Annotated in this window: 45 protein-coding genes, 1 tRNA gene and 2 pseudogenes (2 of these 48 only partly in view); 14 read left to right on the top strand and 34 right to left on the bottom strand. The window is 71.5% G+C overall.

Annotated features, from left to right (window positions below):
* The 4 genes from pgfA to polA form a co-directional block, all read right to left on the bottom strand.
* Positions 1-663, bottom strand: the 5' portion of a protein-coding gene (gene pgfA, locus ABTY62_RS21715; RefSeq protein ID WP_352131066.1) for a cell envelope lipid trafficking protein PgfA. It extends 342 nt beyond the left edge of the window; the window shows 663 of its 1,005 coding nt (coding positions 1-663); it begins with the start codon at positions 661-663; its stop codon lies off the left edge, out of view.
* Between the two features lie 24 nt (positions 664-687).
* On the bottom strand, positions 688-822 hold the full coding sequence (locus ABTY62_RS21710; protein WP_311724850.1) for an SPW_0924 family protein: 135 nt from the start codon (positions 820-822) through the stop codon (positions 688-690).
* Between the two features lie 207 nt (positions 823-1,029).
* On the bottom strand, positions 1,030-2,838 hold the full coding sequence (locus ABTY62_RS21705) for a lytic transglycosylase domain-containing protein (RefSeq protein WP_352131065.1): 1,809 nt from the start codon (positions 2,836-2,838) through the stop codon (positions 1,030-1,032).
* Positions 2,839-2,990: 152 nt separating this feature from the next.
* On the bottom strand, positions 2,991-5,729 hold the full coding sequence (polA, locus tag ABTY62_RS21700; RefSeq protein ID WP_352131064.1) for a DNA polymerase I: 2,739 nt from the start codon (positions 5,727-5,729) through the stop codon (positions 2,991-2,993).
* A gap of 118 nt (positions 5,730-5,847) precedes the next feature.
* Between polA and ABTY62_RS21695 the strand changes: the two genes are divergently transcribed.
* From ABTY62_RS21695 to ABTY62_RS21660, 8 genes are all read left to right on the top strand, one after another.
* A complete protein-coding gene (locus tag ABTY62_RS21695) occupies positions 5,848-8,142 on the top strand; it encodes an FdhF/YdeP family oxidoreductase (RefSeq protein ID WP_352131063.1) in 2,295 nt (764 codons plus the stop codon).
* A 45-nt stretch (positions 8,143-8,187) separates the two neighbouring features.
* Entirely contained in the window at positions 8,188-8,697 is a 510-nt protein-coding gene (locus tag ABTY62_RS21690; protein WP_352131062.1) for a hotdog fold thioesterase, read from the top strand.
* 146 nt (positions 8,698-8,843) lie between these two features.
* Positions 8,844-9,302 (top strand): hypothetical protein, encoded by a 459-nt coding sequence (locus ABTY62_RS21685; RefSeq protein WP_352131061.1) that lies wholly within the window; start codon positions 8,844-8,846, stop codon positions 9,300-9,302.
* A gap of 412 nt (positions 9,303-9,714) precedes the next feature.
* Positions 9,715-10,950: a branched-chain amino acid ABC transporter substrate-binding protein gene (locus ABTY62_RS21680; protein ID WP_352131060.1), complete on the top strand. Its 1,236-nt coding sequence runs from the start codon at positions 9,715-9,717 to the stop codon at positions 10,948-10,950.
* A gap of 101 nt (positions 10,951-11,051) precedes the next feature.
* Complete coding sequence (locus tag ABTY62_RS21675; RefSeq protein WP_311724844.1) at positions 11,052-11,984, top strand: branched-chain amino acid ABC transporter permease; 933 nt, start codon at positions 11,052-11,054, stop codon at positions 11,982-11,984.
* Between the two features lie 11 nt (positions 11,985-11,995).
* Positions 11,996-13,735 carry a branched-chain amino acid ABC transporter permease gene (locus ABTY62_RS21670; protein ID WP_352131059.1) on the top strand — a complete coding sequence of 580 codons (1,740 nt, stop codon included), beginning with the start codon at positions 11,996-11,998 and terminating at the stop codon, positions 13,733-13,735.
* A 5-nt stretch (positions 13,736-13,740) separates the two neighbouring features.
* The gene (locus ABTY62_RS21665) at positions 13,741-14,628 is read left to right on the top strand and encodes an ABC transporter ATP-binding protein (RefSeq protein ID WP_311724842.1); all 888 of its coding nucleotides are present in this window, start codon (positions 13,741-13,743) and stop codon (positions 14,626-14,628) included.
* A complete protein-coding gene (locus ABTY62_RS21660) occupies positions 14,625-15,341 on the top strand; it encodes an ABC transporter ATP-binding protein (protein ID WP_352131058.1) in 717 nt (238 codons plus the stop codon). Before ABTY62_RS21665 ends, ABTY62_RS21660 begins: the two co-directional genes overlap by 4 nt.
* Positions 15,342-15,416: 75 nt before the next feature.
* Here ABTY62_RS21660 and ABTY62_RS21655 read toward each other — a convergent pair whose 3' ends face one another.
* Complete coding sequence (locus ABTY62_RS21655) at positions 15,417-16,049, bottom strand: ANTAR domain-containing response regulator (RefSeq protein WP_014180542.1); 633 nt, start codon at positions 16,047-16,049, stop codon at positions 15,417-15,419.
* Positions 16,050-16,146: 97 nt separating this feature from the next.
* Between ABTY62_RS21655 and ABTY62_RS21650 the strand changes: the two genes are divergently transcribed.
* Together ABTY62_RS21650 and ABTY62_RS21645 are read left to right on the top strand one after the other, a co-directional pair.
* Positions 16,147-16,221: transfer RNA gene (locus ABTY62_RS21650), tRNA-Leu, on the top strand.
* 109 nt (positions 16,222-16,330) lie between these two features.
* The gene (locus tag ABTY62_RS21645; RefSeq protein ID WP_352131057.1) at positions 16,331-17,098 is read left to right on the top strand and encodes a transcriptional regulator; all 768 of its coding nucleotides are present in this window, start codon (positions 16,331-16,333) and stop codon (positions 17,096-17,098) included.
* Between the two features lie 41 nt (positions 17,099-17,139).
* On the opposite strand, the gene pyk is transcribed toward ABTY62_RS21645, so the two are convergent.
* The 5 genes from pyk to ABTY62_RS21620 form a co-directional block, all read right to left on the bottom strand.
* Positions 17,140-18,570 (bottom strand): pyruvate kinase, encoded by a 1,431-nt coding sequence (gene pyk, locus ABTY62_RS21640; RefSeq protein ID WP_352131056.1) that lies wholly within the window; start codon positions 18,568-18,570, stop codon positions 17,140-17,142.
* A gap of 155 nt (positions 18,571-18,725) precedes the next feature.
* Entirely contained in the window at positions 18,726-19,439 is a 714-nt protein-coding gene (locus ABTY62_RS21635) for an SIMPL domain-containing protein (RefSeq protein WP_352131055.1), read from the bottom strand.
* A gap of 84 nt (positions 19,440-19,523) precedes the next feature.
* Positions 19,524-19,979: an NUDIX hydrolase gene (locus ABTY62_RS21630; protein WP_311724837.1), complete on the bottom strand. Its 456-nt coding sequence runs from the start codon at positions 19,977-19,979 to the stop codon at positions 19,524-19,526.
* A gap of 45 nt (positions 19,980-20,024) precedes the next feature.
* Positions 20,025-21,485, bottom strand: a complete 1,461-nt coding sequence (locus ABTY62_RS21625; protein ID WP_352131054.1) for a lysine N(6)-hydroxylase/L-ornithine N(5)-oxygenase family protein — start codon at positions 21,483-21,485, stop codon at positions 20,025-20,027.
* Positions 21,482-22,891 carry a pyridoxal phosphate-dependent decarboxylase family protein gene (locus ABTY62_RS21620; RefSeq protein WP_352131053.1) on the bottom strand — a complete coding sequence of 470 codons (1,410 nt, stop codon included), beginning with the start codon at positions 22,889-22,891 and terminating at the stop codon, positions 21,482-21,484. Before ABTY62_RS21620 ends, ABTY62_RS21625 begins: the two co-directional genes overlap by 4 nt.
* Positions 22,892-23,199: 308 nt before the next feature.
* Between ABTY62_RS21620 and ABTY62_RS21615 the strand changes: the two genes are divergently transcribed.
* Entirely contained in the window at positions 23,200-23,763 is a 564-nt protein-coding gene (locus ABTY62_RS21615; RefSeq protein WP_352131052.1) for a MarR family winged helix-turn-helix transcriptional regulator, read from the top strand.
* On the opposite strand, the gene narI is transcribed toward ABTY62_RS21615, so the two are convergent.
* The 8 genes and pseudogenes from narI to ABTY62_RS21575 form a co-directional block, all read right to left on the bottom strand.
* The gene (gene narI, locus ABTY62_RS21610) at positions 23,705-24,466 is read right to left on the bottom strand and encodes a respiratory nitrate reductase subunit gamma (RefSeq protein WP_352131050.1); all 762 of its coding nucleotides are present in this window, start codon (positions 24,464-24,466) and stop codon (positions 23,705-23,707) included. The genes ABTY62_RS21615 and narI overlap by 59 nt on opposite strands.
* Complete coding sequence (gene narJ, locus ABTY62_RS21605) at positions 24,463-25,119, bottom strand: nitrate reductase molybdenum cofactor assembly chaperone (protein ID WP_352131048.1); 657 nt, start codon at positions 25,117-25,119, stop codon at positions 24,463-24,465. Before narJ ends, narI begins: the two co-directional genes overlap by 4 nt.
* Positions 25,116-26,765: a nitrate reductase subunit beta gene (narH, locus tag ABTY62_RS21600; protein ID WP_352131047.1), complete on the bottom strand. Its 1,650-nt coding sequence runs from the start codon at positions 26,763-26,765 to the stop codon at positions 25,116-25,118. The genes narJ and narH overlap by 4 nt, the downstream gene beginning before the upstream one ends.
* 1 nt (position 26,766) lies before the next feature.
* Positions 26,767-30,482: pseudogene (locus ABTY62_RS21595) on the bottom strand (nitrate reductase subunit alpha).
* A gap of 310 nt (positions 30,483-30,792) precedes the next feature.
* Positions 30,793-31,830 (bottom strand): tellurite resistance/C4-dicarboxylate transporter family protein, encoded by a 1,038-nt coding sequence (locus tag ABTY62_RS21590; protein WP_352131190.1) that lies wholly within the window; start codon positions 31,828-31,830, stop codon positions 30,793-30,795.
* A 342-nt stretch (positions 31,831-32,172) separates the two neighbouring features.
* Positions 32,173-34,749, bottom strand: a complete 2,577-nt coding sequence (gene pepN, locus ABTY62_RS21585; RefSeq protein WP_352131046.1) for an aminopeptidase N — start codon at positions 34,747-34,749, stop codon at positions 32,173-32,175.
* Positions 34,750-35,147: 398 nt separating this feature from the next.
* Positions 35,148-35,924 (bottom strand): annotated as a pseudogene (locus ABTY62_RS21580) (phosphotransferase); the annotation flags it as partial.
* Positions 35,891-36,199: a chorismate mutase gene (locus ABTY62_RS21575; protein WP_311724828.1), complete on the bottom strand. Its 309-nt coding sequence runs from the start codon at positions 36,197-36,199 to the stop codon at positions 35,891-35,893. The gene ABTY62_RS21575 and the pseudogene ABTY62_RS21580, both read right to left, overlap by 34 nt.
* A gap of 202 nt (positions 36,200-36,401) precedes the next feature.
* On the opposite strand from ABTY62_RS21575, the gene ABTY62_RS21570 reads away from it, so the two are divergent.
* A complete protein-coding gene (locus tag ABTY62_RS21570) occupies positions 36,402-36,770 on the top strand; it encodes a VOC family protein (protein WP_352131045.1) in 369 nt (122 codons plus the stop codon).
* A gap of 35 nt (positions 36,771-36,805) precedes the next feature.
* On the opposite strand, the gene ABTY62_RS21565 is transcribed toward ABTY62_RS21570, so the two are convergent.
* Positions 36,806-37,603, bottom strand: a complete 798-nt coding sequence (locus ABTY62_RS21565; protein ID WP_352131044.1) for a S1 family peptidase — start codon at positions 37,601-37,603, stop codon at positions 36,806-36,808.
* 197 nt (positions 37,604-37,800) lie between these two features.
* Between ABTY62_RS21565 and ABTY62_RS21560 the strand changes: the two genes are divergently transcribed.
* Together ABTY62_RS21560 and ABTY62_RS21555 are read left to right on the top strand one after the other, a co-directional pair.
* Positions 37,801-38,694, top strand: coding sequence for a hypothetical protein (locus ABTY62_RS21560; protein WP_352131043.1), 894 nt, complete (start codon positions 37,801-37,803; stop codon positions 38,692-38,694).
* A 24-nt stretch (positions 38,695-38,718) separates the two neighbouring features.
* Positions 38,719-39,192, top strand: a complete 474-nt coding sequence (locus ABTY62_RS21555; protein WP_352131042.1) for a PPOX class F420-dependent oxidoreductase — start codon at positions 38,719-38,721, stop codon at positions 39,190-39,192.
* A gap of 10 nt (positions 39,193-39,202) precedes the next feature.
* Here ABTY62_RS21555 and ABTY62_RS21550 read toward each other — a convergent pair whose 3' ends face one another.
* From ABTY62_RS21550 to ABTY62_RS21485, 15 genes are all read right to left on the bottom strand, one after another.
* Positions 39,203-40,687, bottom strand: coding sequence for a glycosyltransferase family 39 protein (locus tag ABTY62_RS21550; protein WP_352131041.1), 1,485 nt, complete (start codon positions 40,685-40,687; stop codon positions 39,203-39,205).
* Between the two features lie 51 nt (positions 40,688-40,738).
* Positions 40,739-41,554, bottom strand: a complete 816-nt coding sequence (locus ABTY62_RS21545; protein WP_352131040.1) for an ABC-2 membrane transporter-related protein — start codon at positions 41,552-41,554, stop codon at positions 40,739-40,741.
* Positions 41,551-42,573 carry an ABC transporter permease gene (locus tag ABTY62_RS21540; RefSeq protein ID WP_352131039.1) on the bottom strand — a complete coding sequence of 341 codons (1,023 nt, stop codon included), beginning with the start codon at positions 42,571-42,573 and terminating at the stop codon, positions 41,551-41,553. Before ABTY62_RS21540 ends, ABTY62_RS21545 begins: the two co-directional genes overlap by 4 nt.
* Before the next feature lie 235 nt (positions 42,574-42,808).
* Positions 42,809-43,735, bottom strand: a complete 927-nt coding sequence (locus ABTY62_RS21535; protein ID WP_311724819.1) for an ABC transporter ATP-binding protein — start codon at positions 43,733-43,735, stop codon at positions 42,809-42,811.
* Complete coding sequence (locus tag ABTY62_RS21530; RefSeq protein WP_311724818.1) at positions 43,732-44,163, bottom strand: GntR family transcriptional regulator; 432 nt, start codon at positions 44,161-44,163, stop codon at positions 43,732-43,734. Before ABTY62_RS21530 ends, ABTY62_RS21535 begins: the two co-directional genes overlap by 4 nt.
* Positions 44,164-44,359: 196 nt before the next feature.
* Positions 44,360-45,820, bottom strand: coding sequence for a glutamate synthase subunit beta (locus ABTY62_RS21525; protein WP_352131037.1), 1,461 nt, complete (start codon positions 45,818-45,820; stop codon positions 44,360-44,362).
* The gene (gene gltB, locus ABTY62_RS21520; protein WP_352131189.1) at positions 45,813-50,324 is read right to left on the bottom strand and encodes a glutamate synthase large subunit; all 4,512 of its coding nucleotides are present in this window, start codon (positions 50,322-50,324) and stop codon (positions 45,813-45,815) included. The genes ABTY62_RS21525 and gltB overlap by 8 nt, the downstream gene beginning before the upstream one ends.
* Before the next feature lie 331 nt (positions 50,325-50,655).
* Positions 50,656-51,387, bottom strand: a complete 732-nt coding sequence (locus ABTY62_RS21515) for a VIT1/CCC1 transporter family protein (protein WP_352131036.1) — start codon at positions 51,385-51,387, stop codon at positions 50,656-50,658.
* 166 nt (positions 51,388-51,553) lie between these two features.
* On the bottom strand, positions 51,554-52,489 hold the full coding sequence (gene lgt / locus ABTY62_RS21510) for a prolipoprotein diacylglyceryl transferase (protein WP_352131035.1): 936 nt from the start codon (positions 52,487-52,489) through the stop codon (positions 51,554-51,556).
* A gap of 68 nt (positions 52,490-52,557) precedes the next feature.
* Positions 52,558-53,316 (bottom strand): DsbA family protein, encoded by a 759-nt coding sequence (locus tag ABTY62_RS21505; RefSeq protein WP_352131034.1) that lies wholly within the window; start codon positions 53,314-53,316, stop codon positions 52,558-52,560.
* 55 nt (positions 53,317-53,371) lie between these two features.
* On the bottom strand, positions 53,372-54,181 hold the full coding sequence (trpA, locus tag ABTY62_RS21500) for a tryptophan synthase subunit alpha (RefSeq protein ID WP_352131033.1): 810 nt from the start codon (positions 54,179-54,181) through the stop codon (positions 53,372-53,374).
* A complete protein-coding gene (trpB, locus tag ABTY62_RS21495) occupies positions 54,181-55,413 on the bottom strand; it encodes a tryptophan synthase subunit beta (RefSeq protein WP_352131032.1) in 1,233 nt (410 codons plus the stop codon). Before trpB ends, trpA begins: the two co-directional genes overlap by 1 nt.
* 874 nt (positions 55,414-56,287) lie before the next feature.
* Positions 56,288-56,437 (bottom strand): tryptophan biosynthesis modulator TrpM, encoded by a 150-nt coding sequence (gene trpM / locus ABTY62_RS47525; RefSeq protein ID WP_385339336.1) that lies wholly within the window; start codon positions 56,435-56,437, stop codon positions 56,288-56,290.
* Between the two features lie 7 nt (positions 56,438-56,444).
* Positions 56,445-57,254 carry an indole-3-glycerol phosphate synthase TrpC gene (gene trpC / locus ABTY62_RS21490; protein WP_311724812.1) on the bottom strand — a complete coding sequence of 270 codons (810 nt, stop codon included), beginning with the start codon at positions 57,252-57,254 and terminating at the stop codon, positions 56,445-56,447.
* Between the two features lie 202 nt (positions 57,255-57,456).
* Positions 57,457-57,671, bottom strand: partial view of a DUF2752 domain-containing protein gene (locus ABTY62_RS21485; protein ID WP_502997495.1) — the 3' portion only. Its footprint extends 160 nt past the window's final position; only the last 215 of its 375 coding nucleotides appear in the window; its start codon lies off the right edge, out of view; the stop codon is at positions 57,457-57,459.

Raw genomic sequence — 57,671 nt, 5'->3', positions numbered from 1 at the left:
CATGCGCTTGGTGGTGTACCAGCGGGTGGTGCCCGCCTTGCGGACGGTCTCGGGGGTGATGCCCTTGACCGGCATGGTCTTCGGCAGCGCCACCTTCGTCCAGGGGATGGTCTGCTCGAAGTAGTAGACCTCCAGGCCGCGGAAGTTCTGGGTGCCCTTGTAGTGGATGGGCGCGGAGGTCCTGGTCTGGGCGTCGAAGTAGTTGTAGTCGCGCTTCTCGGTGAGGAAGGGCCACTTGTACTCGATGCCCTCGCGGCGGACCGGGTCCCCGTCGACGTGTTCGCCGCCCTGGTGGACCGGGTCCTGCGAGTGGGCGTCGAAGACATAGCGTTCGGGGATCTTGGAGACCATCTTGCCGTCGGGCCCGGCGATGTACGACAGGGCGTCCCAGACGACGACATCGCGCCCGGCCGCCTTCCCGGCCTTCTTCGCCGCGGCCACGTTTCCGCGGAGCGTCTGCACGATGCTGACCTTGGGCACCTTGCGGGGCTGCATGGTGGCGTAGTCGAGAAGCACGGCGGGCTTGGCCTCGAGGACGGCGGTCTGGTACTCGCTGGGCGGGATCTTGGCCAGCCGGGGGAAGGCGTACCAGCGCAGCAGCGGCGCGAGGGCGGTGAAGAAGACGGCGAAGGCGAGCAGCACCAGGCTGGCTTTGCGGCGCATGGCGGGATGTCCCTCCCTCGGGGCTCAGGGGTGCTCGGGCACGGTGGTGAGCAGCGGTTTGGGGGAGGTCTTGCCGCTGGGGACGCCGATGGCCGTCATCGTGAGGACGAGGGCGAGGGCGGCGGCCAGTCCGATCGCGGCGGCGGCGAGGGCGCGCATGTCTCAGCCTCCGGTTGCTGCGGCGCACGGGGCGCCCTGACGGTGCGTCAGGGCTGGGGCACCGTAGCAACGGGGGGCGGAGATGAGAACACGAAGGCGGGAACGCGAGGGCGGGAACGCTTCGGGATGAACGCCGCACCGCCCCTGGGCCCGGTGGGGGCGCAGGGGCGGTGGGGTGTCGGCGTGGTGCCCGGCGGTCTCGGCCGGTTACTGGGCCGTGGGCTCGGAGCTGGGCTCGGCCGTGGGCGGCTCCGTGGGCTCAGCCGCGGGCTCGGTGACGGTCAGCTCGATGGTCAGGGTCGTGCCGTCGGCGGTGGTGAGGCGGAGCAGGAAGGTGCCCGCGTGGTCGTCGGTGTAGATCTTGGGGAGGACGAGCTTGCCGTCGGCGTCCGTCTTCAGGGTGGTCAGGGTGCGGATCGGCTGACCCTTGTCGTCCTTGAAGTAGGGGCCCTTGTCGTTCTCGGTGGGCTTGTCCGTCGCCTTCGCCGCATCATCGACGATCATGGTGGCGGTCACCGGCACACCGGCCGCGGCCTTGCCCTTGTAGCTGGCCTTGACCCCGACCGCGTCGGCGAAGGAGCCGCCGGTCCCGGCCTTGAGGTCCTTATCGTCGGCGCGGGCCAGCGCGTCGGCTTGCGGTACGGGGCGGGCCTTGACGGTGGCGGCGATGTCGGCGGCGGTCGCGGTGCGGCCGACGACCGTGACCCGGACCGTGAAGGAGCCGGTGGTCTCGCCCGCGCGCAGCACCGGGGCGGTGGCGGTGCCGTCGCTGCCGGTCATGCGGCTGACGCGGGTCGCGTTCCAGGGGAAGCGGGCGTCGGTCTCGCCGCGGATCTCGTACTGCACCCACACGCCCGCGACCGGTTTGCCGGCCGCGGTCTCGGCGCGGACCCGGGGCTTGTCGGCGAACTGCTCGCCCGCCGTGGCGGTCAGCTTCGCGGTGCCGACGGCCTTGAGCCGGGCGACGGTGGCCGGGGCGGGCGTCTCCGGAGAAGGCGTCTCCGGGGAGGGCGTCTCGGGGGAAGGCGTCTCCGGGGCGGGCGTCTCGATCCCGCCGTCGTCGGTCGCGGGGGGCTCGGGGGTGGGGCTGTGGTCGCCGCCGGGCTCGGTCGGGTCGGGCAGCGGCCTGGGGCTCTCCGAGCCACCGCCACCGTCGCCGCCGCGGCCCGAACCGCCGCTGTTCTTGTCCGGGTCGGGCAGCACGCCGGTGCCGTCGGGCACCTCGTGGGTGCCCTTCTTGTAGTACTCGAACCAGGACAGGACGGTGGCCAGATACTCCTGCGAGTGGTTGTAGCCGAGGATCGCCCGGTCGAGGTGGTCCTTGACCGACAGATCACGGCCGTTGGCGCACAGATACGCGCCGGCCGCGAGCGCGGCGTCATAGATGTTGTTCGGGTTCTTCTCGCCGTCGCCGTTGCCGTCCCGGCCCCAGGTGGCCCAGGTGGACGGGATGAACTGCATGGGGCCGACGGCGCGGTCGTGGGTGGTGTCCCCGTCGTACGCGCCGCCGTCGGTGTCCGTGATCCTGGCGAAGCCGTTGCCGTTGAGCACCGGGCCCAGGATGGGCGTGAAGGTGGTGCCCTCGGCGTCGACCCGGCCGCCGCGCGCCTGGCCGGACTCGACCTTGCCGATCGCGGCGAGCAGCTGCCAGGGGAGGTTGCACCCGGGCTTGGACTCCTTGAGGGCCGCCTCGGCCTTTTTGTACGCGTCGAGCACCGTCGCGGGTATGCCCGCCTCTGCGGTGGCCTTCTTGTCCAGCAGCCCCGGCAGGTCGATCGAGGTGCCGGGCTTGCCGGGCTTCTGAAGGGGCGGCAGATCGGTGTGGTACGACGAGCCGCCGTCGATGGGGGTGTCGGACGGTGCCGGCGTCTCGCCGGCGCTGTCGTGGTGCCGGTCTTCCCGGGCCGTGCCTGCGAAGCCGGGGGCCTGCGAGGCGGTGAGGGCGGCCATCGCGACCGCCGCCACCGCTGTCGTGGCCGCTCCCTTACGCAGTCGTCGGCCGATCTGCGGTGCCATGCGTATGCCCCTCCCGTCGAGCAGTGTGCGCGCTCCCCCGCGCCAACCCTCGTGACACTACGACAACTTGCCGCCTCGCAGCTACCGGGCAGCTACCGCCAGGCACCGCGCGTGTCGCCCCCGCGGGGCGGCCCCGACACCCCGGCCGCCCCCTAGTGCGCCGCCGATTCCCAGTCGGAGCCGGAGCCGACGGAGACATCGAGCGGGGCCCGGAGTTGGAACGCTCCGGCCATCTCCCGGCGCACCAGCGCCTCCACCCGCTCGCGCTCCCCGGGGGCGACCTCCAGCACGATTTCGTCGTGCACCTGGAGCAGCATCCGCGACGACAATTCCTCTCGCGTCAATGCCTCGTCCACCCGCAGCATCGCGATCTTCACGATATCCGCGGCGGTGCCCTGGATCGGGGCGTTGAGCGCCATCCGCTCGGCCATCTCGCGGCGCTGGCGGTTGTCGCTGTTGAGGTCGGGCAGATAGCGGCGGCGGCCGAGCATGGTCTCGGTGTAGCCGGTGGCCCGGGCCTCGTCGACGACCCGCTGGAGATAGTCGCGCACCCCGCCGAACCGCTCGAAGAAGGTGTCCATCAGCTTGCGCGCCTCGTCCGGCGTGATGGCCAGCTGCTGGGACAGGCCGAACGCCGAGAGTCCGTACGCCAGCCCGTACGACATCGCCTTGATCTTGCGGCGCATCTCCGGGTCGACCGCGTCCTTGGGGACGCCGAACACCTGGGAGGCGACCGTGGTGTGCAGGTCCTCGCCGGAGGTGAACGCCTCGATCAGGCCCTCGTCCTCGGACAGATGGGCCATGACGCGCAGCTCGATCTGGCTGTAGTCGGCGGTCAGCAGCGACTCGAAGCCCTCGCCGACCACGAAGCCGCGCCGGATGGCCCGGCCCTCGTCGGTGCGCACCGGGATGTTCTGGAGGTTGGGGTCGGTGGAGGAGAGCCGGCCGGTGGCCGCCACGGTCTGGTTGAAGGTGGTGTGGATGCGGCCGCCGGGGGCGACGGTCTTGATCAGGCCCTCGACGGTGGAGCGGAGCCGGGCCTGCTCACGGTGGCGCAGCATGATCACCGGGAGTTCGTGGTCGGTCTGTGTGGCCAGCCAGGCCAGCGCGTCCGCGTCCGTGGTGTATCCGGTCTTGGTCTTCTTGGTCTTGGGCAGGCCCAGCTCGCCGAAGAACACCTCCTGGAGCTGCTTGGGGGAGCCCAGGTTGAACTCGTGGCCCACCGCGTCATGAGCCTCCTTGACGGCCTGCTGCACGGCCGCGGCGAACTGCTGCTCCATGCGGTCCAGCCACTCGCGGTCCGCCGCGATGCCCGCCTGTTCCATGCGGGCCAGCAGCGCGGAGACGGGCAGCTCGACATCGCGCAGCAGCTCCACCGCGCCGACCTCGGCGAGCCGCTCGCCGAACGCCGTGCCCAGGTCGAGGATCGTCCGGGCCTGGATCATCAGCGCGTCCTGCTCGGCCTGCTCGTCGGCGCCGAAGGCCAGCTGCCCGCTGTCGGCGGCCTCGGCCGGGGACAGCTCACGGCCCAGATACTCGACCGACAGCGCGTCCAGCGCGAAGGAGCGGCGGCCGGGCTTGACCAGATAGGCGGCGAGCGCGGTGTCCATGGTGACCCCGGCCACGGTCCAGCCGTGCTCGTCGAAGACCCGCATGACGCGCTTGGCGTCATGCATCACCTTGGGCCGGCCCGGGTCCGCGATCCAGCCGGCGAAGGCCTGCTCGTCCGACTCGTCCACCTCCGACGGGTCGAAGCAGACGGCGGGGCCGGAGGCGGTGGCCAGGGCGATCTGGCTGACGCTGCCGCTGCCCAGCGCCCAGGTGTCGAGGGTGGCCAGGCCCAGCGGCTCGGCGCCGTGCAGCTCCAGCCAGGGGGCGAGGTCGCCCGAGCCGATCACCGCGCCGTCCACCGCGACGCCGGGGGCGGCGGCCGCGGGCTCCTCCTCGGCGGCGCCGGGGTCGACGGCCAGGACGCGGTCCCGGAAGTTCTGGTGGCGGAACTCCAGCGCGTCCATGATCACCGAGAGCGCCTGGCGGTCGTACGGGGCGCGCGCGAGCCCGTCGGGGCCGGCGGACAGCTCGACGTCCCGCACCAGCTCGGTCAGCTGCCGGTTGAGCTTGACGGCCTCCAGGTGCTCGCGGAGCTTGTCGCCGACCTTGCCCTTGACCTCGCCGACCCGCTCCACCAGCTCCGCGAAGGAGCCGAACTGGTTGATCCACTTCGCGGCGGTCTTCTCGCCGACGCCCGGGATGCCGGGGAGGTTGTCCGACGGGTCGCCGCGCAGCGCGGCGAAGTCCGGGTACTGCCGCGGGGTGAGGCCGTACTTCTCCTCGACCTTGGCGGGGGTGAAGCGCGTCAGCTCGGAGACGCCCTTCGTCGGGTAGAGGACGGTGACGTGGTCGCTGACCAGCTGGAACGAGTCCCGGTCGCCGGTGACGATCAGCACCTCGAACCCCTTGGCCTCGGCCTGGGTGGCGAGGGTGGCGATGATGTCGTCGGCCTCGAAGCCGTCCACCGCGAAGCGGGGGATGTTCATCGCGTCGAGCATCTCGCCGATCAGCTCGACCTGCCCCTTGAACTCGTCCGGCGACTTGGAGCGGTTCGCCTTGTACTCCGTGAACTGCTCGGAGCGCCAGGTCTTGCGCGAGACGTCGAACGCCACCGCCAGATGCGTGGGCCGCTCATCACGGAGCGTGTTCGCCAGCATCGAGGTGAAGCCGTAGATCGCGTTGGTGGTCTGGCCGGTAGCGGTGTTGAAGTTCTCCGCCGGCAGCGCGAAGAATGCCCGATATGCCAGGGAATGCCCATCCAGCAGGAGCAGCCGGGGGCGGTCTCCCGCACGGTCGGCGGTCGAGGGCGCTGCGGTCTTCTTCGATGCTTTCTCTGCCACGCCCCCGATCCTGCCACGCCCCACCGACAACGTTCCCCGCCTCCCGTCCGAGAACCAGGTGCGCCATGAAAGGATCGGACCCCAAGGAGTGATGTCCGCGCGCGAGGGAGACAGCGACATGGCAGCCAAGCCGCCCGCAGGAGACCCGGTGCAGGACGCACCCGAGGTGACCGCCCCGCAGCACGCCGCCGCCGGGCTGCCCGCCATCGGCCACACCCTGCGCATCGCCCAGCAGCAGATGGGCGTGCGCCGCACCGCGCTCACCCTCCTCAGGGTCAACCAGAAGAACGGCTTCGACTGCCCGGGCTGCGCCTGGCCCGAGGGGGACAAGCGCCACAAGGCCGAGTTCTGCGAGAACGGCGCCAAGGCCGTCGCCGAGGAGGCGACGCTGCGCCGCGTCACCCCCGACTTCTTCGCCGCCCACCCCGTCGCCGACCTGGCCACCCGCAGCGGCTACTGGCTCGGCCAGCAGGGCCGCCTCACCCAGCCGATGTATCTGCCCGAGGGCGCCGAGTCGTACGAGCCGGTCACCTGGGAGCGCGCCTTCGACCTCATCGCCGAGGAGCTGCGCGCCCTCTCCTCCCCCGACGAGGCCGTCTTCTACACCTCGGGGCGCACCAGCAACGAGGCCGCCTTCCTCTACCAGCTCTTCGCCCGCGAATTCGGCACCAACAACCTGCCCGACTGCTCGAACATGTGCCATGAGTCCTCCGGCTCGGCGCTGACCGAGACCCTCGGCGTGGGCAAGGGCAGCGTGCTGCTCGACGACCTCCACCAGGCCGATCTGATCATCGTGGCCGGGCAGAACCCGGGCACCAACCACCCGCGGATGCTCTCCGCCCTGGAGCGGGCCAAGGCCGGCGGCGCGAAGATCATCAGCATCAACCCGCTGCCCGAGGCCGGCCTGGAGCGGTTCAAGAACCCGCAGACCCCGCGCGGCCTGGTCGGCGGCGGCACCGCGCTCACCGACCTCTTCCTCCAGATAAGGCTGGGCGGCGACCAGGCCCTCTTCCGCGCCCTGAACCGGCTGATCCTCGAGGCCGCCGACACCACCCCCGGCGCGGTGGACGAGGAGTTCGTCCGCGAGCACACCCACGGGTTCGAGGAGTTCGCCGCCGCGGCCCGCGCCGCCGACTGGGACGAGACGCTGCGCGCCACCGGCCTGGAGCGGGCCGAGATCGACCAGGCCCTGCGGATGGTCCTCGCCTCCGAGCGCACCATCGTGTGCTGGGCCATGGGCCTGACCCAGCACAAGCACTCCGTGCCCACCATCCGGGAGGTCGTCAACTTCCTGCTGCTGCGCGGCAATGTGGGCCGCCCCGGCGCCGGGGTGTGCCCGGTGCGCGGGCACAGCAATGTGCAGGGCGACCGCACCATGGGCATCTTCGAGCGCCCCGCCCCGGCCTTCCTGGACGCCCTGGAGCGGGAGTTCGGCTTCGCCCCGCCGCGCGAGCACGGCCTGGACGTCGTACGGGCCATCCGGGCCCTGCGCGACGGGCAGGCCAAGGTCTTCTTCGCCATGGGCGGCAACTTCGTCTCCGCCTCCCCCGACACCGAGGTGACCGAGGCCGCGATGCGCCGCGCCCGGCTCACCGTCCATGTGTCCACCAAGCTGAACCGGTCCCATGTGGTCACCGGCGCCCGCGCGCTGATCCTGCCCACGCTCGGCCGTACGGAGCGCGATCTCCAGGGCGGCGGGGAGCAGTTCGTCACCGTCGAGGACTCCATGGGCATGGTGCACGCCTCGCGCGGGCGCCTGGAACCCGCGAGCCCCGGGCTTCTCTCGGAGCCCGCCATCGTCTCCCGGCTGGCCCGGCGCGTGCTGGGCGCCGAAAGCCGCACCCCCTGGGAGGAGTTCGAGAAGGACTACGACACGGTCCGTGACCGCATCGCGGCCGTGATCCCCGGCTTCGAGGACTTCAACGCCCGGGTGCGCCGGCCGGGCGGGTTCGCGCTGCCGCACGCCCCGCGCGACTCCCGGAGCTTCCCCACCGCCACCGGCAAGGCCAACTTCACCGCCGCTCCCGTCGAGTACCCGCGGGCGCCCGAGGGCCGGCTGCTGCTTCAGACCCTCCGCTCCCACGACCAGTACAACACCACCATCTACGGCCTGGACGACCGCTACCGCGGCATCAAGAACGGCCGCCGTGTGGTGCTGGTGCACCCCGACGACGCCCGCGCGCTCGGCTTCGCCGACGGCTCGTACGCCGACCTGGTCAGCGAGTGGACGGACGGCAGCGAGCGGCGCGCGTCCGGCTTCCGGGTCGTCCACTACCCGACCGCGCGCGGCTGCGCGGCCTCCTACTACCCGGAGACCAACGTCCTGGTCCCGCTGGACGCCACCGCCGACACCAGCAACACCCCGGCCAGCAAGTCCGTGGTGGTCCGCCTGGAACAATCCACCCCCGCCTAAGCGTTTGCTCAGCCGAGGACACCCGAGCGATTGGAGCAGGACCCGATGGGCGAGCAGACCGGTGTGACGTTCCCGCAAGAGGTCATCGACGAGTACGCGGCGCTCGGCGTCGACCTCCCCGCGCTGTTCTCCGCCGGGCACCTCGGCACCCGCATGGGCGTGCAGATCCTCGAGGCCTCCGCCGAGCGCGTGGTGGGCACGATGCCGGTCGAGGGCAACACCCAGCCGTACGGGCTGCTGCACGGCGGCGCCTCGGCGGTGCTCGCCGAAACGCTCGGCTCCGTCGGCTCGATGCTCCACGGCGGCAGTACCAAGATCGCCGTCGGGGTCGACCTCAACTGCACCCACCACCGCGGCGTACGCTCCGGCCTGGTCACCGGCGTCGCCACCCCCGTCCACCGCGGCCGCTCCACCGCCACGTACGAGATCGTCATCACCGACGAGCAGGACCGGCGCGTGTGCTCGGCCCGGCTGACCTGTCTGCTGCGCGAGGTCGGCACGGCGCAGGCGCTGACCGAGGCCGCCGGCGAGGCCAAGGACGGCCCGGCGCGCTGACGGCGGGCGGAGTTGGGCCCGGCCACCCGCCGGGCCCTCCCAAGCCCCCACAGCGCCGCGCCCGAGCACCTCCCCGAGCACCACCCCGAACGGCCCCCGTCCGCACGGTCGTTGCCCGCCCGCAGGGGCGGCTCTACGGTCTTCCCATGGGGGCATCGACCCGTCACCCGCCGACCCGCGCGCGGACGCGCCCAGGCGCCGTCCACGCCCTCGCGCCGACACTCGCCGCCGCGCTGGCACTCGCCGCGGCGGCGACCGCGTGCAGCGACCCGGAGTCACGACCCGCCCCCGCCCCGCGAAGCACCTCGGCCAACAGCGCCTCCCCTCGGGCGACTTCACCCGTCCGGCTGTGCTTCGACCTCATCTCGTACTGGGCCGAGCAGGATCTGCGGGGCAGCACCTGGGCCGGGCTCGACTGGGAGCAGAAGGGGATGTCCAACCAGCAGTTCGAGATCTACGACGACATCGTGCACGCCGCGCGGGCGGAGCAGAAGCGGCGCGGCGCCGCGGCCGCCAGGAAACTGATCAGCCAGGAGACCCTGCGGCGCTGCACGGCGGAGGGCGGCGCGACCCACAGTTCGGAGAACTGGCGCCCGCCGTCATGACCGTCGAGCGTAACACTGCGTAACATTCACGCAATGCAAGACTAGGTCTTGACTTAGACCCGCGCCTGTACTGTTGATCTTTTGACGTACATGATCCCACGTCAGTCCACACATCCCCCGTCGCTCCCCCACACTGCTTAGCGGAACTGCGGCTTCTCAGTATCCGGACTTCACAGGTTCAGCGCATACACCCCATTCGTCCCTTAGGTTCCGCTACACGGACACGGCCTGGTGACCTGTGTCATAACAAGACAGTCACATCATGGTCTGGCCCACTGCCCCCCGCTGCCCTACGCGCCTAGAGTCACAGCCAGTCACCACGCCGTCGGGTGTTCACTCAACATCCGCCGAACGTTCCAGAATCTCCGGCGACGGCACGCGGAAGCGGGGCCGGCCAGGGAAAGGATTCCTCGTGCGACACCGTTCCTTGCTCATCATCACGACCGCGGTCACTGCGGGAGCACTCACCCTCAGCGCCTGTGGGTCGCGCGACAAGAGTGACAGCGACAGCGCCGACAACAACAAGAAGACCACCGTCGTCATCGGTGTCGACGCCCCGCTGACCGGCTCCCTGTCCGCCCTCGGCCAGGGCATCAAGAACTCGGTCGACCTCGCGACCAGAGTGGCCAACAAGAACAACGAAGTACCGGGCGTCACCTTCAAGATCAAGGAATTCGACGACCAGGCCGTGCCCTCGTCCGGCAAGCAGAACGCCACCTCGATGGTCGACGACGACACGATCCTGGGCACGGTCGGGCCGCTGAACTCCGGCGTCTCCCAGTCCATGCAGGGCGTGTTCGCCAAGGCCGACCTGGCGCAGGTCTCCCCCGCGAACACCAACCCCGAGCTGAGCCAGGGTCCCGACTGGGCCGCGAACAAGAAGACCCGCCCCTTCAAGACGTACTTCCGCACCGCGACGACCGACGTCATCCAGGGCCGCTTCGCCGCGCAGTACTACTACAAGGACGCCAAGAAGCGGAAGGTCTTCGTCGTCGACGACAAGCAGACCTACGGCGCTGGCCTCGCCAAGATCTTCTCCGAGGAGTTCAAGCGCCTCGGCGGCAAGGTCGTCGGCACCGACCACCTGACCGTCAAGGAGACCGACTTCTCCGGCATCGCCGGCAAGGTCAAGTCCACCGGCGCGGACTCCGTCTACTTCGGTGGCCAGTACCCCGAGGGCGGCCTCCTGTCCGACCAGGTCAAGCAGGCCGGGGCCAACGTCCCGGTCATGGGCGGCGACGGCATCTACGACCCCGCCTTCATCAAGGCCTCGGGCACCAACAACGACGGCGACCTGGCTACCTCGGTCGGCTACCCCGTCGAGGACCTCGCCTCCGCCAAGAACTTCGTCAAGGAGTACGCGGCCCAGGGCTATGACGACCCGTACGCGGCCTACGGCGGCTACTCGTACGACGCCGCCTGGTCGATCATCCAGGCCGTCAAGACCGTGGTCCAGGAGAACGACGGCAAGCTGCCCGACGACGCCCGCGCCAAGATCACCGAGGCGCTGAACAAGGTCTCCTTCGACGGCGTGACCGGCAAGGTCTCCTTCGACCAGTACGGCGACACCACCAACAAGCAGCTGACCGTCTACGAGGTCCAGAAGGGCGCCTGGAAGTCCGTGAAGAGCGACACCTTCAAGGACTGACCCTTCAGGGATCTGCCCCGCACATCACCCCCCAGCCGCGCGGAGGCGCAACAGCGCCCCCGCGCGGCGTCATATCCGACACGCTCATCGGAGGCCCTGCGGTGCACGAACTGCCGCAAACGCTGGTCAACGGCCTGACCCTTGGCGCCCTCTACGGCTTGATCGCCATCGGGTACACCATGGTCTACGGCATCGTCCAGCTCATCAACTTCGCCCATGGCGAGATCTTCATGATCGGTGGCTTCGGAGCCCTCACCATCTACATCTGGCTCCCCAGCGGCACCGCGCTCTCCCTGGCCCTGCCCCTCATGCTGATCGGCGGCGTCGTCGCCTCGGTGGCCATCGCCACCGCCGCCGAACGCTTCGCGTACCGGCCACTGCGCGGAGGCCCCAGGCTCGCGCCCCTGATCACCGCGATCGGCCTGTCCATCGCGCTCCAGCAGGCCGTGTGGGCCTTCTACCCGGACGCCAAGAAGCCGCGGCAGTTTCCCCAGTTCGAGGGCAAGTCCCTGGAGATCTTCAGCAACCTGCACATCCAGCGCGGCGACGTCTTCCTCCTCATAGCCGCCCCGCTGTGCATGCTCGCCCTGGGCCTGTTCGTCTCCAAGAGCCGTGCCGGACGCGCCATGCAGGCCACCGCGCAGGACCCCGACACCGCCAAACTGATGGGCATCAACACCGACCGCATCATCGTGATGGCCTTCGCCATCGGCGGCGCGTTCGCCGCCGTCGCCGCGCTGGCCCACGGGCTGAAGTACGGTCAGATCAACTTCGAGATGGGCTTCATCGCCGGCCTCAAGGCCTTCACCGCCGCCGTGCTCGGCGGCATCGGCAACATCTACGGCGCCATGCTCGGCGGAGTCGTCCTCGGCATCGCCGAAGCCCTGGCCATCAAGTACATCCAGGACATCCCGGGCATGGAACAGCTCGGCGGCGGCGCCTGGAAGGACGTCTGGGCCTTCACCCTGCTCATCGTCGTTCTGCTGGTCAGGCCACAGGGCCTGCTCGGCGAACGCGTGGCGGACCGGGCGTGAGGAGGGAACACATGACCACCGACACGAACAAGACCACGGGCGAGAACACCCAGCGCGGGGGAAGCCCCGCCACACTGCGGGCGATCACCGCCGCCGGCGGCCTCGCCTCCGTCGTCTCCACCTTCCTCGCCTGGACCTGGACCTCCGAGTTCCCCGGCGACCTCACCTTCAACGGCTACCCCGGCGGCCTCCAGATCCTCACCCTGGTGATGGGCCTGCTCACCACCGTCTTCGCGCTGTCCGCCATGGACCTGCGCGGCCTGCGCTGGCTCACCCCCGCCGGCTCCACCCAGGCCCTGCGGCTCATAGCCCTCGGCACCTTCGCCACCACCTGGTTCACCATCATCGCCATCGCCGTCGACCTCGGCGGCGTGGCCAACTGGGAGCCCGGCGCCTGGGTCGCCGCCGTCGCCAGCGTGATCCCCCTCGCGGCCCTCCTGCTCCCGAACGACACCCGGCCGCTCAAGCGCCCGGCGGAGCTTCCCTCCTGGGCCGAGATCCTCATCATCGCCGCGGTCTTCGCGGTCGGGCTCTACATCGTCAACTACGGCATCCAGACCGACGCGGACCACCCCGAGCCGTTCCTCGGCTATCTGATCGCCGTGGGCTTCGCCGCCGCCGCCCTCTTCAAGGCCGGGGTGATCGCCCGGCTGAGCGCGCTCACCGCGGAGTATCGTTCCATCACCCTCATCGCGGCCCTGGTGACCGCGGTGGTCTTCCCGTTCACCCAGAACAAGGCCAGCTACACCGAGCTCGGCGTCAACATCCTCATCTTCGCGACCGTCGCCCTCGGCCTGAACATCGTGGTCGGCCTCGCCGGCCTCCTCGACCTCGGCTATGTCGCCTTCCTCGGCGTCGGCGCGTACACCGCCGCCCTGGTCTCCGGAGCCGGCTCCTCCACCATCGACCTCCACCTCCCCTTCTGGGCCGCCATCGTCGCGGGCGCCGTCGTCTCCCTGATCTTCGGCGTCCTCATCGGCGCACCCACCCTGCGGCTGCGCGGCGACTACCTCGCCATCGTGACCCTCGGGTTCGGAGAGATCTTCCGCATCGTCATGCTGAACCTCGACGGCACCTCCGGACCCTCCGTCACCAACGGCCCCAACGGCATCCCCAACATCCCCGCGCTGGAGATCTTCGGCTTCAACTTCGACGAAGATCACACCGTCCTCGGCCACACGCTCGACTCGAACGCCAACTATTTCTTCCTGATGCTGCTGGTGACGATCGTCGTCGTGCTCGTCTTCAGCCGCGCCGGCAACTCCCGCATCGGCCGCGCCTGGGTCGCCATCCGCGAGGACGAGACCGCCGCCACCGCCATGGGCATCAACGGCTTCCGCGTCAAGCTCATCGCCTTCGCCCTCGGCGCCACCCTCGCCGGTGTGGCCGGCACCGTCTGGGCCCACGTCCAGACCACCGTGGTACCCGAGCAGTACGTCTTCGCCGGGCCCGTGCCCCCCAACTCCACCTTCCTGCTCGCCGCCGTCATCCTCGGCGGCATGGGCACCATCGGCGGCCCCCTCCTCGGCGCCACACTCCTGTTCCTGATCCCCAAGAAGCTGGAATTCTTCCAGGACTACCAGCTACTCGGTTTCGGTATCGCGCTCATCCTCCTGATGCGCTTCCGCCCCGAAGGGATCATCCCCAACCGGCGTCAGCAGCTCGAATACCACGAGAAGGACCAGCTCGACGCCCCCGACCAGCCCCAGCTCTCCGGCAACGCCGTCGGCGTGACCAAGGCGGAGGCGTAACAGAGATGACGACCACCACCTCTCCCGTACTCAGCGCCAGCGGCGTGACCATGCGCTTCGGCGGACTCACCGCCGTACGCTCCGTCGACCTCACCGTCAACTCCGGCGAGATCGTCGGCCTCATCGGCCCCAACGGCGCCGGCAAGACCACCTTCTTCAACTGCCTGACCGGGCTGTACGTCCCCACCGAGGGCAGCGTCACCTACCAGGGCAGCGTCCTGCCGCCCAAACCCCACCTGGTCACCCAGGCCGGCGTCGCCCGCACCTTCCAGAACATCCGGCTCTTCGCCAACATGACCGTCCTGGAGAACGTGCTCGTCGGCCGCCACACCCGCACGAAGGAGGGCCTGTGGTCGGCCCTTCTGCGCGGCCCCGGCTTCAAACGCGCCGAAGCCGCCTCCAAGGCACGCGCCATGGAACTCCTCGAGTTCACCGGGCTCGCCCACAAGGCCGACCACCTCTCGCGCAACCTCCCCTACGGCGAACAGCGCAAGCTGGAGATCGCCCGCGCCCTCGCCAGCGACCCCGGCCTGCTCCTCCTCGACGAGCCCACCGCCGGCATGAACCCCCAGGAGACCCGGGCCACCGAGGAACTCGTCTTCGCCATCCGGGACCAGGGCACCGCCGTCCTCGTCATCGAGCACGACATGCGGTTCATCTTCAACCTCTGCGACCGCGTCGCCGTGCTCGTCCAGGGCCAGAAGCTCATCGAGGGCACCCCCGACGTCGTCCAGAGCGACGAACGCGTGATCGCCGCCTACATCGGCACCCCCTTCGAGGGCGAGCCGGGCGCGGAGGAGGCCGCCGAGGTCGAGGCCGCCGAAGCGCAGCAGAGCACCGGGACGGGCGCGACCCCGCAGAGCACCACAGCACGTACGGAGGACGGACAGTGACCGCACTGCTCGAGGTCGAGGACCTGCGCGTCGCCTACGGCAAGATCGAGGCCGTCAAGGGCATCTCGTTCAGTGTCGAGGCCGGCCAGGTCGTCACCCTCATCGGCACCAACGGCGCGGGCAAGACCACCACCCTGCGCACCCTGTCGGGGCTCCTCCAGCCGCTCGGCGGCTCCATCCGCTTCGACGGCAAGCCGCTGAACGGCGTCCCCGCCCACAAGATCGTCGCCCTCGGGCTGGCCCACTCCCCCGAGGGCCGGCACATCTTCCCGCGCCTGACCATCGCCGAGAACCTCCAACTCGGCGCGTTCCTGCGCAAGGACGGCGACGGCATCGCCGCGGACATGCAGAAGGCGTACGACCTCTTCCCCATCCTCGGCGAACGCCGCACCCAGGCCGCGGGCACCCTCTCCGGCGGCGAGCAGCAGATGCTCGCCATGGGCCGCGCCCTGATGTCCCGCCCCAAGCTGCTCATGCTCGACGAGCCCTCCATGGGCCTCTCCCCGATCATGATGCAGAAGATCATGCAGACGATCGCCGAGCTCAAGACCCAGGGCACCACGATCCTGCTCGTCGAGCAGAACGCCCAGGCCGCCCTGTCGCTGGCCGACCACGGGCATGTGATGGAGATCGGCAAGATCGTGCTGTCGGGGACCGGCGCGGAGCTGCTGCACGACGAGTCGGTGCGCAAGGCCTACCTGGGCGAGGACTGACCCCCGCACCCACCCGACGACGAGGGCCTGTCCGTACCACCGTGGTACGGACAGGCCCTCGTCGTCTGCTGTTCGCTACTGCTGCTGCTTCTTCTCCGCCGCGTCCTCGATGACGGCCTCGGCGACCTGCTGCATGGACAACCGGCGGTCCATCGAGGTCTTCTGGATCCAGCGGAAGGCGGCGGGCTCGGTCAGCCCGTACTGGGTCTGGAGGATGCTCTTCGCGCGGTCGACGAGCTTGCGGGTCTCCAGGCGCTGGGCGAGGTCGGCGACCTCCTTCTCCAGCGTCTTCAGCTCGGTGAAGCGGGAGACGGCCATCTCGATGGCCGGGACCACATCGCTCTTGCTGAACGGCTTCACGAGGTACGCCATGGCGCCCGCGTCCCGGGCCCGCTCGACGAGCTCGCGCTGCGAGAAGGCGGTGAGCATGAGGACCGGGGCGATACGGTCGGCGGCGATGCGCTCGGCGGCGGAGATCCCGTCGAGGACCGGCATCTTCACATCGAGAATCACCAGGTCGGGGCGGTGCTCCTGAGCGAGCGCGACGGCCGTCTCGCCATCGCCCGCCTCGCCGACGACGGAGTACCCCTCCTCCTCGAGCATCTCCTTGAGGTCGAGGCGGATGAGGGCCTCGTCCTCGGCGATGACCACGCGGGTGGTGTGCGGGGGGACGTGCGACTGCGCGTCGGGGGCGTCAGTGGTGCTCAATGTGCTCCTCGCTCCTTCACCGGTCGGGCACCACGAGCCTACCTAGCTGCGGTAAGGTGGACGCGCAGTGGGTCATTGGTGACCTTCGAAACTGCAGGCCCCGGTAGCCCAATTGGCAGCAGGCAATGGATTCAAAACCCATACAGTGTCGGTTCGAGTCCGACCCGGGGCACTTTTCCTTCGATTCCAAGGTCACCTCAGAATCGATGCACTTCACTCGATGAAGTGAACATCCCTTCGAGCGGGCAACACGCACGGTAGCACCAGCCACGCTCGATGGTGTGTACGACCTCGAAACGCGCAAGCGAGCCCTCGCTCTCGTCGGCCAGGGCCGGAGCCTCAATTCCGTGAGCAAGCAGACCGGGATATCCCGCGCCGCGATTCGTGCGTGGCAGATCCGGATCGAACCCCTCTCCTGGGCTCCCCAGGGCGGCGCATGTCCCAGATGCGCGCCCGAGCTGCGGCTGCCGGAGGAGCCCGCCGCCTACGCCTATCTACTCGGCCTGTACCTCGGCGACGGCTGTATCAGCCGCCTCAAGAAAGGCGCGTACTTCCTTCGCATCGCATGCGCGGATGTCTGGCCGGGCCTCATTGACGCCTGTGCGGCGGCGGTGCGGGCCGTGCGGCCCGACAACAGTGTGTGCCGCGTTCAGCGGCAGGGATGCGTCATGGTGACCGGCTACAGCAAGCACTGGCCATGTCTGCTCCCTCAGCACGGGCCAGGGAAGAAGCACGAGAGGCCGATCGTTCTCGAACCCTGGCAACAGGAGATCGTGGACGCGAATCCGTGGGAGTTCGTCCGAGGGCTCGTGCACTCCGACGGCTGCCGGATCACCAACTGGACCGTGAAGGACGTTGGCGGGGTGCGGAAGCGGTACGAGTATCCGAGGTACTTCTTCACCAACAAGTCCGCCGACATCCGGGGGCTTTACACCAACACGCTCGACCAGTTAGGCGTCGACTGGAAGCGGCCGAACGCCTGGAACATCTCCGTCGCCAGGCGCGCCTCCGTCGCCCTCATGGACGCCCACATCGGGCCGAAGTACTGAGCGCGCGCCCAGCGCCCCGTACTCCGGCCCGCATCGAAGTCCTACCGCAGGTCGCCCTCGCCGATGTGGTGCACGCGGACGAGGTTGGTCGAGCCGGAGACGCCGGGCGGGGAGCCGGCGGTGATGATGACGAGGTCGCCCTTCTGGCAGCGGCCGATCCGCAGCAGTTCCTCGTCGACCTGGGCCACCATCTCGTCCGTGGACTCGACCATCGGACCGAGGAAGGTCTCCACACCCCAGGTGAGGTTCAGCTGGGAGTGGGTCGACGGCTCGGGAGTGAAGGCGAGGAGGGGGATGGGGGAGCGGTAGCGGGAGAGGCGGCGGACGGTGTCGCCGCTCTGGGTGAAGGCGACCAGGAACTTCGCGCCGAGGAAGTCGCCCATCTCCGCCGCCGCGCGCGCGACCGCGCCGCCCTGGGTGCGGGGCTTGTTGCGTTCGGTGAGCGGGGGGAGGCCCTTGGCGAGGATGTCCTCTTCGGCCGCCGCGACGATACGGCCCATGGTCTTGACCGTCTCGATGGGGTACTTGCCGACGCTGGTCTCGCCGGAGAGCATCACCGCGTCCGTGCCGTCGATGACCGCGTTGGCGACGTCCGAGGCCTCGGCCCGGGTGGGGCGGGAGTTCTCGATCATGGAGTCGAGCATCTGGGTCGCGACGATGACCGGCTTCGCGTTCCGCTTGGCGAGCTTGATCGCGCGCTTCTGGACGATCGGCACCTGCTCCAGCGGCATCTCCACGCCCAGGTCGCCGCGCGCGACCATGATCCCGTCGAAGGCGTCGACGATCCCTTCGAGGTTCTCGACCGCCTGCGGCTTCTCGATCTTCGCGATGACCGGGAGCCGGACGCCCTCCTCCTGCATGACCCGCCGCACATCCACCACGTCGTTGCCGTTGCGGACAAAGGACAGGGCGATGATGTCGGCGCCGGTGCGCAGCGCCCAGCGGAGGTCTTCGATGTCCTTGTCGGAGAGGGCGGGGACGGAGACGGCGACTCCGGGGAGGTTGAGGCCCTTGTGGTCGGAGACCATGCCGCCTTCGATGACCATGGTGTGCACGCGCGGACCTTCAACGTCCACGACTTCAAGGGTCACCCGGCCGTCGTCGACGAGGATGCGCTCGCCCCGGCTGACGTCGGTGGCCAGGCCTTTATAGGTGGTACCGCAGCGCAGCCGGTCGCCCTCGATCGGCTCGACGGTGATGGTGAACTCATCCCCGCGTTCAAGGAGTACAGGGCCTTCATGGAAACGGCCGAGACGAATCTTCGGACCTTGAAGGTCGGCGAGGATGCCGACGCTGCGACCGGTTTCCAGCGCGGCCTTTCGGACTCGCCGGTAACGCTCCTCGTGCTCGGCGTAGGTGCCGTGGCTGAGGTTGAAGCGGGCCACGTCCATTCCGGCTTCGACGAGCGCCTTGATCTGCTCGTACGAGTCGGTTGCGGGTCCCAAAGTACAGACGATTTTTGCTCGGCGCATGCCGCGAGCCTACGACTTACCAGTCGGTAAAGAACCGGGAACCAGCCACTCCCCCGTGGCCTTTGGATGGCCGGTCATCGACAACTAATGAAACGTGCGCGGGTCCGCTCTGATGAGCGGTTTATCTGACCCGCGCACGTCAGTGTGCGGCTCGCTCAAAGCTGCGGAGGCGACATCGTAAAGCGGGCATTGACCTGCGCGTAGACGGTCTGGCGCTGGGGTTCGAGGTCCAGGGCGGGGGCGGCCTGGGGCGCGCCGCCGTAGCCGGCGGAGCGCGCCGCCCCGTAGGCGACGGGGTAGGGCTGCTCGGCGTGCTCCGCGTCGAGGTCGGCGAGCTCGACGAGGGCGACGAGCCGGGCGTCGAGGGCGCCAGCGTACTCGCGTGCGCGCTGGACCGCTTCCCGTACGGCCTGGCGGCGCGCTTCGGCGTGGGCGGGCGAGTCGGGGCGCAGGGCCCAGAAGGGCCCGTTGACCTGGGTGAGCTCGAGGTCGGCGAGGCGGGTGGTGAGCTCGCCCAGCGCGGTGAAGTCGGAGACGGTGGCCGAGAGATGCACTCGGCCGTGGTAGGCGTGTATGCGCTCGTGACGGCCCTTGGCGGTGAGCTGCGGGGTGATGGCGAAGGCGCCGGTCTCCAGCTTCTCGACCGCCTGGCCGTAGGACGTCACGAGGTCGAGGACGTGGGCGTTGCGGCGGGTGAGGTCTTCGAGGGCGGTGCGGCGGTCGCTGCCGCGGGCGCTGACGGTGACGCCGAGGCGGGCGATCTCGGGGTCGACTTCGAGGCGGGCCTCACCGCGGACCGCGACGCGCGGGGTTTCGGGGGTGCCGTAGGGCACGGCGGCGGTCATGGGCTGCGGGGAGGCGTGATCCATGGGGTGGGCTCCTTACGCACAGAAAAAGGGAGGGAAGGGAGAGAAGGGAGAAAAAGGGGTGAAGCGGTGGGTGTGGACGCCTTGTCAGACGGGCGTCTGCACGCGGCCCTGCCCGGGGCGGTCTCGGTGCAGCGACAGGGCGATGTCCACGAGCGGGACCCGGGGCAGCTCGGCGACGCGATCGAGGTCGACCCAGGCGGCCTGGTCCGTGGAGCCGTTGGTCTCGTGGCGCAGTTGCCCGCCGACGACATGCGCGGTGTAGACGACGCGGAGGCCGTGGAAGTCGGCGTCGCGGCCGCGGCGGCGGGCATAGCGGTGGTGGACGGAGTCGATGCCGAGCAGGTCGTCGATCTCGACGGTGTAGCCGGTCTCCTCCTCGACCTCGCGGATGGCGGCGTCGTACGGGTCTTCGCCGTGCCGGATGCCGCCACCGGGCATCGTCCACTGTTTGGCGTCGGGGCCGACCCATCGGGCGAGGAGGATCTTGCCGTCCTGGATGCAGACGGCGTACGCGGCGACTCTGAGCTGTCTGTTGGCCATCACCCAAGGATGGCCTGGCTGTCGGTTGATCGAAAGCTGGGGTGGTCAGGTGCTGGTATGGGCGAGGCGGTCGCGCTGCCCGGGGAGGTGTCCGCCGATGACGGGGGCGCCGGGGCCGGTGGGCGGAAGGCCGAAGGTGGTGAAGGCGGTGCGCCGCGGGAGGGCGTAGACCGGTTCGCTGGTCAGCGAGTTGAGGATGACGGCGGAGCGCCAGGCGGCGAGGCCGAGGTCGGGGGCGCCCACGCCGTGGGAGTGGCGCTCGGCGTTCTGTACGTAGATGGAGCCCTTGACGATGGGGTCGAGGACGATGCGGTGGTGTTCGTCGATGCGGGGGCGTTCCCGGGAGTCGCGGCGGATGTAGGGGTCGAGGGCGGCGATGAGGGTCTCGATGCGCCGTTCGCGGTAGCCGGTGGCGAGGACCACGGCTTCGGTGGTGTGGCGGCTGCGGGTGCCCTGTTGGCGGTGTTCGAGGTGGAGTTCCAGGCGGGCGTCGGCGATGCGGCCGGCGGTGCGGACGGTGACGTCGGGGGTGAGCACGGCGTCGGGCCAGCCGCCCTGTCGGGCGCGGCGGTAGAGCTCGTCGTGGATCTCCGTCATGGTGTCGTGCGCGATGCCCTTGTAGAGCTGCCACTGGCGGCGCAGCAGTTGGTCGCGCACGCACTCCGGCAGGGCGTGGAAGTAGCGGGTGTAGTCGGGGGTGAAGTGTTCGAGGCCGAGCTTGCTGTACTCCATGGGCGCGAAGGCGGGGGTGCGGGTGAGCCAGTGGAGGCCTTCGGCGCCGGGCGGCCGGCTGCGGAGCAGGTCGAGGAAGACCTCGGCGCCGGACTGGCCGGAGCCGACGACGGTGACATGGCCGGTGGCCAGCAGCTGTTCGCGGTGCTGGAGGTAGTCGGCGGAGTGGATGACGGGGACGCCGGGGGCGTCGACGAGGGGGCACAGGGGCGCGGGGACGTGGGGTTCGGTGCCGACGCCGAGCACCAGGGAGCGGGTGTAGCTGCGGCCCATGTGCAGGGCCTGGCCCCTGGGGTCGAGTTCGGTGAAGTCGATCTCGAAGAGCAGGTGGTCGTGGTTCCAGCGGACGGCGTCGATCTGGTGGCCGAAGTGGAGGCTGGGGAGGTGGTGGCTGACCCAGCGGCAGTAGTCCTCGTACTCGGCGCGTTCGATGTGGAAGCGCTCGGAGAGGTAGAAGGGGAAGAGCCGTTCGCGGGCCTTGAGGTAGTTCAGGAAGGTCCAGGGGCTGGCCGGGTCTGCGAGGGTGACGAGGTCGCCGAGGAACGGGACCTGGACCCTGGCGCCGTCGACGAGGAGGCCCGAGTGCCATTGGAAGGCGGGGCGCTGTTCGTAGAAGGCGGTGCGCAGGCTGGGGACGCCGTGGGCGAGGGCGGCCAGGGAGAGGTTGAACGGGCCGATGCCGATGCCGGCGAGGTCCAGGGGATGTTCGGGGCAGGCTGCGGCGGGGGTGGAAGCGGGGGTGGTGTTGTGGGTGGGGGGTTGCGCGGTGCTCATGGGGTGTTGCCTTCCACGAGTTCGACCAGCGCCCGCAGGTCGCTGGGCTGGATGTGCGGGTTGAGGACGGTGGCCTTGAGCCACAGCCCGTCGGATGTGGCGGCTCGGCCGAGGACGGCCCGGCCCTCGCGCAGGAGGCGGCGTCGTAGGGCGGCGACGGCGGCCGGGCCTGCTCCGGTGGGCCGGAAGAGGACGGTGCTGATGGCGGGGCGGGCGTAGAGGTCGAGTCCGGGTCGGGAGTCGATGAGGTCGGCGAGGTCCTGGGCGGCGGCGCAGGCGCGCTCGACGAGGTCGCCGAGGCCGCGGCGGCCGAGGGCGCGCAGGGTGACGGCGATCTTGAGGATGTCGGGGCGGCGGGTGGTGCGCAGGGAGCGGCCGAGGAGGTCGGGGAGGCCGGCGGCGGCGTCGTCGGCGGCGTTGAGGTACTCGGCGCGGTGGGTGAGCGGGGCGAGGGCGGCGCTGTCGGGGACGGCGAGGAGGCCGGCCGCGGCGGGCTGCCAGCCGAGTTTGTGCAGGTCGAGCGCGGCGGTCCGGGCTCGGTCGAGCCCGTCGAGCCTGGTCCGCAGGGTGTTGCTGAACAGGAGCGGGCCGCCGTAGGCGGCGTCGATGTGGAGGGTGGCCGCATGGCGGTCGCAGAGGTCGGCGATGGGCGGCAGGGGGTCGATGGCGCCGGTGTCGGTGGTGCCCGCGGTGGCGACGACGAGCAGGGGGCGGCCGGGGAGCCCGGTGAGGGCGTCGTGGAGGCGGGCCGGGTCCAGGACGCCGGTGGGGGTGGGGATCGTGAGCGGCTCGGGGAGGCCGAGGAGCCAGGCCGCGCGGTGGACGCTGTGGTGGGCGTTGGCCCCGCAGACGACCTGGAGGGGGTCCGTGGCGCCCGCCGTGCGGGCGGCCTCGCGGGCGAGCAGCAGGGCGAGTTGGTTGGCCTCGGTGGAGCCGGTGGTGGCGAGGGCGTCGGGGGCCGGGCGGCGGGGGTGGACGAGCCGGGCCAGGGCGCGGCAGGTCAGCGCCTCGAGCTCGCCGGCGGCGGGGGCCTGGTCCCAGGAGTCGAGGGAGGGGTTGAGGGCGCTGGCGGCGAAGTCGGCGGCGGCCGCGACGGCGAGCGGCGGGCAGTGCAGATGGGCGGTGCAGTGCGGCTCGGCGGGGTCGGCGGCGCCCGCGGCGAGGGCCCGGACGAGGGTGTGCAGGGCTGCGCGGGCGCCGGTGCCGACGGTGGGCAGTACGGGCTCGGCGGCGGCCCGTACGCGGCGGGCGACGGCGCGGGGGCCGCCGGGCGGGAGGGGGCCGCCGCGGTCGGCGGCGCCGGTGGCGAGGGCGTGGAGGACGGTGTCGAGCATCGGGCGGAGCGCGCGCGGGCCTTCGATACCGCCGGCCAGGAGGCGGGCGGTCCCGGAAGCGGGCACAGGCATGGGTGTGCCCCTCGTCTCGAGTTCGGGCGGGGTGGGAGCGGTCCTGGCGATGTCTCGGAGGCGGCGCCGATCGCCCGGGAGGCGGGTCTCGCGGCGTCAGTGGACGGACCAGACCTCGCGGAACGGGCGGAACTTCGGCGAAGCTTCCGGAACACGGCCTAAAGTACTTCGCACGCAAGCGGTTCGGGGCGTGGCGGCGGCAGGTCCACTCGTACGTGGTAGTGCCGGTGCGGGAATTGATCGCGGAGCGGCACGCGGCGGTTTCCGTACGATGCCGGGCACGGAACGGCAGGAGGCCAGGGGGCGCGATGGACCGGGAGCCGGACGACAGCGACAGCGACAGCGATCTGACCGAGGAGCTCATCGCCTCGGTGCTGGCCGCGACGCGGCTGCTGGTGGCGATCTCGGCGCGGGCGCTCGCCTCGATCGACGAGACGCTGACGGCGACGCAACTGCGCGCCCTGGTGGTGCTGGACAGCTGTGGCCCCGCGAAGCTGGCGGCGCTGGCGTCCGGGCTGGGGGTGAACCCGTCCACCGCCATGCGGACGGTGGACCGGCTGGAGTCCCTGGGTCTGGTGGACCGGCGGGTCAATCCGGACAGCCGCCGGGAAGTGGTGCTGCGGCTGACGGACCGGGGCGCGGAGGTGGTGGACCGGGTGCTGGAGTACCGGCGCGCGGAGATCGCCGTCCTGGTGGAGCGGCTGCCCGCGGAGGTGCGGTCCGGGCTGGTGCGCGGGCTGCGGGCGCTGGGCGCGGTCGCGGACGAGCCGGACCTCCGCGCGGCCGGGCCGCCGGGGGCAGGGCCCGCCCGGGTCAGCGATGTGCTCGCCGCCGCTTCCGGAGAGGTCCGTCCGCGTCGTCCGGTCCGGTGAGCGCGGGGTGGCGGTACGGCCGGGCCGGGGTGCGGGAGCGGTAGACCACGTACGGCCTGGCCAGGTAGCCGAGGGGGGCGGCGAAGGCGTGGACGAGCCGGCTGAAGGGCCACAGCGCGAACAGCGCCAGGCCCAGCAGGGCGTGCAGCCGGTAGATCAGGGGCGCGTGGGCCATGGCCGGGACGTCGGGGTCGAGGGTGAACAGGCTGCGGAACCAGACGGACACGCCCTGCCGGTAGTCGTAGGCGTCCTTGCTCGCGCCCGTGGCGGTCGCGGTGAGCCCGGCCAGCAGGACGGCGGCGAGCACCGGGTAGACGGCCCGGTCGCTGCGGCTGGTCGCCGCCCGTACGGCGGGCACCCGCAGCCGCCGGTACAGCAGCAGCCCCAGGCCCGCGGCGGTGGCGAGGCCCGCGGTGCCGCCGACCAGCAGCGCGTTGGCGTGGTACAGCCCTTCGCTGACGCGCAGCCGCTCGGTGAGCGACTCGGGGACGACGAGGCCGACGACATGGCCCGCGGCGACGAACAGCAGCCCGAAGTGGAAGAGCGGGCCGCCGATGCTCAGCAGGCGGTGTTCGTGCAGCTGGCTGGAGCGGGTGGTGAAGCCGAAGCGGTCGTAGTGGTAGCGCCAGGCGGTGCCGGCGGCGAAGAGCACGAGGACGAGGTAGGGCAGTACGCCCCACAGGGCGATGTTCAGGTGTGTCATCGGCCGGTTCCTCCCGGAAGGTGGCCGGCGCGCTCGGGGGCGGTCGCGGCGAAGGGGGCCAGACCGCTCAGTCCGACCGCCTCGGCGGGCGGTCCGGTCCGGGCGAGGGCCAGGGCGGTGGCGCGGTCGGCGGGGGACGGGCCCGGCAGGGTGTCGCAGACGCCGAGCAGGACGTCGGCGTAGGGGCTGTCGTGGTCGGCCAGGGCCATCCTCAGCAGCTCGATCGCGGGGCGGTGTTCGCTCAGCAGCCGCGTCCCCGGGGCGGGGCAGCGGGCGGCGAACTCCAGGGCCAGGGGCAGGTGGTCGGGCAGCTCGTCCTCGGGGGGCTCCCAGCCGTGCGCGCGGTAGCGGGCCTTCCAGTCGGCGAGCGAGCCGCCGCGGCGGCGGGTGTCGCCGTCGGTGTAGTAGGTGAGGTGCAGGGTGCGCCGTCGGCTGCGGTCGAAGGTGACGACGTAGCGGGCGGCCAGGTCGAGTACGAGGATGTCCCGTACGGCGGCGCAGAATCGCAGCAGCGGCGCGGTGCCGGGGCCGGTCAGCTCGCCGAGGGCGTCCCGTACCAGGGTCAGGCGCGCGGGCCAGTGCTGGTCGGGGTAGCCGAGGAGGAGGGCGGCGGCCTGGTGCACGGCGGGGGTCGCCGGGCTCAGCGGACTCATTGCTGCTCCTCGGTGCGGCGCGGGAACAGTCCGCTGGGGCGTCCGCGGCCGTTCCAGTTGAGCAGGTTGAGCCGGCCGGCGAGCCCGGTGCCCGCTCCGGCGGGGGCGGGCACCGGTGGGGCGTGGAAGTCGTCGGCGCCGGGGAAGCCGTCCGGCATCATGCCGGGCAGCCCGTCGCCGTCGAGGCTGCACGCGTCGGTGGGGCCGGCGCTGCCTGTGCTGCCCGAGCCCGCGGCGTAGCCGGTGGGGATGACGTACCGCTCCTCGTACTTGGCCAGGGCCAGCAGCCGGTACATACCCTCGATGGCCTCCTGGTCCATGCCGACCGCGCGGGCGATCGCGGGGTCCCGCTCCTCGCCCAGGTTGATCCGCCGCATGTGGCTGCGCATGGCGGCGAGCCGGCACAGGGCCGCCTCGACCGGCTCCGGGTCGCCCGCGGTGAACAGCTCGGCGAGGTACGAGACGGGGATGCGCAGGGCGTCGATGGCGCCGAAGAGGTTGGCCGGCTCCTCGCCGTCGTGGCCGGTGGCGGTGAGCGCGTCCACGACCGGGGAGAGCGGGGGGATGTACCAGACCATGGGCATGGTGCGGTATTCGGGGTGCAGCGGCAGCGCCACCTTGTACCGGGTGATCAGCGCGTGGATCGGGGAGCGGCGGGCGGCCTCGATCCAGTCGTGCGGGATGCCGGACTCCTCGGCGGCGCGGGCCACTTCGGGGTCGTCGGGGTCGAGGAAGCAGCCGAGCTGGGCCTCGTACAGGTCCTTCTCGTCGGGGACGGCGGCGGCCTCGCCGACCTTGTCCGGGTCGTAGAGCAGCACGCCGAGGTAGCGCAGCCGGCCCACGCAGGTCTCGGAGCAGACGGTGGGCTCGCCGGCCTCGATCCGCGGGTAGCAGAAGGTGCACTTCTCGGCCTTGCCGCTGCGGTGGTTGAAGTAGACCTTCTTGTACGGGCAGCCGCTGACGCACATCCGCCAGCCGCGGCAGCGGTCCTGGTCGACGAGGACGATGCCGTCCTCGACCCGCTTGTACATGGCGCCGGAGGGGCAGACGGCGACGCAGGAGGGGTTGAGGCAGTGTTCGCAGATGCGCGGCAGGTAGAACATGAACGCCTGCTCGTACTCCAGGCGGACCTTCTCGGTCATCTTGGCGAGTACGGGGTCGCCTGCGAGGTGTTCGGGGCCGCCGCCGAGGTCGTCGTCCCAGTTGGGGCCCCAGGTGACGGCGGTGGGGCGGCCGTCGATGAGGGAGCGGGGCGGGGCGGTGGGCAGGTCCTCGCCGAGGGGGGCGGTGGTGAGGTTGTCGTAGTCGTACGTCCAGGGCTGGTAGTAGTCGTCGAGGGAGGGGAGTTCGGGGTTGGCGAACAGCCGGGCCAGGCGGCGGGCGCGGCCGCCGGTGCGCGGTACGAGCCGGCCGTTCTTCAGGTGCCAGCCGCCCTTCCACTTGTCCTGGTCCTCGTAGCCGCGTGGATAGCCCTGGCCGGGGCGGGTCTCGACGTTGTTGAACCAGACGTATTCGGTGCCGGACCGGTTGGTCCATGTCTGTTTGCAGGTGACCGAGCAGGTGTGGCAGCCGATGCACTTGTCGAGGTTCATGACCATGGCGACCTGGGCCATCACCCTGGGGCGGGACGGCTGGCGGCGGGGCATGTCAGTACTCCACGTTCTGGGACCGGCGCCGGATGACGGTGATCGCGTCGCGCTGGTTGCCGGTCGGTCCGTAGTAGTTGGGGGCGAAGGAGAGCTGGGCGTAGCCGCCGATGAGGTGGGTGGGCTTGATGAGCAGCTTGGTGAGGGCGTTGTGGGTGCCGCCGCGGCCGCCGGTGGCCTCGGACTTGGGCACGTTCACCATGCGTTCCTGCACGTGGTACATGAACACCGTGCCTTCGGGCATGCGGTGGGAGACCACGGCCCGGGCGACGACGACGCCGTTGGCGTTGACGGCCTCGATCCACTCGTTGTCGGCCACGCCGATGGCCTGGGCGTCGGGCACGCTGAGCCAGATGACGGGGCCGCCGCGGGCCAGCGTCTGCATGATCAGGTTTTCCTGGTACTCGGAGTGGATGGACCACTTGGAGTGCGGGGTGACATAGCGGACGGTCACGGAGCGGCCGCTGCCACCGGTGCCGGGTGGCGGGGCCTCGCCCAGGGCGGCCAGGTCCAGCGGGGGCCGGTAGACGGGCAGTTGCTCGCCGAGCTCGGCCATCCAGTCGTGGTCCAGGTAGAAGTGCTGGCGGCCGGTGAGGGTGTGCCAGGGCTTGCGGTGCTCGGTGTTGATGGTGAACGGCGCGTAGCGGCGGTCCGGGGCCTCCTTGCCGGACCACTCGAAGCTGGCGCCGACCTGCACCGGGCGGGTCTGGGTGTCGGAGAACACCACGCGGCGCTCGGCCACCGAGGCGCCCAGTTCGGTGAGGCCCGAGTCCGGTCCGCAGCGGTCGGCGAGCTGCCGGAACCCCTCGGCGGCGATGCGCCCGTTGGTGGTGCCGGAGAGGGCGAGGATCGCCTCGCACATCTTGGTGTCGGTGTCCAGCAGCGGCCGTCCCTTGGCGGCGCCCCGCGTGGCGGTGCCACAGCGGTCCGCCAGCCAGGCCGCCTCCGGCGTGGGGTCGACGCCCACGCCCTTGACCCGCATGCCCTGCCGTTCGGCGAGGGGGCCGAAGGCGGCGAGTTGGTCGGCGACGGCGGTGTAGTCGCGCTCGACGAGGGCGAAGTCCGGCAGGTTCCGGCCGGGCTCGGCGCCCGTCACGGCTCCGGTCCCGGTGTCGCGCCAGTCCGGGACGGTGCCGCCGGGCTGGGCGGTTTCGCCGGGGGTGTCGTGCATCAGGGCGCAGGCCACCAGGTCGTGGGCGGTGTCCAGCCGTCCGGCGGCGAGTTCGCTCAGCTTGCGGGCGAGGCCGTGGAAGATCTCGAAGTCGGTGCGGGCCTGCCAGGGCGGGATGATCGCCGGGGTGAAGGCGTGGACGTACGGGTGCATGTCGGTGCTGGACAGGTCGTGCTTCTCGTACCAGGTGGCGGCGGCAGGACGAGGTCGGCGAAGAGCGTGGTGGAGGTCATCCGGAAGTCCAGCGCCAGCAGCAGGTCGAGCTTTCCGCGCGGCGCCGCATCGTGCCAGGTCACATCCGCCGGGCGGTTGCCGGGCGGGGCCTCGTCGGCGGTGGCGTTGTCGCGGGCGCCGAGCAGGTGGCGCAGGAAGTACTCGTTTCCCTTGGCCGAGGAGCCGATGAGGTTGGCCCGCCAGACGGTCAGCACGCGGGGCCAGTTCTCCGGCGCGTCGGGGTCCTCGCAGGCGAAGTCCAGCCCCCCGGAGCCCAGTTGTTCCGCGACCCACTCCCCGGCCGGCCGTCCGCTCTCCTTGGCCCGGCGGCCCAGGTCGAGGGGGTTGGCGGCGAAGGTGGGGTACGAGGGCATCCAGCCAAGCCGCATGGACTGGGCGACCAGGTCCGCGGTGTGCCGGCCGGCGAACAGGCCGCGGCCGGTGGGGGACGCCAGCGCGTCGGCGCCGTACCGCTCGTAGCGCCACTGGTCGGTGTGCAGATACCAGTACGGGGTGCCGGCCATCTGCCGGGACGGCCGCACCCAGTCGGCCGCGGTGGCCATCTGCTGCCAGCCGGTGAAGGGCCGCACCTTCTCCTGGCCCACGTAGTGCGCCCAGCCTCCGCCGTTGACGCCCTGGCAGCCGGTGAGCAGCAGCAGGGTGAGGAAGGAGCGGTAGATGGTGTCGGAGTGGAACCAGTGGTTGGTGCCCGCCCCCATCACGATCATGCAGCGCCCGCGGCTCTTCTCGGCGGTGGCCGCGAACTCGCGCGCCGCGCGGATCACGGCGGCGGATGGGACGGAGGTGATGGCCTCCTGCCAGGCGGGGGTGCCGGGCACCGAGGCGTCGTCGTAGCCGGTGGGCCACTGTCCGGTCAGGCCCGGGCGGCCCACCGCGTACTGGGCCATGAGCAGGTCGAAGACCGTGGTGACCAGCCGGCCGCCGAGCCGCCGTACGGGGACGGCGCGCCGGACGGTGGCGCCTGGCACATCGAAGCGGGGCAGTTCGACCAGGGCGGTCTCGACGCTCTCGACGCCGGTGGTTTGGTGGAACGTCAGCCGCGGGGTGATGCCGGCCAGGTCCAGGTTCCAGCGGCCCTCGCCGCCCTTGCTCCAGCGGTCGCCCAGGGTGCCGTTGGGGACGACCGGGCGGTCGGTCTCCGCGTCGTGGAGCACCGGCATCCAGCGCCGGGCCGCCTTGTCGGCGTGGGCGGCCAGGCCCGGGTCGGTCGCCTCCAGGTCGGCGGCGGTGAGGAACTTGCCGGGGGTGTGGTGTCCGGACGGCTCCCGCTCCGCCGGTTCCACCAGCTCCACCAGGAACGGCAGGTCGGTGAAGCGCCTGACGTAGTCGGTGAAGTAGGGGACCTCGCGCTCCGCGAAGCACTCCTTGAGGATCACGTGCCCCATCGCCATGGCGACCGCGCCGTCGGTGCCGGGGTGCGGGTGCAGCCACTCGTCGGCGAACTTGGTGGCGTCCGCGTAGTCCGGGGAGACCACCACCACCTTCTGCCCCCGGTAGCGGGCCTCGGCCATCCAGTGGGCGTCGGGGGTGCGGGTGACCGGGACGTTCGACCCCCACAGCATCAGATAGGCGGCGTCCCACCAGTCGCCCGACTCGGGGACGTCGGTCTGGTCGCCGAACACCTGGGGGGAGGCGATGGGCAGATCCGCGTACCAGTCGTAGAAGGAGATCATCGGCGCGCCGATCAGCGACATGAAGCGGGCGCCGACGGCGTGCGAGGCCATCGACATGGCGGGGATCGGGGAGAACCCGGCGATCCGGTCCGGGCCGTAGGTGCGCAGGGTGTGCACATGGGCGGCCGCCGCGATCTCCAGCGCCTCCTCCCAGCCGATGCGCACCAGCCCGCCCTTGCCGCGGGCCGACTGGTAGCGATGGCGCTTGTCCGGGTCGCCGGTGACCTCCGCCCAGGCCGCCACCGGGTCGCCGAGCCGCGCCTTGGCCTCCCGGTAGAGCTCGACCAGCACGCCGCGGGCGTGCGGGTAGCGCACCCGGGTGGGCGAGTAGGTGTACCAGGAGAAGGAGGCGCCCCGCGGGCAGCCGCGGGGCTCGTACTCCGGGCGGTCCGGGCCGACCGAGGGGTAGTCGGTCTGCTGGGTCTCCCAGGTGATCAGCCCGTCCTTGACGTACACCTTCCAGGAGCAGGAACCGGTGCAGTTCACGCCATGCGTGGAGCGCACCACCTTGTCATGCGCCCAGCGCTCCCGGTACGGAGAGTCCTCCACGGCCTGGTCGGTCCGGTACACGGCCCGCAGGTCCCGGGTGGTCGGGGTGCGCCTCAGGGACGCCCCGGCCCGCAGGAGACGCTCGGTCACCGCTGCTGCGGCTGCCTCGGCCTCCGATCGTGTTGTGCGACGCGCCACGGACCAACAACTCCTCTGGGGTGGGGGCCCCGTGCCGTTCCCCCCGGCAGCGGACGTGACCTGATTCGGTTCGCGCCACAGCATCGCTCGCGCATCAGCCGCACAGTCTGACTGCTTTCAGCCATTTAGCATCACCTGAAACTGTTTTTTCTTGCACTTTGCAATGCTTGCCTCAGGCCTATGACTTGCCCACATGGCAAAAGTTAAGGAGAGTTGACGGAGCGTCAAACCTGCCTGGCGGGCGGGTGGGGCACGGGCCTCCTCAGCGCCCGGACGGCGCCGGACGGGGGACCTTGCCGTTTCTTGACCACTTTTTCTGGCCGGATCCTCGACCGGCCCACGCGCCGAACGAGACCAGCGCCCATGCCACAGAGGCAGCCCACGCCATCACATGCCCGACGGCGACGAGGCCGTACGGCCCCTCGGCGGCGCCGACGGCGGCCGTGGACACGGAGTACATGCCCAGCGGGAAGACGATCGTCCACCACGTCGGCTCATAGCTCAGCGGCACCCGGTGCACCCCGTGCCGCCAGACCCCGGCGGCCACCAGCACCGGCAGCAGACAGGTGGCCCAGCCCCACATGACCAGGAGAAACCCCTCGACCGGGACCCGCAGGGGCGAGGTGCCAAGACCCTGTGCGACGAGCCGGGCGCCGACCAGCAGGCTGATCGCGCAGGCGCCCATCGTGACCCAGTACGGCGGTGTCAGCTCCCGCGGCCGGACGCCGAAGCGCAGCAGCCGGCCCGCCACCCCGGTGGCCACCACGACGTACAGCACCACGCCCAGCGCCCAGCCGGCCGTCTTCGCCGCCAGGGCCCGGTGGGGCTCCAGCGCGCCGGCCGCCAGCACCGCGGACTGGAGCCCCACCACGCACAGAAACCAGCCGCCCTCGACGCGCCGCAGCGCTCCGGCGCGGCCGAGCCCGCGCACCACGCGCCCCGCGCACCACATCAGGGCCGGCCATACGGGCAGGGCCACGGCCAGCAGAGTCGCCGCGGCCGGCCACCACGGGCCGGCCGCCAGCCGGGTGGCGAGCACATCGGAGCCCGCGACGAAGGTGAAGAAGCCGAACACCTTCGCCGGGTCCCTCAGCTCCGCCGCCACGTCATGCCGGTGCCTCGTCACGCGCCGCGCCCAAGCGACCAGCAGCAGCCCGTACATCGCCACGGCCACCGCCAGCAGCCCGTCCGACAGCCATCGGGCACCCGCCGATCCGACGGCCTGCGAGACGATCCCGGTCGCCATCACCGGAGCGAAGCCGCCCGGCGGCAACTCCCGGTCCAGCCGCACCCATCTCATCCACCTCACGCCAGGAGGCTGCCACCGGCCCGGCGCGCCGACGCCGCGGTTCGACGGGGCGGGCCCTCGGCGGGGGCGTGTTCGGCCAACGGCACCCCATGATCTGGCCACGCCGCCTTGGCGATTGCTTGGCGCTATGCAGAGCTACGCGATACCCGGCGGGGCTCCGGGCCGCCCCGGGGACGCGGGACGGCTCGAATGGCTGTCGCGAACAGGGCCGCGAACAGGTGAACGCCCCCTGGGGAGGGGGCGCGCGGCGATCGAAAGGGGTGGTTTGTGGGGGTTCTTGATGCCCTTCTGGTGCGGTTGTGCCGTGCGTGCTTCTGGTGGCTCCTGCCGGGCCTACGCCTCGTTCTCCTGGGCCTGCCGGACGTGCAGCGCCCGGCGCAGATCGTCGAGCTCGTCGCCCAGGCGGCGGCGCAGCTCCGGAGAGGCGGAGGCGGAGGCCGACGGGTCGTCGCTGTTCAGGCACTCCTCCCCCAGCCGCAGCGTCCGCTCGTCCACCGTCGACGGGAAGCCCCAGCGGGCGACCGAGTCCGCGATGGCGGGGCCACGGCGGTCGGCCAAGGCGACGGCGGCCGGGAAGTAGGCGGTGACGTACTCGTCGAGGAGTGCGTGCTGTTCGGGCTGCCAGAAGCCCCCGGCCGTGGCGGTGACCAGGTAGTTCGACAGCTCGGGGCCGTCGCCGGGCTCGAACAGCGCGGCCCAGGCGGCGCGTTTGGCCTCGGCGTCCGGGAGCGCGGCGCGGCAGCGCGCGGCGCCCTCCTGGCCGGTGGCGCTGGAGTCCCGGACGAGCTCGGCGTCGATGTCGCCGGGGGTGGCGGCGCCGAGGACGGCGAGCCGTCCGAGGATCTGCCAGCGCAGCTCGGGGTCGAGGGCCGGGCCGCCGGGGACGGTGTCGCCGTCGAGCCAGTCGCTCAGCTCGGCGGCCGAGGTGGCGCTGTGGATGAACGTGCGCACGGCGGCGAGCCGCAGCCCGGGGCCCGAGCCGTCCTCGGTGCGGCGCAGCAGGTCGCGGCAGGTGGCGGTGATGGTGGCGAGGGCGGCGGCGCGGCGGTGGGCGGGCAGATAGCGGTCGGCGATCTGGTTGCGGGCGAAGGCGAGCACGCCCTGGACGATGGCTATGTCCGTCTCGTGCGGGAGGTGGGCGCGGGCGGCGTCGAGATAGGCGCCGGGCGCCAGCTCCCCGTCGCGCACCATGTCGCGCGCGGCGTTCCATACGACGGCGCGGCTGAGGGCTTCGGGGAGGCCGGACAGGGAGCGCAGGACGGTCTTCCAGGAGCCGGGGTCCAGGCGGATCTTGGCGTAGGTGAGGTCGCCGTCGTTGAGGAGCAGCAGATCGGGGCGGGGCCCGGTGAACGGGAGGGTCAGCGCGCCGCCGTCCTCGTTCAGCTCGGCCTCGACGCGCTCGCGCAGCACGAGCTTGTGGGGGGCGGCGGGTTCGTGGTCGTACAGGCCGATGGCGACGCGGTGGGGGCGGGGGCTGCTCTCGTCGGTGCCCTGGTGGTGGATCTCCGCGGTCCACCGGCCGCCGTTGGTGGTGATCACGGGCGTGAGGGTGTCCACTCCGGTGGTGCGCAGCCAGCGGTCCGCCCAGGCGTGGACGTCCCGGCCGGACGCCTCGGCGAGGGAGTCGATGAAGTCGGCGAGGGTGGCGTTGCCGAAGCGGTGCCGGGCGAAGTGGGCGTTGATGCCGTCGAGGAAGTTCCGCTCGCCGAGCCAGGCGACGAGCTGGCGCAGCGCGGAGGCGCCCTTGGCGTAGGAGATCCCGTCGAAGTTGAGCCGGGCGGCGGCGGTGTCGGGGACCTGCTCGGGCTCGGGGGCCACGGGGTGGGTGGAGGGGCGCTGATCGGCGTCGTAGCCCCAGTTCTTGCGGCGGACGCCGAAGTCGGCCCAGGTGTCGGTGTAGCGGGTGGTCTCGGTGAGGGTCTGGTAGCCCATGTACTCGGCGAAGGACTCGTTGAGCCAGATGTCGTCCCACCACTTCATGGTGACCAGGTCGCCGAACCACATGTGGGCCATCTCGTGGGCGATGACCATGGCGCGGGTCTGGCGCTCGGCGTCGGTGACGGCGGAGCGGTAGACGAATTCGTCGCGGAAGGTGACGAGACCGGGGTTCTCCATGGCGCCGGCGTTGAACTCCGGGACGAACGCCTGGTCGTAGGAGTCGAAGGGGTACGGCTCGTCGAAGATCTCGTGGTAGCGGTCGAAGCAGCGGCGGGTGATGTCGAAGAGCTCGTCGGCGTCGGCCTCCAGGTACGGCGCTAGGGAGCGGCGTACGTGCAGGCCGAACGGCAGGCCGGCGTGCTCGGTGCGCACCGAGTGGTACGGGCCGGCGGCGACCGCGAACAGATAGGTGCTGATGGGCGGCGTGGGCGCGAGCTGCCAGCGGCCCTCGTGCGGTTCGCCGACGCGGGTGGCGATGCCGTTGCCGAGGACGGTCCACTCGGGCGGGGCGGTGACGTGCAGCTCGAAGACGGCCTTGAGGTCGGGCTGGTCGAAGCCGACGAAGACGTCGTTGGCGTCGGACATACAACACATGGTGTAGAGGTATGTCTCGCCGTCGGCGGGATCGGTGAAGCGGTGCATGCCCTCGCCGGTCCGGGAGTAGCGCATGTCCGTCTCGACGCGCAGCTCGTGCTCGCCCTCGGCGAGCCCGGTGAGCGGCAGGCGGCCCGCGGCGATCACGTCGGCGGCGTTGTCGAGGGGGAGCTCCTGGCCGTCGAGCACGGCGCGGTGCAGGGCGGCCGGTTTGAGCTCGGCGAAGGTGTCTACGTCCGTTTCGCGCGCGCTGAAGCGGATGGTGGTGGTGGAGCCGAAGATCTCATCGCCACGGGTGAGGTCGAGGTCGATGGTGTATCGATGGACCTCGATGAGGCTGGCTCGGGTCTGCGCTTCGTCGCGCGTCAGTACGGACATGAAGACATGCTGCCCTACTGCCTGTGGGGGTCACACGCGTGGGAAGAGGTTGCGGGGCGCGCAGGTCCGGTGTGGGGTGCGCGTGGTGTTCGTGGGTGGTGCCGGGGGCGGGGGCTCCGGGGCTGTCACCCTGGACCGCATATTTACGGCGCCGGTACCCGGAAGCGCGGCCTGATCCGGAACTTCGCGCCACAAATATGCGTAAGCGTCCAGGGCACCACCCCTGCACCCCCACCCCCTCCCGTCTCGTCGGCGACTCCCCCTGCGTCCCGACCCCGGTGCCCCGCCGCCGGGGCTCCGGTCCGGCCGGGCTGCCCGCTGGGGCGCCCGGGGGCGCCGGGGGTCAGGGGGCGGAGCCCCTTGGAAACGGGAAGGGGCGGGGTGGGGAAAGGCCCCCCTCAGCCGCCCGGGCGCGCGGTCACGTGGTGCTCCAGCGCGGGGCGGTGAGCCGTCGTCCAGGCGCGCGCCGCGCCCACGGCCGCGGGCACACCGAGGTCCCGTAGGCGCACCATGGCCGCGTCACCCCCCGCCGCCCCCTCCTCGATGCCGCGCCGACAGCGGTCCTGCCACCACACCACCGTCTCGACGAGCAGTGCGCGGTCCGCCGCGACCAGCCCGTACGCGTCGCAGACGACGGCCATGCGGCGGCCGGTCTCGTCCGGCCCGGGGCCGTCGGGGCCCGGGCCGCAGAACTGCCAGCAGGCGTGTGCCACGTCGTGGACGCGTCGGCCCGGCGCGGCGGTGTCCCAGTCGATGAAGGCGACGGGACGGGGGCGGTAGACGGTGTTCTTCGGGGACAGGTCGTTGTGGCACACCACCTCGTCGCCCTCGGCGAGCGGCGTCCCGGCCGTCAGGTCGTGGAACTCGCGGATCAGGCGGGCCATCGCGGCCAGGCTCTCGTCGTCGCCGACGGTGGGCGGCTGGTCCGGCTGCCATGCGACGTAACCGTCGAGGTACGAGAGCACCTCGCGGCCCTGCTCGTCGGTGCCGAGGTGGCGGGGCGCGCCGGGCCAGCCGTGCCGGGCGAAGTGGGTGAGGAGGGAGCGTACGTAGGCGGCCCGCCCGGTGGGGCGGCGCCGGACGGTGTTGCCGACCCGGACGACCTCGGTGACGAAGCCGCCGGGCAGCGGCTCCTCGGCCATCAGGAGCGCGCGATGGTCTCGTGGTGCCGGATGACCTCGGCGATGATGAAGTTGAGGAGCTTCTCGGCGAAGGCGGGGTCGAGCTTGGCGCTCTCCGCGAGGTCGCGGAGCCGCGTGATCTGGCGGGCCTCGCGGGCCGGGTCGGCCGGGGGGAGCTTGTGGGCGGCCTTGAGGTAGCCGACCTGCTGGGTGCACTTGAAGCGCTCGGCCAGCATATGGACCACGGCCGCGTCGATGTTGTCGATGGAGTCGCGCAGCCGGGCGAGTTCCGCGCGGACGGACTCGTCGATCTCGTCGTTGGTGCTCATGGCGGTGAGCCTATGCGGCCAGGCACGCTCCCGTTACCGGCGGGTGACCGCCCCCGGCCCCTGTGGGGGGTGGGTGAGGGGCCGGAGGCGGTCGGGTCGGAGTGCTCTCCCCGGTCGAGCGCCTCCACCCTGGAGGAGTGGGTTATGGATCTGTGGGTTCCATTCGGGGTGGGAATTCCGGGTGCGGGGATATCGTCAAGAGGTGATCGCGAAGCTTCAGTGCATCGTCGTGGACTGCCCCGACCCCGGGGCGCTGGCCGGTTTCTACGCCGGGATCCTGGGCGGGCGGGTGGACGACAGCGACCCGGAATGGGTGACGCTCACCTCGCCGGAGGGGGTGCGGTACGCCTTCCAGGCGGCACCCGACCACAAGCCGCCGCGCTGGCCGGACCCGGACCATCCGCAACAGTTCCATCTGGACTTCGACGTCGAGATGATCGAGGACGCGCAGCGGGAGGTGATCGCCCTGGGCGCGACGTTCCTGTACGACAGCGGCGGCGAGCGGGCGGGGTTCCGGGTGTTCAGCGATCCCGCGGGGCATCCGTTCTGTCTGTGTTACGGGCAGGGCTGAGCGCCCCTGGCTGATGGGCCAGGGGCGCACACGTGTCAGCCGCCGAGCTGGGTGGCGCCTGCCTTGATGTCCTTGGCGAAGGTGCTCACCTCGGTGTAGACGCCGGGCTTGCCGGGGCGGGCGCAGCCGTCGCCCCAGCTGACGATGCCGACCTGGATCCACGCCCCGGCCTCGTCCTTGCGGAACATCGGGCCGCCGGAGTCGCCCTGGCAGGTGTCGACGCCGCCGGTGTCCATGAATCCGGCGCAGATCTCCTCGCCCGCGACGAGGTCGCTGTACGCCCTCTTGCAGGTGGTGTCGTCGACGAACGGCACGGTGGCCTTGAGCATGTAGCGCTGCTGGCCGCCGCCCTCGACCGCGGCGCCCCAGCCCGCGACGGTGAAGTCGCCGTTGTTGTAGGCGGTGGTCTCGGCGATCTTGAGGGTGGGCTGGTTGATGGGCTGGGCGAGCTTGATCAGTGCCCAGTCCTTGCCGGTGCCGTTGTAGCCCGGGGCCTGGAGGACCCGGGTGGACTTGACCTTGACGGCGCTGGAGCTCTGGAGGTCGACCACGCCGGCGGTGGCGGTGATGGAGGTGTTCGCGCCACTGCCGGACACACAGTGGGCGGCGGTGAGCACGATGTCCTGGGTGTAGAGGGCGCCTCCACAGCCCATGGACAGCCGCACCATGAAGGGGAATTCGCCCTGGGCGGCGCGGGTTCCGCCGACGACGGACTGGCCGGGCTCGGGGCTCTTGGCCTGGGCCAGGGAGGTGCCGGGCGGCAGGCTGAACGCGGCGAGGGCGACGGCTCCGACGGCGGCCGCTCTCTTGACGGGCTTCCGGTGATTCCGCAACGGAGTTCCTTTCGTGGGGGGTTGAGCTACTTGCCAGGCTCATGCCAAGCAGCGTTGCGATTATCCGAACGGCCCGATCGACCTGACAAGGGTCGCTTTCCGGCCAGGCCGACCGGCCCGGCCTGCGGCGCGACCGGGCCCGGCGCCCGTATCGTGGAGACAGGGGGCACGGCGGACGACGGCTACGGGGTGACGGCGTGGCGGCACCGGGCAGCGACATCGAGCACGGATTCCCGCATCTGGACACCGTCCGGGCCGCGCTCACCGCGCTCTACAAGCGCCTGTCGTACGACGGGGTGCGGACCTTCGGGCTCAGCGTGGCCCCGGGGGATGTGGCCTTCTCCGACCAGGACGACCTCTACCTCGGCGCCCAGCGGGTGGCCCGGGTCATGGTGCGGCATCTGCGCCTTCCGGACGCCCGCATGATCGTGAGCTTCCGCGAGATGCGGCACGCGGGAAACGTCGAGCTGGCCGCGGGCCCGGAGTACTTCGTCGAGCTCAACTCCCGCTTCAAGACCCACCGCCGGGACATCGGCGCGGCCCTCGCCCACGAGGTCACCCATGTGTATCTGCACCGGCTCGACCTGGCGTTCCCCGGCACCCGCGACAACGAGATCCTCACCGACACCACGGCCGCCTATCTCGGCGCGGGCTGGCTGCTGCTCGACGCGTACCGCGAGAGCTCCGTATCCAGCCAGAAGCTCGGCTATCTGACCCCGGAGGAGTTCGGCTATGTCCTGGCCAAGCGGGCGCTGACGTTCGGCGAGGACCCGGCGATCTGGTTCACCAGCCCGCAGGCGTACGAGGCGTACGTCAAGGGCCTGGACGTGGCGCGGCGCGACGAGCGGCAGCCGCCGCTGGCCGCGTCCGGCTGGGCGGGCCGCCGCCGGTATGCGCGGGACCGCCGGTTCGCGCAGGTCGATCCGCAGGCGCCGGTGACCGGCGGGGGCGGGTACGCCTTCGAGAGCGGCTCCCCGCTGCGCGTCACCTTCCCCTGCCCGACCTGCCGGCAGCGCATCCGGGTCCCCGTCGGCGGCAGGATGCGGGCCCGGTGCGGGCTGTGTCGTGCGGTGCTGGAGTGCGACACATGATCCAGGCGTCGTAAGGTCGGCCGTATGAGCCCCTCCATCGCCACCAACACCCGTGTCGGCCGCGACGAACTGCTGGAGTTCGTACGGCCGCGCCACCGCGCCATCCTGATGACCCGCCGCGCCGACGGCTCGCCGCAGGCCTCGCCGCTGACATGCGGCGTCGACGACGCGGGGCGCGTCGTCGTGTCGACGTACCCCGAGCGCGCCAAGGTCCGCAACGCGCGGCGTGACCCGGCCGTCAGCCTCATGGTGCTCTCGGACGAATGGAACGGGCCGTGGGTCCAGATCGACGGCACCGCCGAGGTGATCGACATCCCCGAGTCGGTGGAGCCGCTGGTCGAGTACTACCGCAACATCGCGGGCGAGCACCCGGACTGGGACGAGTACCGCGCCGCCATGGTCAAGCAGGGCAAGTCGCTGATCCGGATCACGCCGGAGCGCTGGGGCCCGATCGCCACCGGCGGCTTCCCCGCCCGGCTGGTCGAGGACGAGGGCTGACGCGCCCGGGTCAGCATTTGCCGGGGCGGGCGTAGAGGAGCACCACCATCCCCCGCACCTCCCGCTCGGCGCACCGGCGGAAGTGCTGGGCGAGCACCTCGCGCTTCGTCCGCTCCTGCGAGGTGTCGTCCGGCCGCTGGCCGGGCGGGTCCGTCACCACGGCGATCCGCTCGGCGGTCATCATGCGGGCGCGGATGCGGGGCGCGGACAGCTCGATGCCGTGCAGGGTGCCCGAGGGCACCGCGTGTTGGGCCAGGGCCAGTTCCTTCAGGCCGCGGAACTCCCCCGGGCTCGACATGATCGGCTCCCGGCGGCGGGCGGGCATGAACAGCACCCCGTCGCCGGGCCGGGTCAGCTCCCGTACGGCGCGCGCCGCGGCCATCGGGTCGTCCAGGCGGCTCTGCGGCGTCCGCAGCTCGATCGAGTACGGCAGCAGGGCGGCCACCGCGACGGCGGCCAGCGCCGCGGCCCCGGCCCTCGGGTGCGGGGCGGCGCGCAGCGCGGCCTCAAGACCGGCGCCCGTCAGCAGGGCGAATCCGGCGTAGGAGTAGAGGACGTAGCGGTCGACGTAGATGGGGTGGATGAAGGAGACCGCCAGCAGGGTGGCCGCCGGGAGGATCAGCAGGGGCAGCGCGAGTGTGCGCAGCGAGATCGCGGCGGGCGTGCGCAGGGGGAGTACGGCGCAGCCGAGGCCCACGGCGGTCAGGGCGAGAAAGCCCAGCAGCTCGGTCTGTCCCGGACGGCCGATCCAGCCCACCAGTGACGCCTGCTGCTGGCTGAGGATCGCCAGCGGCGCCAGGACGAGGGCCACGGCGGACGCCGCCCGGGCCCAGGCCCAGCGGATGGGCGCGGGGACGCGGGCCAGCAGCAGCGTGACGCCGTGTGCGAGCACGGCCAGGACCGCGAACTCGTGGAGCAGACAGGTCACCGACGCGACGGCGGCGTAGCCGGCCCAGGCGCGCCCGCGGGGGTTCGCGACGGCGGAGAGCAGCAGGTGGGTGGACCAGACGACGGCGGCGCAGACCAGCGCGTACGACCGCCCCTCCTGCGCGTAGCGCTGCACCGCGGGCGCGAGCGCGAAGACGGCTCCGGCGGCCAGCCCGGTCCGGGGGCCCGCGAGCCGGTGTCCGAGCAGCGCGACTCCGGCGGCCGCCGCGGCCATGGCCAGCACCGAGGGGAGCCGCAGGGCGAGCAGCCCGCCGTCCCAGAGGGCGAAGACGCCGTGCATGAGCAGGTAGTACAGGCCGTGGGCGACGTCGGCCTCGCCGAGCAGGTGGAAGATGTCGGCGACGCCGCGGTGGGCGACCTGATACGTCGTCGACTCGTCCCGCCACATGCTGTTCTCGCGGCGGATCCCCCACAGGCCGAGCGCCAGCGCCAGCCCGGCCGGGGCGAGCGCGACGGCGGCGCGGGGGCGGCGGGCCGGTCGGGGCGCGGGCGCGGGGCGGGTGTGCGGGGCGGCCCGGGCGGTGTCGAGGGCGGGCGGGACGGCCATGGGAAGCGGACTCCGATCGGAGCGGAAGAGGGGGCCTCGGGCGGTCGCGGGTCAGGCCCGTCTGCGCCCGATCCACCACAGGCAGAGGGCGGTGAGCGCGGCGGCCGCGGCCAGACAGATCCCGGCCTGGGTCCACTGCGCGGGCCAGAAGTCGTCCGGCCTGCCCAACTGGTGGAGGCCGTAGGCGACGGCGGCGGACAGGGCGAGGGTGCAGGCCATGGCGGGCACGGTCCGCCGCAGCAGCAGTCCGAGGGCCGTGCCGAGGACCAGGGAGAGCAGGGACAGCGCCACGGGGGCCGGGCCGGCCGCTTGGAAGGGCACGGTGTCGGTCCAGCCGATCTCGAACGCGCCGCGGACGGGCCACCACCACCAGGTGAACAGCGCGGCCAACAGCGCGGTGGCGGCCAGGGTGGCGGCGGCGGGGACGGCGAGGGTGGCGATGAGCCAGCGCGCCCGGCCGGCCGACTGGGACCAGACGAGCTTGGCGGTGCCGCTCTCGAGTTCGCGTGCGACGAGTGGTGCGCCGAGGAAGGTACCGATGATCGCCGGGGTCGCGACCAGCAGCCATCCGGTGCGGAGCAGCGCCGTACGGTACGTCTCGAGCTCGGCGAACGCCGACCCCAGCGCGGCGTCGGACGACAGCCGCGCCCCGTTGCACTCGGGGGACCACAGCCGGCAGCCGGCCAGGTTCCGGTCGTGGATCAGGGCGACCATGCCGGTGCGCCGGTAGACGATGTATCCGGCGAGGGCGAGGGCCAGCACTCCGGCCGTCAGCAGGGCGGTCCGCCGGCGGCGCCAGGCCAGCCAGAGCGGGCCGCGCGGGCCGAGTCGGGCGACGACGGGGCGCGGGGTGGTCGCGGTACTCATACCGCCTCCTTCCGGGCGGGCCGGCGCCGGATCCACCACACGCAGAACGCGGCGAGCGCGGCGGCGGCGGCCAGACAGATCCCGGCCTGGATCCACTGCATGGGCCAGAAGTGGCTCGCCGGGTGCAGCTCCTCGTACTCCCTCCGGGTGGCGCCGAGCCGGGTGAGGCAGCGGTTCCAGGCGTCGCCACCGACCGCGGACGAGCAGCGGTCCCCGGGGATCTTCTCCCCGGTGCGGGTCAGGAAGCCGTCGGCCATGCCGCGCCACGAGGTGTAGAAGATCTCGGTGGGGACGCGCGAGAAGTCGCCGGTGGCGTCGGAGACGACCGTCCGCGGAGTCATCAGGTGGGGGCGCAGGGCGCCGAGCCCGTACTGAACGGCGACGGTGGCCCCCAGCGTGACCGCCATGGCGGGCAGTGTCCGGCGCAGCAGCAGCCCCGTCGCCGCGCCGAGGAAGAAGGACAGCGGGGCGAGGGCGACCGCCGCCGGGCCGGTCGCGTCGAAGGGCACGGGAGTGCCCCAGGCGATGTCCGGGAACTGGGCCCGGGCCGCCCGCCACCACCAGGTGTAGAGGGCCGCGAGGACAGTGATGCCGGCCAGGACGGCGACGAGGGGAAGCGCGAGCTTGGCGACGAGCCAGCGGGTCCTGCTGACGGACTGGGTCCACACCAACTGATGGGTGCCGCTTTCCAGTTCCCGGGCGAACAGGGGCGCGCCGACGAAGACGCCGATCAGCGCGGGCAGCGCGATGAGCAGCCGTCCGGTATGGAGCAGCGGCGTCCGGTAGGTGTCGCTGAGGTGCGTGAGCGCGCCGGTCAACGGGCCGCTGCGGTTGCCGTGGCAGTACGTCTGCCAGTCCGCGCAGCCCTCGATGCCGTGCGTCCGCGCATAGCCGACCATCTGGGTGCGCTGCCACACGATGTACGCGGCGACCGCCGCGAACAGGGCCAGTCCCGCCCAGAGCGCGGCCCGGTGCTGGCGCCACACCAGCCACACCAGCCCTCGGGTGCGCGGTATCACGCGCCTCCTCCCCGCTCAGTCTCGGCGCGCTCCAACGCACGAGCTTCCCTCGTCACTGCTCGCTCCTCCGTCGCTCCGCGGCTCCTCAGTCCAGCCCGCACAGCGCCCCAAGACACGCACCCCTCCACCCGCTCAGTCCCGGCGCGCTCCAACGCACGGGCTTCCCTCGTCACTGCTCGCTCCTCCGTCGCTCCGCGGCTCCTCAGTCCAGCCCGCGCAGCGCGCCAAGACACGCTCATGCCGGCACCTCCGCATCGGGGCCGCGGGCGCCGGAGGTGATCAGCGGCGGGGCGTCGGGGGCGCGCAGATAGCCGAGCAGGACCTCTTCCAGGGACGGCTCTCTGACGATCCAGCCGTCCTCGGCCGGCGGGGCCGACGGGCGGATCAGCGCGGTGAGCTGACGGCCCGTCACGCGCCTCTCGACCACGGTGTGGCGGGCGATCTCGGCCGTTCCGTGGTCGGCGCGCGGGCCGGTGATCAGGCGATGGGCGGCCTGGACGGCTTCGGTGTCGCCCGCCAGCCGGACCCGGCCGCCGCCCATCAGCAGCAGGAAGTCGCAGACGCCGTCGAGTTCGGCGAGCACATGGGTGGAGATGACCACGCTGGTGCCGTGTTCGGCGGCCTCCGCCATCAGGGCACCCATCATCCGGTGCCGCCGCAGCGGGTCCTGATCGGACATCGGCTCGTCGAGCAGCAGCAGGTCGGCGCGTTTGCCGAGGGCGAGGGCCAGGGCCACACAGGTGCGCTGGCCGCCGGAGAGGGAGCCGACGCGGGCGGCCGGCTCCACCTCGGCCTCGGCGATGACGCGCTCGGCGGCGGCCTGGTCCCAGCCGGGGTTGAGCTCGCGGCCCAGGCGCAGGGTCTCGTCGACGGTGAAGCGCGGGTAGAGCGGCTTGTCCTGGGCGACGAAGGCGATGCGCCGCCGCGCCTCGGCGGACCGCGGGTCGGCGCCGAAGACCCGTACGGCCCCGGTGGTCGGCGCGATGAGGTCCGCGGCCAGGGACAGCAGGGTGCTCTTGCCCGAGCCGTTGGGGCCGACCAGGGCGCAGATGCGCCCCGCGGGCAGCCGGAACGTGACGTCCCGCAGGGCCCAGCCGCGCCGGTACTTCTTGCCAAGGCCGGTGGTCTCCAGGGCGGTGGAGGGATCGTGTCGGTCGGTCACCCGTGCTCCCTGTTCAGGACGGTGCTCTCGCCGGTGGTGGTGGGGCCGTCGGGGAAGCGCTCGTCGAGGACCGCGGCGATCAGCGCGGCGACGTCCTCGCGGTCAAGGCCGGCGGCACGCGCCCGGTCCGCCCAGGCCGCCAGCTCGGCGCGCAGCGGCGAGTCGGCGGCGGCGCCGGGCCGGGCCAGCGAGCGCCGTACGAAGGTGCCGAGGCCGGGCCGTGGTTCGACCAGGCCCTCCCGCTCCAGTTCGCGGTAGGCCTTGAGGACGGTGTTGGGGTTGATCGCGGTGGCCGCGACGACCTCCTTGGCCGTGGGCAGCCGGTCCCCCGGCTCCAGCAGGCCCAGGCGGAGCGCCTGCTTGGTCTGCTGGACGATCTGGAGATAGGTGGCGATGCCGCTGCGGCGGTCGATGCGGTATTCCACCACCCTCCACCACCCTTTCACTAATCAGTTAGTGGAATGATGATGTGGCGATCTCCGAGGGGTTGTCAAGGCGGGCCGGTGGCGGGGGCGGAAACCACGCCGGAAACCACGCGGCGCCCGCCCCCGGTCGGGTGGGGGCGGGCGCCGTGCGGCCGGTCCGTACGCCGTTGTACGGGCGGAGTCCTGAGGAGTTACCTGATCAGACGGTCAGCGAGCGGTCGGTCGGGCGGATCGGGGCGGGCAGCGCGCTGGTTCCGGCCAGGTAGCGGTCCACGCCGCGGGCGGCCGAGCGGCCCTCGGCGATGGCCCAGACGATCAGCGACTGGCCGCGGCCCGCGTCGCCGGCCACGAAGACGCCGTCCACGTTGGTGGCGAACTCCGCGTCGCGGGCGACGTTGCCGCGCGCGTCCAGCTCCAGGCCGAACTGCTTGACCAGGCCGTTCTCCTGGTCGGTGCCGGTGAAGCCCATGGCCAGGGTGACCAGCTGGGCCGGGATCTTCCGCTCGGTGCCCGGCTGCTGCTCCAGCTTGCCGTCCTTGAACTCCACCTCGGTCAGGTGGAGCCACTGCACATTGCCGTCCTCGTCGCCCTCGAAGTGGGTGGTGGAGACGGAGTAGACCCGCTCGCCGCCCTCCTCGTGCGCCGAGGTGACCTTGTAGAGCATGGGGAAGGTCGGCCAGGGCTGGCCCGTGGAGCGCTCCTCGCCCGGGCGCGGCATGATCTCCAGCTGGGTGACCGAGGCGGCGCCCTGGCGGTGGGCGGTGCCGACGCAGTCCGCGCCGGTGTCACCGCCGCCGATCACCACGACGTGCTTGCCCTCGGCGCTGATCGGGGCGGTGACATAGTCGCCCTCCTGCACCTTGTTGGCCAGCGGCAGATACTCCATGGCCTGGTACACGCCCTTGAGCCCGCGCCCGGGCACCGGCAGATCGCGGGCGGTGGTGGCGCCCGCCGCGATGACCACGGCGTCGTAGCGCTTGCGCAGCTTGGCGGCGTCGATGTCGCGGCCGATCTCCACCCCGGTGCGGAACTTGGTGCCCTCCGCGCGCATCTGCTCGATCCGGCGGTTGATGTGGCGCTTTTCCATCTTGAACTCGGGGATGCCGTAGCGCAGCAGCCCGCCGATGCGGTCGGCGCGCTCGTACACGGCGACCGTGTGGCCGGCCCGGGTCAGCTGCTGGGCGGCGGCCAGGCCGGCCGGCCCGGAGCCGATGACGGCGACGGTCTTGCCGGACAGCCGCTCGGGCGGCTGCGGGGTGACGTCGCCCGTCTCCCAGGCCTTGTCGATGATGGTGACCTCGACGTTCTTGATGGTCACCGCGGGCTGGTTGATGCCCAGCACACACGCGGCCTCGCACGGGGCGGGGCACAGCCGCCCGGTGAACTCCGGGAAGTTGTTGGTCGCGTGCAGCCGCTCGCTGGCCTCCCGCCAGTCCTCGCGGTAGGCGTAGTCGTTCCACTCGGGGATCAGGTTTCCGAGCGGACAGCCGTTGTGGCAGAACGGGATGCCGCAGTCCATGCAGCGGCCGGCCTGCTTGCTGATGATCGGCAGCAGCGAGCCGGGGACGTAGACCTCGTTCCAGTCCTGGACGCGCTCGCCCACCGGACGGGTCGTGGCGACCTCGCGGTCCGTGCTCAGAAAGCCCTTGGGATCAGCCATTGGTCGCCGCCTCCATCATCTTCTCGGTGGTCTCGGACTCGGAGAGCCCGGCTCGCTCGGCGGCGTCCTTGGCGGCGAGCACTGCCTTGTACGTGCTGGGGATGATCTTGCTGAAGCGGGCGAGGGCGGCGTCCCAGTCGGCGAGCAGCGCACCCGCGACGGTGGAGCCGGTCTCCTCGTGGTGGCGGCGCACCACATCGTGCAGCCACTGCCGGTCGGTGTCGTCGAGCGCCTCGATGGCCTCGACGTTGCCGACGTTGACGTTGTCCCGGTCCAGGTCGACGACGTAGGCGATGCCGCCGGACATGCCCGCCGCGAAGTTGCGGCCCGTCGGGCCGAGCACCACGGCCCGGCCGCCGGTCATGTACTCGCAGCCGTGGTCGCCCGCGCCCTCGGAGACCACGGTCGCGCCCGAGTTGCGGACGCAGAACCGCTCGCCGACGCTGCCGCGCAGGAACATCTCGCCGGCGGTGGCGCCGTACGCGAGGGTGTTGCCCGCGATGGTGGAGTACTCGGTGAGGTGGTCGGCGCCCCGGTCCGGCCGGACGATGACCCGGCCGCCGGACAGGCCCTTGCCGACGTAGTCGTTGGCGTCGCCCTCCAGCCGCAGGGTGACACCGTGCGGCAGGAACGCGCCGAAGGACTGGCCGGCCGAGCCGGTGAAGGTGATGTCGATGGCGTCCTCGGGCAGACCCGCGCCGCCGAACTTCTTCGTCACCTCGTGGCCGAGCATGGTGCCCACGGTGCGGTTGATGTTGCGGATGGCGACCTGGGCGCGGACCGGCTGGGCCGCCTCGGCGCTCTCCGCGTTCAGCGCGTCGGCCGCGAGCTTGATCAGCTCGTTGTCCAGCGCCTTCTCCAGGCCGTGGTCCTGGCCCACCACCTGGTGGCGCGCCGCGCCCTCGGGCAGCTCCGGGACGTACAGCAGCGGGGCGAGGTCCAGGCCCTGCGCCTTCCAGTGCTGCACCGCGCGGCCGGTGTCCAGCAGCTCGGCGTGGCCGACGGCCTCGTCCAGGGTGCGGAAGCCCAGCTCGGCCAGGAGCTCGCGGACCTCCTCGGCGATGAACTCGAAGAAGTTCACCACGAACTCCGGCTTGCCGCCGAACCGCTCGCGCAGCACCGGGTTCTGGGTGGCGATGCCGACCGGGCAGGTGTCCAGGTGGCACACGCGCATCATCACGCAGCCGGAGACGACCAGCGGGGCGGTCGCGAAGCCGAACTCCTCGGCGCCGAGCAGCGCGGCGATCACCACGTCGCGGCCGGTCTTCAGCTGGCCGTCGGTCTGCACCACGATCCGGTCGCGCAGGCCGTTGAGCAGCAGCGTCTGCTGGGTCTCGGCCAGGCCCAGCTCCCAGGGGCCGCCCGCGTGCTTGAGCGAGGTGAGCGGGGAGGCGCCGGTGCCGCCGTCGTGGCCGGAGATCAGCACCACATCGGCGTGCGCCTTGCTGACGCCCGCGGCCACGGTGCCGACGCCGACCTCGGAGACCAGCTTGACGTGAATGCGCGCCTTCGGGTTGGCGTTCTTCAGGTCGTGGATCAGCTGGGCGAGGTCCTCGATGGAGTAGATGTCGTGGTGCGGCGGCGGGGAGATCAGGCCGACGCCCGGGGTGGAGTGCCGGGTCCTGGCGACCCACGGGTAGACCTTGTGGCCGGGCAGCTGACCGCCCTCGCCGGGCTTGGCGCCCTGCGCCATCTTGATCTGGATGTCGTCGGAGTTGACCAGGTACTCGCTGGTCACGCCGAAGCGGCCGGAGGCCACCTGCTTGATCGCCGAGCGGCGCGCCGGGTCGTAAAGACGCTCCGGGTCCTCGCCGCCCTCGCCGGTGTTGGACTTGGCGCCCAGCTGGTTCATGGCGATCGCCAGGGTCTCGTGCGCCTCCCTGGAGATGGAGCCGTACGACATGGCGCCGGTGGAGAAGCGCCTGACGATGTCGGCCGCGGACTCGACCTCCTCGAGCGGGATCGAGGGCCGGTCGCTCTTGAAGGTGAACAGGCCGCGCAGCGTCATCAGCCGCTCGGACTGCTCGTTCACCCGCTCGGTGTACATCTTGAAGATGTCGTAGCGGCGGGAGCGGGTGGAGTGCTGGAGCCGGAAGACCGTCTCCGGGTCGAAGAGGTGCGGCTCGCCCTCGCGGCGCCACTGGTACTCGCCGCCGATCTCCAGCGCCCGGTGGGCGGAGGGGATGCCGGAGACGGGGTACGCCTTGACGTGGCGGGCGGCGACCTCCTCGGCGATGACGTCCAGGCCCGCTCCGCCGATCTTGGTGGCGGTGCCGTGGAAGTAGGAGTCCACGAAGGACTCGTCCAGGCCGACGGCCTCGAAGACCTGCGCGCCGCGGTAGGAGGCCACGGTGGAGATGCCCATCTTGGACATCACCTTCAGCACGCCCTTGCCGAGCGCCTTGATCAGGTTGCGGATCGCGGTCTCGGCCTCGACGCCCGGCAGGAAGGTGCCGGCGCGGACCAGGTCCTCGACCGACTCCATCGCCAGGTACGGGTTGACGGCCGCGGCGCCGAAGCCGATGAGCAGCGCGACATGGTGCACCTCGCGGACGTCGCCCGCCTCGACCAGCAGGCCCACCTGGGTGCGCTGCTTGGTGCCGATGAGGTGGTGGTGCACGGCTGAGGTGAGCAGCAGGGAGGGGATCGGGGCGTGCTCGGCGTCCGAGTGGCGGTCGGAGAGCACGATCAGCCGGGCGCCGTCCTCGATGGCGGCGTCGGCCTCGGCGCAGATCTCCGCGATGCGCGCGGAGAGCGCCTCGCCGCCCCCGCCGACCCGGTACAGGCCCGACAGGGTCGCGGCCTTCAGGCCGGGCATGTCGCCGTCGGCGTTGATGTGGATGAGCTTGGCCAGCTCATCGTTGTCGATCACCGGGAAGGGCAGGGTGACGCTGCGGCAGGCGGCCGGGGTGGGCTCCAGCAGATTGCCCTGGGGACCCAGCGAGGAGATCAGCGAGGTGACCAGCTCCTCGCGGATGGCGTCCAGCGGCGGGTTGGTGACCTGCGCGAACAGCTGGGTGAAGTAGTCGAACAGCAGCCGCGGCCGCTCGGAGAGGGCGGCGATCGGCGAGTCGGTGCCCATCGAGCCGATCGGCTCGGCGCCGGTCTTGGCCATCGGGGCCAGGATGACGCGCAGCTCCTCCTCGGTGTAGCCGAAGGTCTGCTGGCGGCGGGTGACCGAGGCGTGGGTGTGCACGATGTGCTCGCGCTCGGGCAGGTCGGTCAGGTCGACCAGGCCGGCCTCCAGCCAGTCGCCGTACGGCTGCTCGGCGGCCAGCTCGGCCTTGACCTCGTCGTCCTCGATGATGCGGTGCTCGGCGGTGTCGACCAGGAACATCCGGCCCGGCTGGAGCCGGCCCTTGCGCACCACCTTGGCCGGGTCGAGGTCCAGCACGCCGACCTCGGAGGAGAGCACGACCAGGCCGTCGTCGGTGACCCAGTAGCGCCCGGGCCGCAGACCGTTGCGGTCGAGGACCGCGCCGACCTGGGTGCCGTCGGTGAAGGTGACACAGGCCGGGCCGTCCCAGGGCTCCATCATCGTGGAGTGGTACTGGTAGAAGGCGCGCCGCGCCGGGTCCATGGAGGGGTGGTTCTCCCAGGCCTCGGGGACCATCATCAGCACGCTGTGCGGCAGCGAGCGGCCACCGAGGTGGAGCAGCTCCAGGACCTCGTCGAAGGTCGCGGAGTCGGAGGCGTCAGGGGTGCAGATCGGGAAGATCCGCTCCAGGTTCTTGTCCCCGAACAGGTCGCTGGCCAGCTGCGACTCCCGGGCGCGCATCCAGTTGCGGTTGCCCTTGACCGTGTTGATCTCACCGTTGTGCGCGACGAAGCGGTACGGGTGGGCCAGCGGCCAGCTCGGGAAGGTGTTGGTGGAGAACCGCGAGTGGACCAGCGCGATGGCCGTGGCGAAGCGGCGGTCGGACAGGTCGGGGAAGAACGGCTCCAGCTGACCGGTGGTCAGCATGCCCTTGTAGACCAGGGTGCGCGAGGACAGCGAGGGGAAGTAGACCCCGGCCTCCCGCTCGGCGCGCTTGCGCAGCACGAACGCCTTGCGGTCCAGGGCAAGACCGCTGCTGGCCCCGTCGGTGACGAAGAGCTGGGCGAAGGCGGGCATGACGGAGCGGGCGGCCTCGCCGAGCAGGTCGGGGGCGACCGGGACCTCGCGCCAGCCGAGGACGGTCAGGCCCTCCTCGGCGGCGATCCGCTCGATGTGGTCGGCGGCGGCGTCGGCCTCGCCGTCCGGGAGGAACGCGATGCCCACGGCGTACGAGCCGGCCTCGGGCAGCTCGAACCCGCTGACACTCGTCCGGAGGAACGCGTCCGGGACCTGGACGAGGATGCCCGCGCCGTCACCGGACCGGGGATCGGCACCGGTGGCTCCGCGGTGCTCAAGGTTGCGCAGCACGGTCAGAGCCTGCTCCACGAGCTCATGGCTGGCCTCGCCGGTGAGGGTCGCCACGAAGCCGACGCCACAGGCGTCGTGCTCATCGCGCGGGTCGTACATCCCCTGTCGGGCGGGGTGGGATGCGGAGCGCATCGGCTCTCCCGTCGTCGTCATACGGCATTTGGGTGTGCCGAGGGACGACGCTGGCCCTCCGCCAAGAAATTTTCGTGCAGGTTACATGATGGGTCGCTTCTCGGGAAGCGGATAGCGCGTTCCATCATGCGGACACCGGGCACGAGGGGATGAAGTGAGGCAAGGGGGATCAAAAGATCACCCCGCCGGGAGCGCGAAGCGGGCGACGTTGCCCGCGGCGCTCCGGCGTTATGCCCGTTGGTAAACGGATTGAAACCGTCGGGTAACGGCGTAATCTTGCGGCTCGCCGTATGGTAAATCAACCCACGGCTGTGCCAAAGAGTATGCCCAAGGCATATGTCACACCGGCGGCCGCGCCACCCAGCGCCAGCTGTCGCAGCCCGCTGAACCACCAGCTACGGGCCGTCACCCGCGCCACCACCGCACCGCACGCGAACAGCCCGATCATCGCCAGCACCACGGCCGGCCACAGCGCCGACGCCCCCAGCAGATAGGGCAGCACCGGCAGCAGCGCGCCCAGCGCGAAGGAGCCGAACGAGGACACCGCCGCGACCAGCGGCGACGGCAGATCGTCCGGGTCGATGCCCAGCTCCTCGCGGGCGTGTATCTCCAGCGCCTGCTCCGGGTCCCTGGACAGCTGCTCGGCCACCTGGCGCGCCAGCGCGGGCTCCACGCCCCGCGACTCGTACAGCGCCGCCAGCTCCTCCAGCTCGTCCACGGGGTGCTTGCGCAGCTCGACCCGCTCGACCTCCAGCTCGGCCTCCACCAGCTCGCGCTGGGAGGCCACGGAGGTGTACTCGCCGGCCGCCATCGAGAACGCGCCGGCGGCCAGCCCCGCCAGCCCGGTGATCACGATCGTCTGCCGGTCCACGGCGCCGCCCGCCACACCGGTCATCAGCGCGAGATTGGAGACCAGACCGTCCATGGCGCCGAACACGGCCGGCCGCAGCCAGCCGCCGTTCACATCGCGGTGGGTGTGGTTGTCACGGTGTGCGATGTGCGGCGGTTCGGTGCTCGCAATGACGGACATGGTGCTCCCTTCGAGGGGGGTGCGGGCGTGGCCGCCCTCATCCCAACAGCTCGAAGGTACGCACGAATTCCTTGTCCCCGCCAGCAAGGAAGGCCGAACTTACCTCGCTGACCTGCGGAAATGCGAAAGCCGCCGAACCCGGGCGGGTCCGGCGGCCTTCCGGGAACTACTTCGACGGTTCGGCCGGCTCGGCCTTGGCGGTCTTCTCGGCGCCGCCGTCCTCCGCCTCGGCCTGCTTCTCGGCGCCACCGTCCTCAGGGCCCGAGGGACCGCCCTCGGCCACAGCGGCGGGCTCCACGATCTCCTCCCGCCCGGGGGACTTCTTCGCGGAGATCACCATGTAGGCCACCGCCGCCAGGAAGACGAAGATCGCCGTCCAGTTGTTCAGCCGCATGCCCAGCACATGATGGGCGGTGTCCACCCGCATGTACTCCACCCAGAAGCGGCCCACCGTATACGCGGCGACATACAGCGCGAACGCCCGGCCGTGTCCGAGCTTGAACTTCCGGTCCGCCCAGATCACCAGCAGCGCCACACCGACGCACCACAGCGACTCGTACAGGAACGTCGGCTGGTACGTACCGGCCACCCGCCCTATCCCCGGGTCCGCGTCGATCTTCAGGCCCCAGGGCAGATCGGTCTTCTTGCCGTACAGCTCCTGGTTGAACCAGTTGCCCCAGCGGCCGATCGCCTGGGCGAAGGCGATCCCCGGCGCGACCGCGTCGGCCCACGCCGGGAGCGGGATCCCCCGGCGCCGGCAGCCGATCCAGGCGCCGAGCGCGCCCATCGCGATCGCGCCCCAGATCCCGAGGCCGCCCTCCCAGATCTTGAAGGCGTCCACCCAGTCGCGGCCGTCGGTGAAATACAGCTCGTAGTCGGTGATGACGTGATACAGCCGGCCGCCGACGAGGCCGAAGGGCACCGCCCACACGGCGATGTCGGCGACCGTGCCGACCCGGCCACCTCGGGCGACCCAGCGTCGGCCGCCGAGCCAGACCGCCACGAAGACACCGATGATGATGCAGAAGGCATAGCCGCGCAGCGGGATCGGGCCAAGGTAGATCACGCCGGACGACGGGCTGGGAATGTATGCGAGGTCCATGTCAGAGTCGACGCTACCTTGCCGAGCGGCGGATGCGGCAACCCACCCGGCGCAACGGCTGGATAACTCTAGCCCTTGACGACCATCCGCTTGAGCTTCCGCGGGCTCAGCGGCTTGTTCGGATCGCCGTAGATCGACTTCCCTTCCAGGAGAACGGTCGGCGTCGAGCTGTAGCCCGAGCGGGCGAAGCCGTCATTGGACTTCCGCACCCACGCGTCGTGCCGGCCCTCCTCCACACAGCCGCGGAAGGTCTTGGTGTCCAGCCCCGGGACCTTGCCCGCCAGCTTGATCAGCTTCGACTTGTCCGCGTACGCGTCCTTGGTCTCCGACGGCTGGTTCTTGTAGAGCACATCGTGGTACGCCACATACTTCCCGGCGTCCTGCGCACAGGCCGCCGCGTTCGCCGCGGTCAGCGAGCCGGCGCCGCCCAGGTTCCCATCGATGATCGTCACCAGGTGGTAGCGCACCTTCAGCCGCCCCTTGTCCTGAAGCTGGTGCACGGTCGTACGGAACACGTCCTCGAACTGCTTGCACCCGGGACAGCGGAAGTCCTCGTACACGGTCAGCGTCTTCTCCGCGCTCGCCTTCCCCGTCGGGATCACCGTGCCGCTCGCGCCCCGGGGGGCGACCGCCGGGCCCCCGGACTTCGCGTCCCCGCCGGTCCTGGTGGCGACCATGCCCACCCCGGCGGCCACCCCGAGCACGGCCACGACCGCCCCGGCCACCCCCATGCCGCGGCGGCGCCTGGCGCGGATCCGGTCCTTCTCTCGCTGTTCCCGCAGCCGCTCACGGGCGCTGCTCTTACCCACACGGTTTTTCTCGCTCACGCCCTCGACAACGAGGCGGAGGAGCCCCACTGAGCTCCTCCGCCCCGTATTCCCTCTATCGGGGGACGCGAACGCCGTCCGCCAGCTCACCCGCCAGCGCCCGGACGGCCGTCAGACCCGCCTCCAGGTCCTCGGCGTCCATCAGCCGCCGCACAAACGCCGTGCCCACGATGACGCCGTCCGCGTACTCGGCCACCTCGGCGGCCTGCCGGGCGTTGGACACCCCCAGCCCCACGCACACCGGCAGCGAGGTCGTCGCGCGAGTGCGCTCCACCAGCACCCGCGCCCCCTCCCCCACCGATTCCCGGGTGCCGGTCACCCCCATGATCGAGGCCGCGTACACAAAGCCGCTGCCCGCCGCGGTGACCTTCGCCAGCCGCTCGTCAGCGCTGCTCTGCGCCACCACGAAGACCGTGGCCAGGCCGTGCTGCTCGGCGGCCTTCCGCCACGCCTCCGACTCCTGGACCGGCAGATCCGGCAGGATGCAGCCCGATCCGCCCACCGCGGCCAGATCGGCGGCGAACCGCTCGACGCCGTACCGGTCCACCGGGTTCCAGTACGTCATGCACAGAACGGGCGCCCCCGTCGCCGCGTGCACCTCGCCGACCGTACGGATCACATCGCGGATGCGGAGTCCGCCCCGCAGCGCGATGTCGTCGGCGGTCTGGATGACCGGACCGTCCAGCACCGGATCGCTGTACGGCAGGCCGACCTCGATGACATCGCAGCCGCCCTCGACCATCGCCGTCATCGCCCGCACCGCGGCGTCAACGGTCGGATAGCCGGCGGGCATATAGCCGATGAGCGCCGCGCGCCCCTCCGCCTTGGCCTTCGCCAGCACGGACCCCAGCAGCTCTGCGCTCATCACTTCTCTCCCTCGTAGAGCCCGAAATACCGCGCCGCCGTGTCCATGTCCTTGTCGCCACGGCCCGACAGATTGACCAGCACCAGCCCGTCGCTCCCCAGCTCACGCCCCACCTCGAGCGCCCCCGCCAGCGCGTGTGCGCTCTCGATCGCCGGAATGATCCCCTCGGTACGGGACAGCAGCCGCATCGCCTGCATCGCGGCGTCGTCGGTGACCGCCCGGTACTCCGCCCGCCCCGAATCCTTCAGATACGCGTGCTCCGGGCCGACCCCCGGGTAGTCCAGACCGGCCGAGATCGAGTACGGCTCCAGGATCTGCCCGTCCTCGTCCTGGAGCACATACGACCGGGACCCGTGCAGAATCCCCGGCTCCCCCTTGGTCAGCGTGGCCGCGTGCTCCCCCGTCTCCACGCCGTGCCCGGCCGGCTCGAAGCCGAACAGCCGCACGGAGTCGTCCGGCAGAAAGGCATGGAACAGCCCAATGGCGTTGGAGCCGCCCCCCACACACGCCGCGACCGCGTCCGGCAGCCGGCCGACCCGCTCCAGGATCTGCCGCCGCGCCTCCACGCCGATCACCCGGTGGAAGTCGCGCACCAGCGCCGGGAACGGGTGCGGTCCGGCCGCGGTCCCGAACAGATAGTGCGTACGGTCCACATTGGCCACCCAGTCGCGGAACGCCTCGTTGATCGCGTCCTTCAGCGTCCGGCTGCCGGTCTTCACGGCGATCACCTCGGCGCCCAGGATCCGCATCCGCGCGACGTTCAGCGCCTGGCGCTCGGTGTCGATCTCACCCATGTAGATCACACACTCGAGCCCGAACAGCGCACACGCAGTGGCCGTGGCCACGCCGTGCTGCCCGGCCCCGGTCTCGGCCACCACCCGGGTCTTGCCCATGCGCCGGGCGAGCAGCGCCTGGCCCAGCACGTTGTTGATCTTGTGCGATCCGGTGTGGTTGAGGTCCTCCCGCTTCAGAAAGACCCGCGCGCCGCCCGCGTGCTCGGCGAACCGCGGCACCTCGGTCAGGGCGCTGGGCCGCCCCGTGTAGTTGACCAGCAGATCCTCGAGCTCGGCGGCGAAGGTCGGATCGCCCTTCACCTTGTCGTACTCGGCGGCAACCTCATCGACCGCGGCGACCAGCGCCTCGGGGATGAATTTGCCACCGAACGCGCCGAAATACCCCTCGGCGGTGGGGACCTGACCCTCCGGGTCCGGGACAAAGAAGCCAGACGGCATCTGACGTACTCCTCAGTCGGGGCGGATGCCCCACAAGTCATAACGGACAAACGACACGATGATCGCTGCGTGCGGTCGGGGGTCCGGGGGTTTTTCCCCTACCCACCCCTTCCCGCAACTGGGGCCGCACCCCAGACCCCGGCGGTAGCCGGGAGAGGCCGCAGGACCGGTGGACGGCGCGAGGGCTGCGGGCGCTCGGGGGCGCGGTGGGCTTTCCCCTGACCCGCCCCTTCCCGAAACCGGGGCTCCGCCCCGGACCCCGCCGGCAGCGGGACCGGAGGCGCCGGGAGGCTACGCCCCGGACCCCACCGACGGCGGGACCGCCGCCCACCAGAGAAGCCGGGAGCTCCGCCCCAAACCCCAGCGGTAGCCGACCAGACCGCAGGACCGGCACACAGCCAAGGGCTACGCCCCGGACCCACCCCACCGACGGCAGGACCGCCGCCCACCAGAGAAGCCGGGAGCTCCGCCCCAGACCCCAGCGGTAGCCGGGCAAGGCGCAGAGCCGACGCACAGCCAAGGGCTGCCGACCGGACGCTCCCCGGGGTCCGCCCCGGACGCCAGCGGTGGCTGGTGGCTACGGGCAGGTGACGGGGCACCGTCGGAGGGAGGCTCCCTGGGTACGCCGCAGACGACGAGGGGGCCCCGGCCATGCTCGCCGCGGAGGACGCCCACCCGTCCCGGCGCTGCTCAGGCCTTGGCCGGGGTCACCGGCGGGAGGGGGTGGGGGTGCAGGGGTGGTGCCCTGGACGCTTACGCATATTTGTGGCGCCAAGTTCCGGGCAAGGTCTCGCTTCCGGGCACCGGCGCCGTAAATATGCGGTCCAGGGTGACAGCCCCGGAGGCCCCGCCCCCGGCACCGATCCACGAACCCTCAGCGCACCCCGCCGCGCCATCGGCGCCCATTGACCTGGCCAGGCTCGCAGCCGATGTGGTATCGCACGCGCCGCCCCCGCACCCGCCTCGCGGGCGCGCGGCAGCCACGGGGGCGGCACCCCCGGGCCAAGCGCGCGTACGTGTCCATGGGGGCCTCAGTCCCGCCCGTGCCGCAGCGCCGGATGCGCACCCGCCGCGACCAGGTCCGCGACCGCGCCCTTCGGGTCACGGCCGGTGACCAGCGACTCGCCGACCAGCACGGCGTCGGCCCCGTCGTTCGCGTAGGCGATCAGGTCGTGCGGCCCGCGCACGCCCGACTCCGCGACCTTCACGATGTGGTCCGGGATCTCCGGCGCGACGCGCGCGAACGTCCCGCGGTCCACCTGGAGCGTCTTCAGGTTCCGCGCGTTGACGCCGATCACCCGCGCCCCCGCGTCCACCGCCCGCGCGACCTCTTCCTCGTCGTGCACCTCGACCAGCGGCGTCAGCCCGATCGACTCGGCACGCTCGATGAGCGAGACCAGCGCCTCCTGGTCCAGCGCGGCCACGATGAGCAGCGCGACATCCGCGCCGTACGCCCGCGCCTCCCACAGCTGGTACGAGGTGACGATGAAGTCCTTCCGGAGCACCGGAATGTCGACCTTCGCCCGCACCGCCTCAAGGTCGGCCAGCGATCCGCCGAAGCGCCGCTGCTCGGTCAGCACGCTGATGACCGCCGCGCCGCCCGCCTCGTAGTCCGCGGCGAGCCCGGCCGGGTCGGCGATCGCGGCGAGCGCGCCCTTCGACGGGCTGGAGCGCTTGACCTCGCAGATCACCTTGACGCTGTCGCCCTTGAGCGCGGCGACCCCGTCCTTGGCCTGGGGTGCCTTGGCGGCCCGCTCCTTGAGCTCGTCGAGGGTGACGCGCGCCTGCCGCTCCGCGAGGTCGGCACGGACTCCGTCGATGATCTCGTCGAGCACACTCACGCGAGCGGCCCCCTTCCAGACGGGGATGAAGCTTCTGATCACTACTGGCGCAGCGGGCGTCCATTTCGGAGGCGAGCGCTTCACCAGGCACTGCGATGGTAGCTGCCGACGGACCGAGGTCTCGCATCCGGTTGACGCGGACCTGCGCATTCGACCTTCCCAAAGCCGATGCGGAACATCCGCCTACTCCCATTGTCTACGGTCACGGAGTTAGGAAACTTCCGAAGGGGAAGTTCCGGATAACGGTGAAACCCAGAACCGCCCCGGACAGCAGCCACCCGTGCACGGCCCTCAGCGGCACGACCGGCCCCGCCGTCCGCCCCCGTGCGCAGTCCGCGAACCACCGCAGCCACACCACGGCAAACCCGAGGTAGCCGAGCACGGCGAGCGCGTTGGCCCCGAGCGCGGTGAGCGGCT

Source organism: Streptomyces sp. NPDC097640, assembly GCF_040302705.1.
Taxonomy (GTDB): Bacteria; Actinomycetota; Actinomycetes; order Streptomycetales; family Streptomycetaceae; genus Streptomyces.
This window is presented reverse-complemented; position numbering and strand designations above follow the sequence as displayed.

What these genes read in the sequence shown, in the direction of transcription:
- ABTY62_RS21710 (WP_311724850.1), bottom strand. Translation starts at nt 822, where the DNA reads ATGCGCGCCCTCGCCGCCGCCGCGATCGGACTGGCCGCCGCCCTCGCC.
- ABTY62_RS21705 (WP_352131065.1), bottom strand. Translation starts at nt 2,838, where the DNA reads ATGGCACCGCAGATCGGCCGACGACTGCGTAAGGGAGCGGCCACGACA.
- ABTY62_RS21695 (WP_352131063.1), top strand. Translation starts at nt 5,848, where the DNA reads ATGGCAGCCAAGCCGCCCGCAGGAGACCCGGTGCAGGACGCACCCGAG.
- ABTY62_RS21690 (WP_352131062.1), top strand. Translation starts at nt 8,188, where the DNA reads ATGGGCGAGCAGACCGGTGTGACGTTCCCGCAAGAGGTCATCGACGAG.
- ABTY62_RS21685 (WP_352131061.1), top strand. Translation starts at nt 8,844, where the DNA reads ATGGGGGCATCGACCCGTCACCCGCCGACCCGCGCGCGGACGCGCCCA.
- ABTY62_RS21670 (WP_352131059.1), top strand. Translation starts at nt 11,996, where the DNA reads ATGACCACCGACACGAACAAGACCACGGGCGAGAACACCCAGCGCGGG.
- ABTY62_RS21665 (WP_311724842.1), top strand. Translation starts at nt 13,741, where the DNA reads ATGACGACCACCACCTCTCCCGTACTCAGCGCCAGCGGCGTGACCATG.
- pyk (WP_352131056.1), bottom strand. Translation starts at nt 18,570, where the DNA reads ATGCGCCGAGCAAAAATCGTCTGTACTTTGGGACCCGCAACCGACTCG.
- ABTY62_RS21635 (WP_352131055.1), bottom strand. Translation starts at nt 19,439, where the DNA reads ATGGATCACGCCTCCCCGCAGCCCATGACCGCCGCCGTGCCCTACGGC.
- ABTY62_RS21630 (WP_311724837.1), bottom strand. Translation starts at nt 19,979, where the DNA reads ATGGCCAACAGACAGCTCAGAGTCGCCGCGTACGCCGTCTGCATCCAG.
- ABTY62_RS21625 (WP_352131054.1), bottom strand. Translation starts at nt 21,485, where the DNA reads ATGAGCACCGCGCAACCCCCCACCCACAACACCACCCCCGCTTCCACC.
- ABTY62_RS21620 (WP_352131053.1), bottom strand. Translation starts at nt 22,891, where the DNA reads ATGCCTGTGCCCGCTTCCGGGACCGCCCGCCTCCTGGCCGGCGGTATC.
- ABTY62_RS21615 (WP_352131052.1), top strand. Translation starts at nt 23,200, where the DNA reads ATGGACCGGGAGCCGGACGACAGCGACAGCGACAGCGATCTGACCGAG.
- narI (WP_352131050.1), bottom strand. Translation starts at nt 24,466, where the DNA reads ATGACACACCTGAACATCGCCCTGTGGGGCGTACTGCCCTACCTCGTC.
- narJ (WP_352131048.1), bottom strand. Translation starts at nt 25,119, where the DNA reads ATGAGTCCGCTGAGCCCGGCGACCCCCGCCGTGCACCAGGCCGCCGCC.
- narH (WP_352131047.1), bottom strand. Translation starts at nt 26,765, where the DNA reads ATGCCCCGCCGCCAGCCGTCCCGCCCCAGGGTGATGGCCCAGGTCGCC.
- ABTY62_RS21590 (WP_352131190.1), bottom strand. Translation starts at nt 31,830, where the DNA reads ATGAGATGGGTGCGGCTGGACCGGGAGTTGCCGCCGGGCGGCTTCGCT.
- pepN (WP_352131046.1), bottom strand. Translation starts at nt 34,749, where the DNA reads ATGTCCGTACTGACGCGCGACGAAGCGCAGACCCGAGCCAGCCTCATC.
- ABTY62_RS21575 (WP_311724828.1), bottom strand. Translation starts at nt 36,199, where the DNA reads ATGAGCACCAACGACGAGATCGACGAGTCCGTCCGCGCGGAACTCGCC.
- ABTY62_RS21555 (WP_352131042.1), top strand. Translation starts at nt 38,719, where the DNA reads ATGAGCCCCTCCATCGCCACCAACACCCGTGTCGGCCGCGACGAACTG.
- ABTY62_RS21550 (WP_352131041.1), bottom strand. Translation starts at nt 40,687, where the DNA reads ATGGCCGTCCCGCCCGCCCTCGACACCGCCCGGGCCGCCCCGCACACC.
- ABTY62_RS21545 (WP_352131040.1), bottom strand. Translation starts at nt 41,554, where the DNA reads ATGAGTACCGCGACCACCCCGCGCCCCGTCGTCGCCCGACTCGGCCCG.
- ABTY62_RS21525 (WP_352131037.1), bottom strand. Translation starts at nt 45,820, where the DNA reads ATGGCTGATCCCAAGGGCTTTCTGAGCACGGACCGCGAGGTCGCCACG.
- gltB (WP_352131189.1), bottom strand. Translation starts at nt 50,324, where the DNA reads ATGTACGACCCGCGCGATGAGCACGACGCCTGTGGCGTCGGCTTCGTG.
- ABTY62_RS21515 (WP_352131036.1), bottom strand. Translation starts at nt 51,387, where the DNA reads ATGTCCGTCATTGCGAGCACCGAACCGCCGCACATCGCACACCGTGAC.
- lgt (WP_352131035.1), bottom strand. Translation starts at nt 52,489, where the DNA reads ATGGACCTCGCATACATTCCCAGCCCGTCGTCCGGCGTGATCTACCTT.
- trpA (WP_352131033.1), bottom strand. Translation starts at nt 54,181, where the DNA reads ATGAGCGCAGAGCTGCTGGGGTCCGTGCTGGCGAAGGCCAAGGCGGAG.
- trpB (WP_352131032.1), bottom strand. Translation starts at nt 55,413, where the DNA reads ATGCCGTCTGGCTTCTTTGTCCCGGACCCGGAGGGTCAGGTCCCCACC.
- trpM (WP_385339336.1), bottom strand. Translation starts at nt 56,437, where the DNA reads ATGGACACGTACGCGCGCTTGGCCCGGGGGTGCCGCCCCCGTGGCTGC.